Source organism: Actinokineospora spheciospongiae (genome assembly GCF_000564855.1).
Classification (GTDB): Bacteria; Actinomycetota; Actinomycetes; order Mycobacteriales; family Pseudonocardiaceae; genus Actinokineospora; species Actinokineospora spheciospongiae.
In genome coordinates this window covers 1-57671 of record NZ_AYXG01000099.1, presented here as the reverse complement: position 1 = coordinate 57671, position 57671 = coordinate 1, and the positions used below count along the sequence as shown (strand labels likewise).

The following is a 57671-nucleotide window of genomic DNA, read 5'->3' as shown; positions in this document are numbered from 1 at the left end:
CACCTCGATCGGCGTCCTGCTGATGGACCAGTCGGTCCTGGCGGGTGTGGGCAACATCTACCGCGCCGAGGTCCTCTTCCGGCACGGCGTCCACCCGCTGCTGCCCGGCAAGTCCCTGGACCGGGCCTGCTGGGACGACATGTGGGCGGACCTGGTCGTCCTGATGCGGACCGGTGTCCGCCGCGGCCGCATCGACACCGTCCGCGACGAGCACCTGCCCCGGGCCATGGGCCGGGCGCCCCGCCGGGACCGCCACGGCGGCGAGGTCTACGTCTACCGCCGCACCGGCCTGCCGTGCCTGGTCTGCGGCACCGAGGTGCGCGGGGAAGTGCTGGCGGGCCGCAACAACTACTGGTGCCCCACCTGCCAACCCGAGTAGTCCACCCCGGACAGCGGGCGGACCGGGCCCCCGATCGGTGCCCGGTCCGCCGCGCGCGGGTTCAGAAGTCGAAACCGCCCATGTCGCCGCCGCCCCAGTCACCACCGGAGTCGCTGCCGCCCCAGTCGCCTTCGCCGCCCGCGTCGCCCTGGTCGGCGGCCGCCGCGTCGGCCTGGCCCGCGTCGTAGCCGGACTCCCACGCCTGGGCGTCGGGGATGCCCGCCATGCCGGAGAACATGGCGCTGAACAGCAGCACCGAACCCATGCCCCAGGCACCCGCCACCAGCGCGGGCTTCCACCACGGTTCGCTGTACCAGCCCTGCGGCACCGGTCGGCCCGCCACCCGGCCACCCGGGTAGTAGTGCGGGGTGTTGCGCCCCGGCTGCGGGGAGGCCTCGTAGTCGTGGCCCTCCACGCTCACCCGCCGGTCCTGCTCGACCCGGCCCGCGGCCCGCTGCTCGGGGTCGGCGGGCAGCTCCGGCCCGGGGTCGATGCCCATGGCCGTGCGCGCGGCCCGCACGTAGTACAGGCCCTCCATCGCCGTCTTGGTGACCAGCCCGCACTGCTCGACCGTGGTCGCCTGCTCCATCTGCGACCCGGCCGCGGTGTAGCGCTCGGACGCGTCGGCGAGCGCCTGCCGGGACGCCTCGTCGGTGCCGGTCAGGTTGACCACCTGCCCACCCAACCGCTCCACCCAGCGGCGTGCCTCCGCCTTCGCGTCGTCGAGCCTGCGCTGCTTGGCCGCACCGCTGTTGCGCATGGCCACCGCGCCGATGGCCACGACCGCCAGGACCACGACGACCAGCAGGACCGTGCCCATGTTTCCTCCCCGTGCCGGGAAAACCCCTCGCACTGGACAACGCACCGGCGCGCCCAGGGTTCCCGGGACCAGCCGTTCTCGGACCAATCCGTTCCGCGGCGGACCGCCGACCGATAGGGTTCGCGGATGCAGCGACGGTCGCCGGGACCCCTCGGGTGAACATGGCCCCGCCGGTGCTGGTCCGCGAGGCCACCGCCGAGGACGCCGCCGCCGTGGGCGAGGTGCACGCCGAGGCGTGGCACCAGGCCTACCGGGACCTGTTCGAATCGGAGTGGCTGGCCAGGTTCGTCGCCGAGCGCCGGGTCCGCTGGTCGACCAGGATGGCCACCCCCGAGTTCGCCGCCGACACCCTCCTCGTCGCCGAGCGCGGCGACAGCGTCGTGGCCTTCGCCTGGTTCGGCCCCTACCCGGACAAGCCCGCCGACGCCGAACTGCGCGCCTGCTACGCCCACCCGTCCGTGTGGGGCACCGGCGTCTCCCGCGCCCTGATGGACGGGGTGTGGGACGCGGTGGCCGACTGCCGCCGCGTCCGCCTGTGGACCCTGGCGGGCGCCAACCGGGCCCGCCGCTTCTACGCGAAGGAGGGCTTCGCCGAGACCGGTCTCTTCCGCGAGCACGACTTCGGCGACACCCGCCCGGTCCTGCAACTCGAGTACGCGGCCACGCCCCCGCGCTGACGGCCCGGCACCCGGCCCTTCACGCGGAATGGTTCGAGGCCCGCCCACGCAAGCATCCCTGACCAGCCGCGGACAGCCGTCGGCGCCGCCCGTCCGTGAACTCGCGCACTGCGGTGACTGCCAGTCAGACGCCCCAGCGCCGGACCCGTACCCCGGCCATCTCGCCGCCAGGTTCGCCGACCGCGACCCAGCGACCCCCACCGGCCACATCCCCACCAGCCGGTCTGGCCCGCAACAGCACGGAGAACTCCTCCTCCCCGTCGAGCCCCTCCACCTCCACGTCCCCGACAGCGACCCCGGTCTGCTCGGCCACCACCCGGGCGGCAGCCTCGACCACGGCCTCCCCGACCCGAACCACCCCGGAGGGCAGTTCGAGCGACCCGTTCCGGGCGACCACCAACACCGACCCGGCCCCGTCCACGACCAGCACGGTCGCGACGAGCCCACTCCCGATCATCGTCATGGGCCCAGAAGTACCCGCATGGGCGAACGCCAATCCCAACCGCGGATGACCTCTCAGCGAATCCCCGAGTGGTCCCGGCCGGTGGGCCGGGACCACTCGGGGATCACCCGTCCCGCGCGTCCACCCAGTGGACGGCCTCCACGAATCATTGAGGTGGTCGGTACCCGTGCTCGGCCACGTGGTGCCCGATCAGAGTGGGTACCGCGTACACCGTCCCGTCCGGCCCGCCGATCTCTGCGTCGGGCCCGAGCCGGCCGACGTTGACCGCCGCCTTCCACGGCCTCGTCAGCTCGGCATGACCGTATGCGGACATGTCCGCGAAAACCGTCACTCGTCCAGCACCTCCCGGCAGGCAGCCCAGTTACCGACACCCATGTTCGGCTGTGGCAAGTCGCTGAGCAGAGTGCTGGTGTCCTGGGGCTTGTCCAGGAAACCGCGCTTGGTGGGCCAGCCGACGGTGCTGGTGGTCGACGCCGACTGCACCGACATGTTGACCTTGGTGGTCTGCCGGGTCTGCGCGTCGTGGCGGCCACGCCCCCGCGCTGACGCCCGGTGAAGCTCCAGGCGGGCCCGGGTTGGACCGTCCCTGCGAGCGGGGTGGCGTCCGCCGCTACCGCAGGTACGGCAGTCCGGCTTCGTCGAGCCCGCGCTCCACCCGCTCCTGCACGCCCGGCGCCAGCGCGAGTTCCCCGAGCCGCTCCGGCTCCACCCACTCGGCCCCGTCGGCGAGGTCCCGTCCACCGGCCGCGCCCGCAGCACCACCGCGAACTCACCCGCGCTGTCCAACCCCACCAGCGACGCCCCCGCCACCACCACCCCGGTCTGCGCCAGCACCGCCCGCGCCGCCGCCGCGACGACGGTCTCCCCGGTCCGCGCGGCCCCGGTCGGCAGCTCCAGCCGCCCGCCGCGGTCCACCATCAGCACCAACCCGGCGTCGTCGACCACCAACACGGCGGTCGCCAGGGCGTTCTCCATCACGGTCATGTGCCCAGTGATACCCGCGCGGTCGATCTTCCCGCCGAAGCGCAGGTGAACACCAGGTCCTCCCGGTGCGAAAAGACGCCACCAGCGACGGCCCCGCCCGATGATCCGCCGCTCGGCGGCGACGCGGCGATCTCCGCCCGCGGCGGCCGGGTTCCCGCTCAGGCGCAGCGGGCGGTCACCCACGGCGGGAACTCGGTGGAGCGCAACGGGGCCGAGTGCCCGCCGGGCACCGTGTGCGTGGTGAACGAGCCGTTCGTGGCGTTCGACCACAACGCGATGGACTCGTCGGTGGTCAACCCGTCCCGGCTGCCCCGGATCGCCGAGACGGGGCACGTCAGCGCGGTCGCGGGCGGCGTGAGCCCGCGCAGGAGGCGCAGGTCGTTGGCCGTCGTCTCGATGACCACCTCGCGCCAGTCCGGCGAGGGCGCGGTGGCCAGCGCGGTCGGGTCGGTGTCGTCCAGGTAGGTGGCCACCTCCGCCGGGCTGGCGACGGGGGGCACCGACAGGAGTTCGGGGGCCGAGGCGCCGGTGACGATCAGCGTGGCGGGCGGTGTTCCCCGCTCGGTGAGGTTGCAGGCGACGGCGTGCGCGACGTAGGCGCCGTAGCTGTGGGCGACCAGGACCGGGGCGGGCAGCGCCGCGGCCTGGTCGGTGGCGGACTCGATCACCTCGTCGAGGGTGTCGGGGTGTTCGCCGAAGCTGCTGCCGAAGCGGCCCGGGTACTTGATCAGGCGGGTTTCCCGGCGGCCCAGCGTGTCGGTGAGGGGGGCGAACTCGCCGCCGAAGGAACCCGCCCCGGGGAACAGGGCGTAGCGCGGCAGGGTGCGGCTCATGTCTTCTCCCTGGTGGTTTCGCGGAGTGCGGGGGTGGGGTCGTCGGCGGCGGGGGTGGCGACCGCGGCTCGGCGGGAGAAGCGGGCGACCAGGACGACGACCAGGAGGGTCACCGCGAAAACCGCCCAGCTCAACCACATCGACGGACCCGCGATCACCGTCACGCCGACGACCACCACCGCGCACACGGCGCCGACGGCGATGCGGGACGGGCCGGAGGCCAGGCGGGTGAACGCCGCCGCGCCGACGCCGTAGAGGACGAAGTAGACACCGCCGGAGAGGATGAACAGGAACTCGAAGGGGAACAGGTCCATGGCGCCCAGCACCGCGATCACGGTGAGGACGCACCCCACGGCCACCACCGCCGTGATCGGGTTGCGGTCGTGCGCGCGGACCCTGCTCAGCGCGGCGGGCAGGAAACCGCTGCGCGCCATGCCGAAGACCAGCCGCGACAGGGCGAGGACGGACGCGCACACGTTGGCGGTGATGCACGCGACCACCAGCACCGCCGCCGCCGGGCGGCCCAGGTCGCCGAAGGCGCGGTCGGCGAGGACGAGCAGCGGGGCGGACTCCAGGGCGTCCTCGCCGGAGTCCACGGCCGCGAACAGGCCCAGCAGCAGCAGCCCGTACAGGGTGATCACGATCACGTAGGACGCGGCGAAGATGCGCGGGATCAGGTCGGACCGCTTGTGCTCCTCGAAGGTGAAGGCGACGGTCTCCCACCCGGTGAACGCCACGTACACCGCCGTGAGGACCGAGCCCAGCGCGCCGATCCCGGGCACCTCCAGCGCGGGCGGGCGCGGCCCGTGCTCCCCGATGGCCGCCACCGCCGTCGCCAGGATCAGCGCGAACAGCGCCAGGATCAGGCCCACCTGCAACCTGCCGGAGAACGACGCCCCCGCCGCGGCGACGAAGGTGGCGCCGACCAGGACCAGCAGCGGGAACACCCACGCCAGCACCCCGATCCCGGAGAACTCCGCCAGGTAGAACCCGCCGGTGATGGCGGTGGCCGGGATGCCGGTGACCAGCGCGAGGGCCGCCAGCATGCCCGAGGTGCGCCCCACCGGCTTGCCCAGCGCCACCTCGGCGTAGTGGGCGACCCCGGACGCGGCGGGGTGGCGGCGGCCGAGCCAGGCGTAGCAGTACAGCAGGGGGATCACCGAGAGCGCGGCGATCGCCCACGGTTGCCAGGCCGCGGTGTCGAGCCGGTGGTAGCTCATTCCGGGCAGGATCATCATCCCGCTGCCCAGGATGGTCGACAGGGCGACGAAGGTCCCCACGAACCCGCCCATCGACTGCTTCAGCTTCTCCACGCGACATCCCTTCGCACCGAGGCGACCACCGAGTCCACTGCGCGCTCGAGGATATGGCCGGGGGTTCCGGTCAGCATGTGCGAACCGTCCGCCTCGATGAGGTCCAGACCACTCCGGGAGCGCTCCCGCCACCGCAGGCAGTGCCGGACGCCGATGAACGCGTCCCCGCGCGTGGCCAGCACGCACAGCGGGCCCACGTCACCCATCCCGGCGACCCGCACGGCCAGCTCGTCGGCGACCTCGGCGTCCGCGCGGACCCCGTCGGCGACCTCGGCGAGCAGTTCCTCGTCGTCGAGCAGTTCGGCCGGGAAGCCGTCCCCGCCGAGGATGCGCGCGATCTCGGCGTCGTCGGACGCCGACATCGTGGGGATGCGCCCCTCCGCGTCGGGGCAGGGCGGGTTGATCCCCAGGACGCCGACCGGGAAGTCCGCGCGCAGGGCGCGGGCGGCCAGCAGCGCGGCGAGACCGCCCATGCTGTGCCCGACCAGGACCACGCTGTCGGCACCGGTCCGCCCGGCGGCGCCCCCGACCGCGTCCACCACCGCGTCGAGCCACCGTCCCGAGTGGAACTCGGCGGTGCTCGACGGGGTGGCCAGCGGCAGGTGCTGCGCCCCGCGCGCGGCGGCGATCGGGGTCAACCAGGCCAGGCTGGTGCTGCCCGCCCCCGCCGCGGGGAAGGAGGCGATCAGCGGCGCCGCACCGGCGGACCCGCTCACGCGACCAAGGCCTTCGCCTTGACCACCTCGACCTGCAGCTCGGTGAGGCCGAGCATGAAGTTCGAGTACAGCCTGCGCGGCGGTGCCACCACCTCGAAGGCCCTGTCCCACTCGGCCAGCTCCTCGACGAAGGTCTGGACCTCCAGGGTGGCCACCGGTGCGCCGATGCAGCGGTGCATGCCCGCGCCGAAGGCGATCTGCTTGTTGTCCCGGCGGTCCACGACGAACTCGTCCGGCCGCTCGAACACGTCCTCGTCGCGGTTGGCGGACATGTTCCACAGGGTCACGAAGCTGCCCTCCGGGATGACCTGCCCGCCCACCTCGAAGTCGGCGACCGACAGCCGCTGCACGTAGCTGTTGGTGGAGGTCCAGCGCAGGAACTCCTGGGTCGCCACGTCCGCCCCGACCCGGCCGTCGACCACCCCGCGCCACTGGTCGCGCTCGGCGTCGATGGTGGTGACGACGAGGCTCGCGGTGTGCGGGGTGGTCTCGTTGCCGCCGACGGCGACGTTGAGCCCGTTGAGCAGGGCCACGTCGCGCGACATCGCCCCGGAGGCCACCAGCTGGGCGAGCATGCCGATCATGTCGTCGTCGGCCCCGGAGGCGATCCGGTCGTCGATCAGCTCCTCGATGAAGTCGAGCACCTCCAGCTGCGCGTCGACCAGCGAGTCCAGCGAGGAGCCGCCGACGTAGGCCGCGTCCCGGTAGCCGATCATCGTGCGGGTCCGCTCCAGCAGGTGCCCGGCGTCGGTGGCCCCGATGCCGAAGAGCACCTCCAGCACGCCCATCGGCAGCGCGGGGGCCACCACCCGGCTGAAGTCGACCCGGTCGCCGACGGCCAACCCGTCCAGCGCGGTGCGGATGTTGCGGCGGACCGTCTCGCCGATGCGGGCGAGCATGGTGCGGTTGAAGCCGCCCGCCTTGACCGGCTTCTTGATGGCCGCGTGCTCGGGTTGGTCGGCGACGATGAGCATCCGGCCGGAGGCGGAGTCCTTGCGCGGCAGGTAGGAGCCGTCGACCATGGTGCCGTAGGCGGAGCTGAGCCGGGTGTGGTCGACGTAGGCGGCGTGGACGTCGGCGTGCTTGGTCAGGGCGTAGAACTCGTACCCGTCGGCCCGCCGGTGCAGCGACACCGGGGCCTCCCGGCGCAGCTGCGCCAGGTACGACCAGGGGTCGCCCGTGGCGAAGAACTCCGCGGAGTAGAGCGGGCTGTCCTCAACGACCAGCATTGTCGGCTCCGATCAGGTCGACGATCCCCTCGGGGGTGCGCCCGCCGAAGAACACGTGACCGGGCACCTTGACCCCGGTCCACTTCTTCAGCAGGGCGCGGCAGCGCAGCACGGCGAGGGAGTCCACGCCCGCGGTGAAGATGTCGGTGTCGCCCGAGACGTCGCGCCTGGCGACCTCGCGCACGCAGTCGATGATCATTTTCGTGGTGATGTCAGACATGCTCTCCGGTCCTTGTCCTCGTGCGGTACAGCTCCATGAGTGCCCTGGCGTCGACCTTCCCGCCGTCCTTGACGGGAAAGCCGTCGAGCAGCTCCACCGCGATCGCGGGGGAGAAGCGCTTGACGACCGGCTCGACCTCGGTGGGCGAGGTCCCCGGCCCGCCGACGCGGACGAAGGCGACGGTGTCCGCCCCGTCCTGCACGACCCGGCAGTCGGCCGCCCCGGGCAGCGCGGTCACCTCGGTCTCCAGCGCGGCGGTGTCCACCCGAACGCCGTTGACCTTGACCTGGCTGTCCAGTCGGGCGACGAAGACCAGCGCGCCGTCCGGGTCGGGGCGCACCAGGTCCCCGGTGCGGTAGACCGCGTGCCCGCCCTCGGTGGGGAAGCGGTCGACCACCCGCCCGTGGTCGAGGTAGCCCAGGCACACCACCGGGCCGCTGACCACCAGTTCGGTGCCGTTGTCGCGCTGTTCCAGCCGCTGCGCGCAACCGTCGAGCGGGGTCCCGATCGGGATCTCGGCCAGCCCGGTGGGGTCGGCGGGCAGCACGTGCCCGTGCGTGGCGAAGGTCGCCTCCGTGGGCCCGTACAGGTTGACGAAGCGGGTGGCCAGACCGGCGTCCCGGGCCTGCCGGACGGTGGCGACGCGGAACCGCTCGCCGCCGCTGAACACCCACGGGATGTCCTCGACGCACTCGGGCAGCGACTGGACCAGGGTCGCCACGACGGCCGCGGGCAGCAGCACCCGGTGCACGCCGTACCGCTCGACCAGTTCCGGCCAGGCGAACACGTCGTCGGTCACCTTCGGCAGGCAGACCACCACCCCGCCCACGGCGGCGGTCTTCCACGTGTCGAACCACCAGCCGTCGTAGGCGGGGGAGGCGAAGTTGGCGGCCACCAGCCTGCCCTCGACCGGGACGTCGAGACCGCGGCAGCCGAACAGCGCGGCCAGGTTGCCCCGGGTGACCGCCACGGCCTTGCGGGCACCGGTGCTGCCGGAGGTGAAGTTGACCGCCACCACCTCGGGGGGCAGCCGGTCGGCGGGCAGCCCGCCCGCCGCCACCTCGACGACCTCGGGCGGCCCGTCCACCGGCACCGAGAGCACCAGGTCGGGGCGAATCCTGGCCAGCTCGGCGGGACCGAGGCCGTCGTCGACCGCGACCACCCGGCCCGCCCGCCACGCGCCGAGCTGGCCCGCGAACGCGCCCAGCCTGCTCGCCGCCCGCACCAGCACCACCACGGTCCCCGGGGCGGCCCGGACGGCGGCCTCGACCCCGGCGGCGAGTTCGTCGACCCGCCGCCAGGAGTGCTCGGTGCCGCCCTCGACCCACAGCACCTCCGACGACCGCCACCGGTCGTCGCCGATCACCGCGTCCCACCCCGTGCCCATCCGCCCGGTCATGGCAGCAACCCCAGTTCGTCGACGACGGTGCTGATGCTGATCACGCTAAGCCGCACGTCCCACTTGTCGGGCCGTCGCGCGGCGAGCCCGTCCAGGGCGTCGAGGGCGTCGGGCCGGAACAGCCCGCTGGCCGCCACCAGGTCGCGCCACCTGGTCAGCGTCGGCCCGTCGGCCACGGCGGTCAGGCCGTGGGCGGTGAAGCCCTGCTTGGCCCGGTGCAGCACCGACTCGGGCAGCAGCCCCGCGTAGGCCTGCTTCAGGCAGGCCTTGCCCTCGAAGTCGGCGACCTTGCGCTCGTCGGCCACGCGCAGCGCCGCGTCCACCACGCCGTTGCCCAGGAACGGGTAGCGGCCCTCGATGGAGTTGGCCATGAGCATCGAGTCGCCGTGGTCGCCGAGCAGGTGCCCGGCGAGCTGGACGTGCACGTCGGCCACCGACCGCAGCTGCATCGGGGTCAGCGCGGCGGCCTCGGCGTCGGTGAGCGGCACCAGGCGGTCGCGCCAGAACTCCCGGCCCGCCACCGCCTCCGCCGCCTCCGGGGCCAGGCAGGCCTCCTTGCGCGCGGCCAGCCGCGCCCAGTCGACCTCCCAGCCGAAGTCGGCCCTGCCCCACGCCGAGGCGTTCTCCTCGCGGGCGGTGGGCGGCTTGCGGCGGGCGGCGTCGAAGACGTAGGAGTCGTAGCCGAAGAACAGCTCGTCGGCGCCCTCCCCCGACACCACGCCCTTGACCCCGGCGAAGCCGACCTCCCTGGAGAGCATCAGCGCGGCGACGTTGTAGGTCTCGCGCTGCGGGTAGCAGCAGTGCCGCACCATCGCCTCGAACTCGCCCGCCACGTCCGCGGCGGTGCACCGCACCTGGTGGTGCTCGCTGCCCGCCACCTCGGCGACCACCCGCTGGAAGCGGCCCTCGTCGAGCGCGGCGTCGTCGAAGACCACCGAGAAGGTCTTGGGCGGCTTCTCCAGCAGCCGCGCGGCCTCCACCACGATGGTGGAGGAGTCGAACCCGCCGCTGAGGTAGGCGCCGATCTCCACGTCCGCGGTGAGGCGGTCGCCGACCGCGGTCCGCACGCGCTCGCGCAGCTCCTCGGCGGGCACGTCCTCCCCGGCGGTGAACCCGCCGTAGCGCCAGTAGCGGATCGTCTCCTGGCCGTCGGCGTCGAACCGGACCGCGCAGCCGAGCGGGACGGCGCGCACGTCGCGCACCAGGGTGCGCGGCGCGACGACGTTGCCCAGCGACAGGTACTGGTCCACCGCGGTGTGGTCGACCCGCCACGGACCGGGCACGGTGGTCACCAGCGCCTTGATCTCCGAGCAGAAGTGCACCTGCCCGCCCACGCCGGTGTAGTGCAGCGGGCACACCCCGAACCGGTCCCTGGCCAGGTAGAGCGCGTTCTCGGCCCGGTCGAGCACGGCGGTGGCGAACTGCCCGTCGATCCTGGCCAACCCGGCCACGCCGTGCCGCGCCACCAGTTCCGGCACGACGGCGACGTCGACGGTGTTGGCCCAGTCGTCGCCGCCCAGCTCGCGCCGCAGCCGCGCGGCGTTGTAGATCTCGCCGTTGGTCATGGCCACGAACCGGCCGGAGCGGTCCTCGGCGGGCTGCCAGCCGTGCACCAGGCCGGTCATGCCCAGCCGGGCCAGCTTCATCGACACCGAGGGGGTGTTGAGCGAGTAGACCTCGTCCGGGCCGCGGTGGGTGATGCGGCGGACCATGGTGGCGCTGAGGGTCCGGTCGGGGTCGCCGCCGGGGGCGAAGGTGCCGCAGATGCCGCACACGGCTACACGCTCCGCTCGGGCAGCCGCTCGGACAGGTCGCGCAGGGTGTCCGCGCGCAGCACGTCGCGCACCCCCACGTCCACCCAGCCCAGCTCCTTGAGCCTGGTCACCAACACGACCGCCGAGGCCGAGTCGCCGCCGACGTCGAAGAAGTTGTCGTCCAGCGTGACGTCGTCGATGCCGGTCAGCCCGTGCACCAGCTCCAGCACGGGGTCGCCGCCGGACCCGCCGCCCGCCCCCGCCCGGCGGTCGGCGCGCAGCGCGTCGCGGTCGACCTTGCCGTTGGGGGTGTGCGGGAACTCCTCGACGCGGGTGAGCACCGAGGGCACCTTGTACGGGTCCAGGGTGGACTCCAGGTGCTCGCGCAGCGCCCGGGGGCTGACCCCGCCCCGGAAGTAGCAGACCAGGGCGTCGGCGGCGGCGTCGCCACCGTCGTGCGCCTCGGCCACGACCACCGCGTCCAGGACACCGGTCAGCCCGCACACCGCGTTCTCCACCTCGCCGGGGTCCACCCGGTAGCCGCGCACCTTGACCTGCCGGTCGACCCGCTCGACGAAGTGCAGCCCGTCCTCGCGCTCCTCCACGACGTCACCGGTGCGGTACTCGTCGCCGAAGGGCCGGACGCCGTCCTCGGCGAGGTAGCCGACGGCGACGCTGTTCCCGGTCACCACCAGCTCCCCGCGACCGCCCTCACCGTCGACGCGCAGCCCGCAGTCGCCGACCCGCTCGCCCAGCGGCACCTCCGACGCGCAGCTCCCCGGGTCCAGCGGGTCGCTGAGCAGGTTGCAGATCGTGGTCTCGGTCGTGCCGTAGGCGTTGTGGAAGGCGGCCACCGCGGACCACCGGCGCACCACCGATGGCCTGCACGCCCCGCCGCCGTTGAGCACGTGCCGCAGCGCCGTGCCGGGGCCGGGTTCGGTGGCGGTCAGCGCGAACGGGGTGGTCTTGACGTGGGTGATGCCGAAGCGCTCCAGGGTGCCGCCCAGCACCGGGCCGGGGGTCAGCAGCGACTCGTCCACCACGACCAGGCAGGCACCGGAGGTCAGCGTCCACAGGATCTCGGTGACGCAGCCGTCGAAGGTGAGCCGGGCGAACTGCAGCGTGCGGCAGCCCGGGCCCACCTCCAGCCGCTCGACGTGGTCGTGGACCACCGGGACCAGCGCGGCGGCGCGCACCAGCACGCACTTGGGTTCACCGGTGGAACCGGAGGTGTGGATGGCGTAGGCCAGTTCGGACCTGACCTCGTCGAGCCCGGCGGGGGAGTGGCCCGCCGCCGTCGCCCACCGGGCGGGCACCAGGTCCGGGTCCTGCTGCCCGGGCAGGCAGCGGGCGAGCAGCCGCACGCCCAGCAGGCCCGCCTTGGCCGAGTTCGACGCCTCGCTGTCGCGGGGGTCGAGGAAGACGAAGGGGCGCCCGGCGCGCAGCGCGCCGATCATGGCCACGATCGAGCCCGCCCGGCGGTCGGCCTCGATCCCGACGAACTCCCCCGGCGCGGTGCGCCGCTCGAGTTCGAGGGCGAACTCCTCCACGTACTTCCCGAACTCCCGGTAGGTGAGGGTGCGCTCGGGGGTGGCCAGGGCGTCGGCGTCCGGGTGCTCCCGCACGACCAGGTCGATGCGGTCCACGATGGGCAGGTCTCGGCTCAGCACGGTCTCAGCTCACTTTCCGTGGCGGTGGGGGTGGGGTTCGGGAACGGGTCAGAACGCCCGCACGTATCCGCCGTCGCAGCGGATGCCGGTGCCGGTGATGTAGGCGGCGGCGTCACCGGCCAGGAAGGACACCAGTTCGCCGACGTCGTCCGGGGTTCCGTAGCGGCCGACCGGGATCTCGGCCAGGGTGGCGGCCCGCACGGCGTCGGGACTGGTGCCCGCCCGCCGGGCCGCCGCGGCGTCGGCCGACCGCAACCGGTCGGTGTCGACCTTCCCGGGGATCACGTGGTTGACCGTGACGCCGTCCGGCCCGGCGCTCTCGGCCAGCAGCTTGAGGTAGGAGCGCACCGCCGAGCGGACCACGGTGGACCCGGCCAGGCCGGGGATCGGCACGTCCACCGAGCTGGAGGTGATGGCGATCAGCCGCCCCCACCGGTTGCGCCGCATCCCGGGCAGGACCGCGTCCACGACGCCCCGCACCGGCAGCAGCATCGTTTCGAACGCCGACCGCAGCCCCTCGGCGGACAGCTCGTCCACCGGGCCCGGCGGGTGCCCGGGCGTGTTGAGCAGCACGATGTCGAACGGACCCGCCGCCGCCACGGCCGCGGCGACCCCGGCGGGGTCGGCGAAGTCGCAGGCGAAGGACCCGTGCCCGGTCCCGGGCAACCCGGCCGCGGCGGCCGCGGCGCGGTCCGCGTCGCGACCGGACACCGTGACCGCCGCACCGCGGCGCGCGAGGCTGAGCGCGACCCCGGCGCCGATGCCGCGCGTCCCGCACAGCACGAGGGCGCGCTTTCCCTGGTGTCGCATGGTTCCCGACTCCCCGGTCGCCGCTACTTGACCGGGTGCGACAGGGCGCCGACGCCGTCCACAACGGCCTCGACGAGGTCGCCGGTCCGGATGACGGCGGCGCCGGGGGTGCCCGTGCAGATCACGGTGCCCGGCCGCAGGGTCCGCCCCGCCGAGAAGTACTCCACCAGGAACCCGATGTCGTACATCATGTCCGCGGGGGTGGCCGAGGCGATGGTCTCGCCGTTGCGGACGGTCGACACCCGCAGCCCGGCGAGGTCGGCGTCGGTGAACTCGTCCACGGTCACCAGCACCGGCCCGATGCTGCAGAAGGTGTCGAAGCCCTTGGCCCAGGGGATGTGGCGCGGGTTCTCCCGGATGACGTCCTCGGCCGTCATGTCCAGCACGGTGGTCACCGCGGCCACGACCGACCGCCAGTCCTCGCGCCGCACGTCCTTGGCCCCGGTGCCGAGCACCAGCCCCAGCTCGGCCTCCGCGGTGATGCGCTCGGACCGGGTGGGCAGCTCGATGTGCGCGCCGTTGTCGATCAGGCACCCGTTGGGCCGCAGGTAGGACCCCGGCCCGGACGTGGGCTGCGTGGTCTCCAGGTCCTGGGAGTGCTTGCGGTAGTTCAGGCCCGCGCCCCAGATGTCCGCCCCGCCGTCGGCGACCGTTGGCGCCCCGGCCAGGTCCACCGGGACCGGCCGCAGCGACCCGACCGCCCGGTCGAGCGCGCCCGCCAGCCGCGCGGGCCGGTCCCCGGTGAGCAGGTCGCAGGCGCGGGAGGTGCCCGCGAACCCGTCGACCCGGTCCACCGCGTACCACTGGTCGTCGTGCCGCACCAGGACGCCGCCTGCCCCGGACTTGGTGAGCCTCACGATCGTTGTCCTCCTTCGCTGGTCGGGGTGGGCGCGTCAGGCGGCGGCGCGGTGGGCGAGCAGGGCGGCGGCCCGGTGGAAGTGGTCCTTGGTGGGGCTGTGGTCGGTCAGCCCGGCCGCGGTCTCCATCAGCACGGCCGGGTCGGTGGCCGTCTTCTCCGACAGCTCGCTGACCAGCGGGAAGTAGCCGGAGTGGATGCCGATCACGCCGCCGAAGACCTGCATGGTGCGGTCCTCGGGCACCACGCGCATGTTGGCCCGGCAGAACTCCGCCAGCCGCGCGAGCTGCCGGTAGCCGAAGCGGTCGCGGTCGGTCTTGGCGATGATGCCCGCCAGCGACTCCAGCTCGGCGTTGCCCGCGCCGCGGCCGATTCCGTTGAGCGTGCCGTCGGCGATCAGCGCCCCGGATTGCAGCGCGGTGATGCTGTTGACGTTGGCCATGCCCAGGTTGTTGTGCCCGTGGAAGCCGACGGTGGCGAAGTGCCGCGCGACGGCGCTGACGTAGGCCCGCACGTCGGCGGGCAGCATGGTGCCGTGCGAGTCGACCACGTACACACCGGCCAGGTCGTCGCGGACGCCCTCGAGCATCGGCAGCAGCCGGTCGAGCGCGGTGTCGCTGGTCTTCATCAGGTTCAGGTAGACCCGCGGGCACGCGTCGGCCACCTCGTCGAGGTAGCCGAGGTTGTCGGCCACCTTCTCGGCCTCCATGCCGACCCGGACGAAGGACATGCCCCGGTCGCACATCGCGGCGATGCTGGACACCCGGGTGAACGAGGGCTGCGCGAACATCCCCCACTGCTTGTCCCCCAGGGTCGACCCGGCGATCTCGCACCACCGCTCGTCGGCGATCGAGCACGCCCGCACCCCCGCCCGCTCCGCTTCCAGGCCGAGCCCGTGCCCGATCTCCACCAGCGGTACGGAGGTCTCGCCCAGCCCGGCGAGCAGCTCGACGGCGAAGTCGTCCTCGAACTGGAAGTCGACCGCGTAGGAACCGTCGCGGATCGTGCAGTCGAGCAGCATGGCCCCTTCGGGGAGGTCCGTGCGATCGCGGGAAGCCAGCGTCATTGCGCACTCCTCAATCGATGCGAAGCAAAAGTGGTGGGGCCGGGGATGGGCACCCCGGTCGCGTCGTATCCCAGCGGGAAAGAAAAAGGTGGTCGAGTCGGGAGCGCCGACCGCGGGAAATGCCCGCATCAGCAGGGAAGAATCACCGGTTGGCTACCCGTCGAACCGTCAGCGGACGAAAAGCTGATGAATTGCGCACCGGCCCCGATCTGGTGTGGGACCAGCACCGAAAATTTTCTCCATGACCTTTCGCTGTCAGGGGAATTCCCGACGCATGGCCTCGGAAACTAGGCCGTTCGAGTGATCCTCCGTCGCCATGCGTGAAGCCCGCGTCGGCGGATCGCCGGGCCGGGGAAGGCCCGGAATCGGTTCCGGAATTGTCCTGTGTGTACTCGAAACGCGCATGTTCCCATTGCGCGGAGTGGCAATCCGCCCGGCGTGGATTAATTCGCGACTGATCCGAACGGGTGTGCGCCGATTGGTCCTTCTGCAAGCACGGCGAGCTGATTGCGGCTCCGACTGCCCGGCCCGTCGTGTGACCACTCGGTGTCCATTCGGTGCACTGCTGGGTGAAGTCCCGATTTCTTCCCGGAATGACCTGCCGGTCGCCGACGCGCTGTTGTCGAGGTGGGCCGCGGCCATTCCGGCGGGGTCGCACCCGGGTGGTGTGGAACCTGTGCCCCCGGAGCGGGAGTGGCTGCCGGGGTGCCGGAGCGCGGCGAGGACTTCCCCGGCCCCGGCGGGGTGGGCGCAGGCGGCGTGCCTGACCAAGCGGAGGGTCGTGGAGCGCTGTTTCGGCTCCGCTCCGCGGGCGCGGGGCGCGAAAAGGGGCACCCACCAGCGTGGATGCCCCTTTGTCGGGCTGACAGGATTTGAACCTGCGACCCTCCGCTCCCAAAGCGGATGCGCTACCAAGCTGCGCCACAGCCCGGGGTACTTCGCACAGAGCCTAGCGCCACCCGCTACTGTTGCCCACGCAGCGCTCGACAGCGCTGCGCACGCGGGCGTAGCTCAATGGTAGAGCCCTAGTCTTCCAAACTAGCTACGCGGGTTCGATTCCCGTCGCCCGCTCCGCTGAAACGGCCGGTCGTGGACCGGCCGTTTTCCACGTGCGCACCCCCGGCTCCCCACCTGCGCGTGCTCGCCTAGACTCGGGGGCTGACCCCGGCCGAGTCGCCGGGTACGCCCCCTGACAGCCGCACGAGGAGATCACGTTGAAGAGCACCGTCGAGCAGCTGAGCCCGACGCGGGTACGGATCAACGTCGAGGTGCCGTTCGACGAGCTCAAGCCGAACTTCGACCGCGCATACCGCAAGCTCGCAGGCCAGGTCCGCATCCCCGGGTTCCGGCCGGGCAAGGCCCCCGCCCGGGTCATCGAGTCCCGGATCGGCCGCGCGCCGATCCTCGACGAGGTCGTGAACGAGGCGATCCCGGCCAAGTACATGGAGGCCGTGACCGCCGGTGAGGTGAAGACCCTCGGGCAGCCCGACATCGAGGTCACCAAGCTCGAGGACGGCGACCACCTCGCCTTCACCGCCGAGGTCGACGTCCGCCCGGACATCACCATCCCCGCCTACGGCGACTTCAGCGTCACCGTCGACGACCTCGACCTGGCCGACACCGAGGTGGACGAGCAGCTCGACGAGCTGCGCGCCCGCTTCGGCACGCTGACCGGCGTCGAGCGCCCGGTGGAGAGCGGGGACTTCGTCTCCATCGACCTCTCCGCCACCGTCGACGGCCAGGACGTCGAGGAGGCCAAGACCTCCGGGCTGTCCTACGAGGTCGGCTCCGGCGAGCTGATCGAGGGCATCGACGAGGCCCTCGTCGGGACCCCCGCCGGGGAGACCAAGACCTTCACCACCACCCTGGTCGCGGGCGAGTTCGCGGGCAAGGAGGCCGAGGTCGCGGTGACCGTGCAGTCGGTCAAGACCCGGGAGCTGCCCGAGGCCGACGACGACTTCGCCCAGCTCGCCAGCGAGTTCGACACCATCGAGGAGCTGCGCGCCGACCTGCGCGAGCGGCTGTCGCGGGTGAAGAAGATGCAGCAGGGCGTGCAGGCCCGCGACAAGATCCTCGAGGCCCTCCTGGAGACCGTCGAGGTCCCGATCCCGGAGAAGGTCCTCGAGTCCGAGATCGAGTCGCGCCAGCACGACGCGGTGCACAGCTTCGACCACGACCAGGACAAGCTCAACGAGTTCCTGGCCACCCAGGACCAGACCCGCGAGCAGTTCGACACCGAGGTGCGCGAGGAGGCCGAGAAGTCGGTCCGCACGCAGCTCATCCTCGACGCCCTCGCCGAGGCCGAGCAGGTCCAGGTCAACGACCAGGAGCTGACCGAGCGCATCGTCTACCAGGCGCAGCGCTTCGGCGTCAGCCCGGACGAGTACGTCCAGCGCGCCCAGCAGTCCGGCCAGCTCGGCGCGATCTTCGCCGACGTGCGCCGCGGCAAGGCGCTGGCCGCGGTGGTCCGCCAGGCGACCGTCACCGACGAGTCGGGCGAGACCGTCGACCTGAGCGAGCTGTTCGGCCCGGTCGAGGCGGCGCCCGCCGAGTCGGCGGAGACCCCCGCCGTGGTCGAGGCCGAGGTCGAGCCGGAGCCCGCCAAGTAACGGGCGCGTTCCAGTCGGAGAGTCTGTGACGCTCTGAGCGAAAGTGGGCGGTGTCGGGAAGTCGGCGCCGCCCACCTTCGTTAGTGTCGGTCGTGGAGATCGGTTTTAGTTGTGAAGAGACTTTGTGGAGAAGGCAGGCAGACGTGACGCAGCACCACTCGCCCCACATGCGGTCCGCCACCGCGGGGCTCAACCTGAACGACTCGGTGTACGAGCGGCTGCTCCGTGAGCGCATCGTCTTCCTCGGCTCCGAGGTCGACGACGACATCGCCAACCGGATCACCGCGCAGCTGCTCCTGCTCAGCGCCGAGGACCCGGAGCGGGACATCACCTTCTACATCAACTCGCCCGGTGGCTCGGTGACCGCGGGCATGGCGATCTACGACACCATGCAGCTCATCGAGCCGGACGTGGCCACCTGGGGCATGGGCCTGGCCGCCTCCATGGGCCAGTTCCTGCTCGCCTCCGGCACGCCGGGCAAGCGCTACGCGCTCCCGCACACCCGGATCATGATGCACCAGCCGTCCGCGGGCGTCGGGGGAACCGCTTCCGACATCGCCATCCGCGCGCAGGTCTACGCCCGGTGGAAGCACGAGATGGCCGCCATCACCGCCGAGCAGACCGGCCAGACGATCGAGCGGATCACCGCCGACGCCGACCGCGACCGCTGGTTCACCGCCGAGGAGGCCAAGGAGTACGGCTTCGTCGACCACGTGGTGCAGCGGGCCACCCAGACCCCCAACGGCAACTGACGACCGCGGACGAGAGAACCCAGGAGCCTCCAGTGAGTGATCTTCACCTCCCCCAGTCCCGGTACGTGCTGCCGTCCTTCGTCGAGCGCACGAGCTACGGGGTCAAGGAGTCGAACCCGTACAACAAGCTCTTCGAGGAGCGGGTCATCTTCGTCGGCGTCCAGATCGACGACGCGTCGGCCAACGACGTCATGGCCCAGCTCATCTACCTCGAGTCGGCCGACCCGGACCGCGACATCACGATGTACATCAACTCCCCGGGTGGCTCGTTCACCTCGCTGATGGCCATCTACGACACCATGCAGTACGTCCGGCCGGACATCGCCACCTTCTGCCTGGGCCAGGCGGCCTCGGCCGCCGCGGTCATCCTGTCGGCGGGCACCCCGGGCAAGCGCTTCGCGCTGCCCAACGCCAGGGTGCTCATCCACCAGCCCGCCACCGAGGGCGTCTACGGCCAGGTCTCGGACCTCGAGATCCAGGCCGCGGAGATCCAGCGCGTGCGCAAGCTGCTGGAGACCACCCTGGCCAGGCACACGGGCAAGGACGAGGACCAGGTCCGCACCGACATCGAGCGCGACAAGATCCTCACCGCCGCCGAGGCCAAGACCTACGGCATCATCGACGAGGTGCTCCCGTACCGGAAGCTCTCGGCCCAGGGCTAGTCGGGCACCCCGGCGCGTTGCCGCGTCCGGGGGAAAAAGCCGACACGCGACCCGTTTTCGGGTTACCGTGACGGACTGGATTCCTCCGGATTCGGCCGCGCCGGGTCTCAAGGTTCTCCCGCAGACCGGGTGTCGGCGGGTACCGTCGGAGGCAACGGCCGGAAACGGCCCCTCTCCACCGTCGAACGACCGGCGCGTGGAGCGGGTTCCCGGGTCCGGCCGGACACACAGCCAGGCGCACTTTCCCCGGTGCGCCGGAGGGGACAGAGGTCAGCGGTCATGGCACGTATCGGTGACGGCGGAGACCTGCTCAAGTGCTCTTTCTGCGGGAAGAGCCAGAAGCAGGTGAAGAAGCTCATCGCCGGTCCCGGCGTGTACATCTGTGACGAGTGCATCGATCTCTGCAACGAGATCATCGAGGAGGAGCTGGCCGAGGCAGGCGACGTGAAGCTCGACGAGCTGCCCAAGCCCGCCGAGATCCACGACTTCCTCGACCAGTACGTCATCGGCCAGGACGACGCGAAGCGCTCGCTGGCGGTGGCGGTGTACAACCACTACAAGCGCATCCAGGCCGGTGACCGCGCCCGGCCGGAGGGCCGCGAAGGCCGCGAGTCGCGCGAGGAGACCGTCGAGCTGGCCAAGTCCAACATCCTGATGTTGGGCCCGACCGGCTGCGGCAAGACCTACCTGGCGCAGACCCTGGCCAAGCTGCTCAACGTCCCCTTTGCCATCGCCGACGCCACGGCGCTGACCGAGGCGGGCTACGTGGGCGAGGACGTCGAGAACATCCTGCTCAAGCTGATCCAGGCCGCCGACTACGACGTCAAGCGCGCCGAGACCGGCATCATCTACATCGACGAGGTCGACAAGATCGCCCGCAAGAGCGAGAACCCGTCGATCACCCGCGACGTGTCCGGCGAGGGCGTGCAGCAGGCGCTGCTCAAGATCCTGGAGGGCACCACCGCGAGCGTGCCCCCGCAGGGCGGCCGCAAGCACCCGCACCAGGAGTTCATCCAGATCGACACCACGAACGTGCTGTTCATCGTGGCGGGGGCGTTCGCAGGCCTGGAGAAGATCATCCAGGACCGGGTCGGCAAGCGCGGCCTCGGCTTCGGCGCCGAGATCCGCAGCAAGGCCGACATCGACAACGCCGACTTCTTCGGCGACACGATGCCCGAGGACCTGATCAAGTTCGGTCTGATCCCCGAGTTCATCGGCCGCCTGCCGGTCCTGGCCAGCGTCACCAGCCTGGACAAGCGCTCCCTGGTCCAGATCCTGATGGAGCCGCGCAACGCCCTGGTGAAGCAGTACCAGAAGCTCTTCGAGATGGACGGCGTCGAGCTGGAGTTCACCGACACCGCGCTGGAGGCGGTCGCCGACCAGGCGATCCTGCGCGGCACCGGCGCCCGGGGTCTGCGCGCCATCATGGAGGAGGTCCTCCAGTCGGTCATGTACGACATCCCCAGCCGCACCGACGTGGCGAAGGTCGTCATCACCGAGCAGACGGTCCGCGAGAACGTCAACCCCACGATCGTCTCCCGCCAGCCCTCCCGCCGCGAACGGCGCGAGAAGTCGGCCTGAGGCACGGCTGTGCGGAAGGCCCCGGGCACCACGCCCGGGGCCTCCCGCTTTTCCGGGACCGGGGCGGTCAGGCCTTGGCCGACGTCGGGGTGTGCTTGCCGAGGAACGACAGCACGTCGGGGACGACCTTGCGGTAGAAGCTGTCGCCGTGGCCGCCGGGGCCGGTGTAGGCGACCTCGGGCTTGGCCAGGCGCATGAACTTGCGGGCGCCCTCGATGAAGTGGTCCTCGGTGCCGCACCAGATGCCGACCGGCGCCCGATCGATCTTCTCCACGTTGCGCAGCGGGTCCAGGGCGGCCCACTCGGTGTTGCTCTTGAACGCGCGCCGGGTGCTCATCTCGCGCCAGGACATCAGCAGGCCGGGGGAGACGGCGGCGACGGCGGACACCGGCTGCGCCCGCTCCTGGCGCCTGCGGGCGTAGAGCAGCGCGCCGAAACCGCCCATCGACACCCCGGCGCACGCGAACGGGGTTCCGGTGGCGTCGCCGAGGCCGCGGGCGCGCAGCCAGGCGGGGACCTCGTCGAGGAGCATGGCCATCGGGTTGTCGCCGACGTGGTTCTCGTGCCAGTAGTTGTCGCCGCCGTCGACGGCGACGAAGGCGAACGGCGGGAGGGTGCCGTCGGCGACCCCCCTGGCCAGGGTCTTCGCCAGGCCGGTCGGCGCGGCCTGGCGGGCCCTGCCGCGCAGGCCGTGCAGGAACAGGCAGACCGGCAGGTTCCGGGCGGAGAGCTGGCCCGGCAGGATCGTCACCAGGTCGACCTCGCGGCCCCGCGCGGCGGAGTGGACGCGCTCGGTGCGAATCCGCGGTTCGGCCGACCCGGCGGTCACCAGGTCGACGACCCCGCTGGCGGCGCCGACGCCGATGCCCGCGGTGGCCAGCCCCGCCGCCCCCGCGAGCAGCACCGTCCGCCTGCGCAGCGGACTGCCCCCGCCTGACTCCCCGTCGGCCATGGCGCCCCTCCGTGGTCCCCCGGGCGGCTCCGCCGCCCTCCCCCTCAGCAATCGTGAGACGCGGCCCGAGTGTTTCCCGGTTCCGGTGACCGTCCGCGTGCGACTTCGTGCACACCTTCACCCGGATAGCCCACCGGGGCGCCCGCCACACGTCCCCGTTCAGATCACCGAGCGTGTTCGCAGGTCGGCGATGTCCGCGGCGGTGTAGCCGAGCCAGGTCAGCACCGGCTCGGTGTGCTCGCCGAGGCTGGGGACGGCCGCCGCCGACCAGGTCCAGCCGTCGGAGTCCACCGGCGGGCGCAGCATCGGCACCTCGCCGCCGGGCACGGGGACGGTCGTCCACCGGTCGCGGGCGGTGAGCTGCGGGTGCGCGGTCAACTCGCCGATCCCGCGGGTGCGGGCGGCGGGGACGTCGGCGGCGTCCAGCCTGGCCAGCAGGTCGTCGGCGGCAACGGTGTCGAAGGACGGTTGCAGCTCCGCGTGCAGCTCCGGTCTGCGGGCCACCCGGTCGGCGACGGTGCGGAACCGCGGGTCCTCGGCCAGTTCCGGCCTGCCGACCACCGCACCGCACAGCCGCCGCCACTGCCCGTCGTTCTGCACGGCCAGGTGCACCGCGCCGTCGCGGCAGGGGAACGGGCCGTACGGGGCGATCGTCGGGTGGTGGGCGCCGTGCCGCGACGGTTCCCGACCGGTGCCGTGGGCGTACAGGGCGGGCTGGTGCATCCACTCGGCCAGCGCCTCCATCAGCGTCAGCCGCAGCGTCGCACCCTCACCGGTCCGGCCGCGGCGCACCAGCGCGGCCAGCACGGCGGCCTGGAGCTGCACGCCGCCCGCGATGTCGGCGACCGAGATCCCGGCGCGGGCCACCGAGTCGCCGTCGCCGGTCAGCGCGACCAGCCCGGCCTCGGACTGGATCAGCGCGTCGAACGCCTTCCGGTCACCGTACGGGCCGCCTTCCCCGTACGAGGACAGCTCCGCCACCACCAACGAGGGGTGCGCGGCACGCAGCGTGTCCGCGTCCAGGCCGAGCCTGCGCGCCGCGCCGGGGGACAGGTTGCAGGTGACCACGTCCGCCCGCGCCACCAACTCGGCCACGACCCGGGCCCCGGCCGGGTCCTTGAGGTCCAGGGCCACCGATTCCTTGCCGACGTTGGTCCAGGCGAAGTAGCTCGACACCTCCCCGCAGGAGGTGTCGTACTGGCGGGCGAAGTCCCCGGCCCCCGGCCGCTCCACCTTGATCACCCGGGCGCCCAGGTCGGCCAGCAGCCGCGTAGCGTACGGCACGGCCACCGCCTGCTCCAGGCTGACGACCAGCACCCCCTCCAGCGGCCTCATCCGATCCGGTCCGCACCGGCGTAGACGTTCATGGTGTCGCCGCGCAGGAAGCCGACCAGCGTCATGCCCTGCTCGGCGGCCAGTTCCGCGGCCAGCGACGACGGCGCCGACACCGCGGCCAGCACCGGCACGCCCGCCATCGCCGCCTTCTGCACCAGCTCGAACGACGCCCGCCCGGACACCAGCAGCACCGTGCCGCCCAGCGGGACCCGCCCGTCGAGCAGCGCCCGGCCGAGCACCTTGTCCACGGCGTTGTGCCTGCCCACGTCCTCGCGCACCGCGATCGGCTCGCCCGCGGCGGTGAACAGCCCCGCCGCGTGCAGACCGCCGGTGCCGTCGAACACCTTCTGCTGGGCGCGCAGCACGTCCGGCAGCGCGCTCAGCGTCCGCGGGGTCACGCGCACCCCGTCGGCGGCGGGGGAGAAGCGGGTCTTGAGCTTCACCGCGTCCAGCGCCGCCTTGCCGCAGACACCGCAGGAGGAGGTCGTGTAGAAGTTGCGCTCCACGCCGGGGTCGGGCGGCGGCACCCCGTCGGCCAGGGCGACGTCGAGCACGTTGTAGGTGTTGCGGCCCTGGTCGTCCACGCCGTCGCAGTAGCGGGCGATCGAGACGTCCTCGGCGTTGCCGATGACGCCCTCGGTCAGCAGGAACCCGTGCGCCAGCTCCACGTCGTGGCCCGGTGTGCGCATGGTCACCGCCAGCGCCCTCCCGCCGACGCGGAGCTCCAGCGGCTCCTCGGCGACCAGCGTGTCCTGCCGCGTGCGCGCCTCACCGGCCGACAGCCGCACCACGGTCCTGCGCACCGTCACCCGTCCCATGACGCCCACCCTAGTTGTGTTTGGCTGGACGGCATGAGCACCGAGGATGTCGAGGGTGGCACAGCGGCGGCCGGGGCAGCACCGATCGGGGCAGCACCGATTGGGGCAGCGGCAATCGGGACAGGGGCGGGTGGCGTGGTCCCGGGCAGGCGGGTGCTGGTGACCGGCGCGTCCGGTGGCATCGGGTCGGCGGTGGCGGCGGCGTTCGCCCGCCTCGGCGACAAGGTCGCCGTGCACTGCTCGGCGAGCCCGGACCGGGCCGCCGCCGTCCTCGCCGACCTCCCCGGCGACGGGCACGTCCTGGTCGAGGCCGACCTCGGCGACCCGGAGCAGGTCCCCGGGCTGGTCGAGGCCGTGGTCGACGGGCTGGGCGGCCTGGACGTGCTGGTCAACAACGCCGCGGTGATGAACCCGGCGCACCCGCCGGTGGACACCCCGTACGCGGAGTGGGTCGCCGCCTGGCAGCGGATCGTCGGGGTCAACCTGATCGGCGCCGCCGCGCTCACCCACCAGGCCGCGGCCGTGATGGTCCGCCAGGGCACCGGCGGCCGGGTGGTCAACGTCGGTTCCCGGGGCGCCTTCCGCGGCGAACCCGAGTACCCGGCGTACGGGGCGAGCAAGGCGGGCCTGCACGCCCTCGGCCAGTCCCTCGCGCTCGCCCTGGCCCCGCACGGCATCTCCGTCACCTCGGTCGCCCCGGGCTTCGTGGCGACCGAGCGGGTCTCGCGGCGGCTCGACGGCGCCTCGGGCCAGGCGATCCGCGCGCAGAGCCCGTTCGACCGGGTGGCCACACCGGAGGAGGTCGCCGCCGCGGTGGTCTACCTGGCCTCGGGCCCGGCGCTGTGGGCCTCCGGGGCGGTCCTCGACCTCAACGGCGCCTCCTACTTGCGGACGTAGCCCACGTCCGCCGCGTGGATCTAGGGTTGGTCCGTGGCGACGGACCGGTATGACGTTGTGGTGGTCGGGGGCGGGCACAACGCGCTGGTTGCGGCGGCCTACCTGGCGCGGGCCGGGCGGTCGGTGGTGGTGCTGGAGCGGCTCGGGCACGTGGGCGGGGCGGCGGTCAGCGCCAGCCCGTTCCCCGGGGTGCGGCTGAGCCGGTACTCGTACCTGGTGAGCCTGCTGCCGGACCGGATCGTGGCGGACCTGGGGCTACGGCTGGACCTGCGGTCGCGGTCGGTGTCGTCGTACACGCCGGTGCGGCGGGACGGGGTGGACACCGGGTTGCTGGTGGAACGCAAACCCGGGCCGGTGACGGAGGCGTCGTTCCGGGAGCTGACCGGGTCGGACGCGGAGTTCCAGCGGTGGGTGGAGTTCTACGGCGGGTTGGCGCGGATGGCGCGGGTGGTGGCGCCGACGCTGCTGGGCCCGCTGCCGAGCCGCGACGCCCTGCGGCGGCTGGTGTCGGACGCGGCGGGGGAGCGCGTGTGGCGGCAGGTGTTCGAGCAGCCGCTGGGCACCTCGATCGAGGAGACCTTCGCCGACGACGTGGTGCGCGGGGTGGTCGCCACGGACGGGCTGATCGGCACGCACACCTCGCTGACCTCAGCGGACCTGCTGGCCAACCGCTGCTTCCTGTACCACCTCGTCGGCAACGCGACGGGGGAGTGGCGGGTGCCCGCGGGCGGGATGGGGTCGGTCACGGCCGAGCTGGCGCGGGTGGCGGTCGAGGCGGGGGCGCAGCTCCGCACCGGCGTCGAGGTGACCCGGGTGGACGCGGACGACGCGCACGCCGAGATCACCTACCGGACCGCCGACGGCGAACAGGTGCTCGGCGCCGGGCACGTGCTGTCCGGGGTGGCGCCCGCTGTGCTGGACCGGTTGCGCGGCAGGGGGTCGACGTCGCCGGTGGGCGCGCAACTGAAGATCAACCTCCTGCTGGACCGGTTGCCCCGGCTGCGGTCCGGTGTGGACCCGCGCCAGGCGTTCGCGGGCACGTTCCACCTCGACGAGTCCTATGCGGACCTGGAAAGGGCTTACCGGCAAACGGCTTCCGGCGCGCTGCCGGACAGGCCACCCGGTGAGATGTACTGCCACACGCTGACCGACCCGTCCATCCTGGACCCGGAGCGGGCGGCCCGCGGCGCGCACACGCTGACCCTGTTCGGCCTGCACCTGCCACCCACCCTGTTCGCCGACGACAACGACGGCGTGCGCGACACCCTGGTCCGCCGCTACCTCGACGGCCTCGACCGCCACCTCGCCGACCCGATCGACGAGTGCGTCGCCCGCGACGCCGACGGGCGGCCGTGCGTCGAGGCGCGGACCCCGCTCGACCTGGAGGCGGAATTGGCCATGCCCGGCGGCAACATCTTCCACGGCGACCTGTCCTGGCCGTTCGCCGACGACCCCGCCTGGGGCGTGGAAACCGACGTCGCCGCGCTGCGGGTGTGCGGTTCGGGCTCCCGGCGCGGTGGCGGGGTCAGCGGCATCGGCGGCCACAACGCGGCGATGTCCCTGCTGGAGCCGGTCCGATGACGACGTGGAGCAACCGCCGGGCGGCCCGCAAGGTCGCGCTGGCCTACCTGGTCGTGGTCACGCTGGTCTTCATAGGCGTCGCCCTGGTGATCGCCACGAACGACTCACCGGACGGCTCGTTCGCCCCGGTGCTGGCGTTCGTGGTGACGCTGCCCGCCTCCCTGGTGATCATCCTGCTGCCCGAGTTCCCCGAACCGTGGGGCGGTGTCGTCGCCGGGGTGGGCCTGGTCGCCGTCGCCCTGGTGCAGGCGTGGCTGCTGTGGCTGCTGTTCCGCGGCCACCGCAGGTCCTGACCCGACGCCGAACCCCGGACCGGCCGCGGGTCGGAGACCGGCGGTGAGCCCGATCCCCGACCCGCGCGGTCCGGCTGTGGCACGGTCACCGACCGGGCGCGGGGCCTCAGGCGGCCAGGGCGGCCTTGACCTGCGACACCGACGGGTTGGTCTGGGTCGAGCCGTCCGGGTAGTGCAGGGTCGGCACGGTCCGGTTGCCGTTGTTGACGCTCATCACGAACTCGGCGGCGTCCGGGTTCTCATCGATGTCGATCTCGGTGTACTCGATGCCCTCGGCGGCCAGTCCTGCCTTCAGGCGCGCGCAGAAGCCGCACCAACCGGTGGAGTAGAAGGTCAGGGTGCTCGGCGCGGACGGCATCGGTGGCGCTCCCGGTTCGCTGGGGGATGGGTCACCACAACAACACCCGCGACCGGGCCGATCATGCCATCCCCGGGTGAGTCCTGGATCACAACGGGCGCGATCGGCCCCACCACCCACCCGGGCGTTCCCGCCCGGTCCGGGGCGATCCCCGCTCACACGTGGTTGTGGGCGCTCACCTCCAACCGCACGACAATCGACTTCGAGGTCGGGGTGTTGGACTGGTCGGCCGTGGAGTCCAGCGGCACCACCGCGTTGGCCTCCGGGAAGTAGGCGGCCGCGCAGCCGCGGGCGGTCGGGTACGACACCACCCGGAACCGTTCCGCCCGCCGCTCGACCCGACCGGTCGGGTCGTCCGGCCACTCGCCCACCAGGTCCACGATCGCCCCGTCCGCCAACCCCAGCCCGGTGAGGTCGTCGGGGTTGACCAGCACCACCCGTCGGGCGTCCTTGATGCCGCGGTAGCGGTCGTCGAGGCCGTAGATGGTGGTGTTGTACTGGTCGTGGCTGCGCAGGGTCTGCAGCAGCAGGCGGCCCTCGGGGACCTCCAGCACGGTCAGCGGGTTCGCGGTGAACACCGCCTTGTCGTCGCGCGTCCCGGTGAACTCCCGGGAGTCGCGCGGCGCGTTCGGCAGCACGAACCCGTCGGGCAGGCGAACCCTGGCGTTGTAGTCCTCGCACCCCGGCACGACCCGGGCGATGTGCTCCCGGATCAGGTCGTAGTCCCCGGCCAGCTCCGCCCACGGCACCGGGTGCTCCGGTCCGAACAGCGCCAGCGCCAGCCCGCAGACCACACCCACCTCGGACAGCAGTTGGTCGCTCGCCGGTTCAAGCCTGCCCCGCGACCGGTGCACCACCGACATCGAGTCCTCCACGGTGACGAACTGCTCGCCCCCGGCCTGCAGGTCCCGTTCCGTGCGCCCGCGCACCGGCAGGATCAGCGCCGTCTCCCCGTGCACCACGTGCGACCGGTTGAGCTTCGTCGACACCTGCACGGTCAGCTCGCACGACCGCATCGCCGCCTCGGTGACCTCGGTGTCCGGGGCCGCGGCGACGAAGTTGCCGCCCACGGCGAAGAACGCCCGCACCTTCCCCCCGCGCATGGCCCGGATCGCGCCCACCGTGTCCAGGCCGGGTTCGCGCGGCACGTCGACGCCGAACTCCTCCTCCAGCGCGGCGAGGAACTTCTCCGGCATCTTCTCCCAGATCCCCATCGTGCGGTCGCCCTGCACGTTGGAGTGCCCGCGCACCGGGCACAGCCCCGCCCCCGGCTTGCCGATCATCCCGCGCAGCAGCACCACGTTGGCGATCTCGCGGATGGTCGGCACCGAGTGCTTGTGCTGGGTGATCCCCATGGCCCAGCACACGATCGTCCGCTCGGATTCGGCGAACATCCGGGCGACCCCCTCGATCTCCGCCCGGTCCAGCCCGGTCGCCCGCTCGACCCGCGCCCAGTCCAGCCCGCGCAGGTGCTCGGCGTACTCGGCGAAGCCCTCGCTGCGGGTGTCGACGAAGTCCCGGTCGACCACCGTGCCGGGGGCCTCGTCCTCCCAGGCCAGCAGCAGGTGCCCGATCGCCTGGAACAGCGCCTGGTCGCCGCCGAGCCTGATCTGCAGGAACTCGTCGGCCAGCTCGGTGCCCCGGCCCAGCAGGCCGCGCGCGTTCTGCGGGTTCTTGAACCGCAGCAGCCCCGCCTCCGGCAGCGGGTTGACCGCCACGATCTTCGCCCCGGCCCCCTTGGCCTCCTCCAGCGCGGAGAGCATCCTCGGGTGGTTGGTGCCCGGGTTCTGCCCGACCACCACGATCAGGTCGGCGATCGTCAGGTCGGCCAGCGTCACCGAGCCCTTGCCGATGCCGGTCGTCTCCGCCAGCGCCGCGCCGGAGGACTCGTGGCACATGTTGGAGCAGTCCGGCAGGTTGTTGGTGCCGAACGAGCGCACCATGAGCTGGTACAGGAACGCCGCCTCGTTGCTGGTGCGCCCCGAGGTGTAGAACGCCGCCTCGTCCGGTGTGGACAGACCGCGCAACTTCCCGGCGATCACCTCGAACGCGGTCGCCCAGTCCACCGGCTCGTAGTGCGTCGCCCCCGGCCGCAGCAGCACCGGGTGGGTGATCCGGCCCTGCTGCCCCAGCCAGTGGTCGGTGCGCCCGGCCAGCTCGGCGACGGAGTGCTCGGCGAAGAACTCCGGGCCGACCCGCCGCCTGGTCGCCTCCTCCGCGACCGCCTTCGCGCCGTTCTCGCAGAACTCCGCCAGCTTGCGGTGCCCCTGCGGCTCCGGCCAGGCGCAGCCGGGGCAGTCGAAGCCCTCGCGCTGGTTGAGCAGCCGCAGCGTCCGCGCCGTCCGCGCGGCGCCCATCTGCTGCACCCCGCGGTTCAGCGACACCGCGACGCCGGGGATGCCCGCCGCCCAGCGCTTGGGCTCGCGCACGTCCGGGTTGTCGTCGTTGACATCGTCGACAGGGGGTTTCCGCGTCATGGGGACCATGGTCGCCCCTCGGGGGGACATGCGCCACCAGTTGTCCACAGGCCCGTGCCCCTGTGGCGCTGACCTGCGCCGAAGCCGCTCGCAGCGGCCTCAGGCCCCGGCGGTGCCGGGTGGGCGGCTCAGGGCGGGCACCCGATCTCAGCGGGCAGCGGGGCGCTCGGGTCGAAGTAGGCGCCCGGGTCCGGGCGCGGCAGCGGGCGCCGGTCGTCGCGGTCGGTGTGGGTGGGGGCGAGGAAACCGCGCTTGTAGGCGTCGCAGGCGATCGAGTAGCCGTAGCCCGCGACGTCCCCGTACCAGAGCCCCTGGCTGCTCCTGGTCCACTTGCCGCCGATCCGCAGGACGTAGTCCACGTCGGCGCGGACGACCACCACGGCGTCCATCGGGTCGACCACCGCGCCCGGCGGGGCGTCGAAGGCGTAGGCGAACAGGTAGTTGGTGTGCACCACCAACTCGCCCTCCTCGCCCTCCTCCACCCGCATCCCCCCGGTCACCCTGGGCGGCACGGGCAGCAGCGGGCTGGCCGGGTCCGCCAGGCTGACCAGGGCCTGGGCCTCCGGCTCGCGGCCGGTGCCGAACAGCGGGCGCAGCGCCGCGGCCGCGTCCGGGGCCAGCAGCCCCAGGTACCCGGTCGGGTCGTGCCCGGTCACCAGGTTCGGGTCGAGCCTGCTGGCCACCAGCGCGTCGCGCACCAGCGACGTGGCGGCGGCGACCTGGGCGGCGTCGTACGGCCCGACCGGGGCCGGGGGCGGCGGCACGATCCCCGCCGCGCCCTCGGCCCAGCCGGACGCGGGTGTTCCGTCGAACGGCGTGGTCCGGCTGCGCACGGACTCCGGCGGCGCCCCGGCGGCGCCGTCGGTCGGCGACAGCCCGCCGCGGCCCGCGAACAGCCCCATGCCGACCAGCAGCATCAGCACCGAGACGGCGACCACCAACACCATGGCGGCGACCAGCCTGCGCTCGAGCGCCCACAGCCGGGTCCGCCGCGCGTCCCCTCGTCGATCCACCGGCCTCCCCTGCCACCCGCCTGGTGACCACCACATCGAGAGGACGCCCGCTCGCGTTAGCAACCCGGCCGCCCGCTGCGTCGAACGGCACAGGGCGCGCGCTCAGCCGAGGGTGACGGCGACCTCGAACCCCTCCCCGCGCCGGTAGCGCACGGCCGTGATCGAGCCCGCCGCCCGCAGGTCCGCCTCGACCGCCCGCAGCACGTCCTCCTGCCAGGGTAGGCAGGTCAGGTCCACCGCGCCCACCGGAGCGCGCTGCGACAGCCGCGCCGCCGACTTCGCCCCCCTGACCTGCGCCAGCACCAGCGACACCAGCGGCAGCACACCGAGGGCGTCCGCGCCGCCGGTCGCGGTCGGCCACGGCGCGCGGTGCACCGAACCCGCCTGCCACCAGGACCAGCACTCCTCGGCGGCGAACGGCAGGTACGGCGCGAACAGCCGCTGCAGCCGCGACAGCGCCGCCCGCAGCGCCGACCGGGCCGAGTCCGCGCCCGGGCCGTCGCCGTAGGCGCGGTCCTTCACCAGTTCGAGGTAGTCGTCGCACCAGAACCAGAAGAACCGCTCCACCCGCACCAGGGCCTCGGTGTGGTCGAACCCGGCCAGCGCTGCCGTGGCCTCGGCGACCACCGCGTCCAGCGCGCCCAGCACCGCCAGGTCGACCTGCTCGGTCACCCCGCCGGTCCCGGCGGGGAAGCCGAGCACGAACCGGCTCGCGTTGAGCAGCTTGGTGGCCAGCCGCCTGCCCACCCGCATGGTCGACTCGTCGAACGCGGTGTCGGTGCCGGGGCGCCCGCCTGCCGCCCAGTAGCGCACCGCGTCGGCGCCGAAGCGGTCGAGCAGGTCGGTCGGGGACAGGCCGTTGCCGCTGGACTTGCCCATCTTCTTGCGGTCCGGGTCGAGAATCCAGCCGGAGATGACGGCGGTGCGCCAGGGCAGCGTCCCGGAGTCCAGCCCGGCCCGCAGCACCGAGCTGAACAGCCAGGTCCGGATGATCTCGTGCGCCTGCGGGCGCAGGTCCATCGGGTAGGTCCGCGCGTACAGGTCCGGGTCGTCGTCGCGGCCGCAGACCAACTGCGGGGTCAGCGACGAGGTGGCCCAGGTGTCCATCACGTCCGGGTCGGCGGCGAACCCGCCCGGCACCCCGCGCTGGTCCTCGGTGTAGCCCGGTGGCGTGTCCGAGGCCGGGTCCACCGGCAGCGACGCGGGCAGGATCGGGTTGGCGTGGTCGGGCTCGCCCGCCGCGTCGAGCGGGTACCACAGCGGGAACGGCACGCCGAAGAACCGCTGGCGGCTGATCAGCCAGTCGCCCGCCAGGCCCGCCACCCAGTTCTCGTAGCGCACCCGCATGTGCTCGGGCTGCCAGCGCAGCTCGCGCCCGCGCGCCAGCAGCTCGTCGCGGTGCGCGGTGGAGCGGATGAACCACTGCCTGCTGGAGACGATCTCCAGCGGCTTGTCGCCCTTCTCGTAGAACTTCACCGGCCGCACCACCGGCCGCGGCTCGCCCACCAGCGCACCCGCGTCCCGCAGCATCGCCACCACCCGCTCCCGGGCGGTGTGCGCGGTCGCGCCCGCCAGCTCGGCGTAGCGGTCCGCGTCCACCCCGGCGGGGGCCTCGGGCAGCAGCCGACCGTCGCGGCCGATCACCGCGCGCGCGGGCAGGCCCAGCTCCCGCCACCACTGCACGTCGGTCAGGTCGCCGAAGGTGCAGCACATGACCAGCCCGCTGCCCTTCGCCGGATCGGCGGCCGGGTGCGCCAGCACCGGCACCTCCGCGCCGAACACCGGCGTGCGGATGCCGGTGCCCACCAGGTCCCGGTACCGGTCGTCGGACGGGTGCGCGATCAGCGCCACGCACGCGGGCAGCAGCTCCGGGCGGGTCGTCTGCACCGGGTGGCCGTCGAACAGCAGGGTGTGCCAGGCGCCCGCGTGGTCGCGGTCCACCAGCTCGGCCTGGGCCACCGCCGTGCGCAGCCCCACGTCCCACAGCGTCGGCGCCTCGGCCTGGTACGCCTCACCCGCCGCGAGCAGGTCCAGGAACGACCGCTGCGACAGGCGCCGGGCCCGCTCGCCGATGGTCGTGTAGGTGCGCGACCAGTCCACCGACAGCCCCAGCCGCCGCCACGTCTCCTCGTAGACCTGCTCGTCGCGGGCGGTCAGCTCCGCGCACAGCGCCACGAACTCGCGGCGGGACACCGAGCGCGGCTTCTGCTTGGGCTTCGCCGGCGGCGGGATGCTGAAGTCGGGGTCGAACGGCAGGGAGGGGTCGCAGCGCACGCCGTAGTGGTTCTGCACCCGCCGCTCGGTCGGCAGGCCGTTGTCGTCCCACCCCATCGGGTAGAACACGTCCTTGCCGCCCATGCGCTGGAAGCGGGCCACCACGTCGGTGTGGGTGTAGGAGAAGACGTGCCCCACGTGCAGGTCACCGCTCACCGTCGGGGGAGGGGTGTCGATGGAGAACACCTCGGCGCGCGGGCGGTCCCCGGCGAAGCGGTGGACGCCGACCCGGACCCACTCCGCGGCCCATTTCGCTTCCAATCCGTCCAGGGAGGGGCGCTGCGGCACCGCGTGCGCGTGGGTCGTCATGGCGAGACGGTATAGCCCCAGGTCCGCCCGCCTCGACCCCATTTCCCGGACGTTCGTAGACTCTTTCCCGTGACTGAGACCCCCACCCTGCGCAGCATCGACCTCCCCCCGGCCTGGGAGCCGGCGACGGTAGAGGCGGAGCTGTACCGGGGCTGGGTAGACGCCGGGTACTTCACCGCCGACGCGAGCAGCGACAAGCCGCCGTTCACCATCGTGCTGCCCCCGCCGAACGTGACCGGCAGCCTCCACATGGGCCACGCCCTCAACCACACGGTCATGGACGCGCTCACCCGCCGCCGCCGGATGCAGGGCTACGAGGTGCTGTGGCTGCCCGGCATGGACCACGCGGGCATCGCCACCCAGAACGTCGTCGAGCGCCAGCTCGCCGGTGAGGGCGTCTCCCGGCACGACCTGGGCCGGGAGAAGTTCGTCGAGCGGGTCTGGGAGTGGAAGGCCGAGTACGGCGGCAAGATCCTCGACCAGATGAAGCGCCTCGGCGACGGCGTCGACTGGTCCCGCGAGCGCTTCACCATGGACGAGGGCCTGTCCCGCGCGGTCCAGACGGTGTTCAAGCGCCTCTTCGACGACGGCCTGATCTACCGGGCCGAGCGGATCATCAACTGGTGCCCGCGCTGCCGCACCGCGCTGTCGGACATCGAGGTCGAGCACTCCGACGACGACGGCGAGCTGGTCTCCATCCGCTACGGCGACGGCGCCGACGCGATCGTGGTCGCCACCACCCGCGCGGAGACCATGCTCGGCGACACCGCCGTGGCCGTGCACCCCGACGACGAGCGGTACCGCCACCTCGTGGGCACCGAGGTCGAGCTGCCGCTGACCGGCCGCCGCATCCCGATCGTGGCCGACGAGCACGTCGACCCCGCGTTCGGCACCGGCGCGGTCAAGGTGACCCCGGCGCACGACCCGAACGACTTCGAGATCGGCCGCCGCCACGACCTGCCCTCGATCACCGTCATGGACGACTCGGCGGTCATCACCACCCCCGGCCCGTTCCAGGGCCTCGACCGCTTCGAGGCGCGCCCCGCGGTCGTCGCGGCCCTGCGCGAGGCGGGCCGCATCGTCGCCGAGAAGCGCCCGTACGTGCACTCGGTCGGGCACTGCTCGCGCTGCGACACCGTGGTCGAGCCCCGGCTGTCGCTGCAGTGGTGGGTCAACGTCGAGCCGCTGGCCCGCGCCGCCGGGGACGCCGTGCGCGACGGCCGCACCCAGGTCCACCCGCCGGAGCTGGCCAAGCGCTACTTCGACTGGGTCGACAACATGCACGACTGGACCATCTCGCGGCAGCTCTGGTGGGGTCACCGCATCCCGGTCTGGTACGGCCCGGACGACCAGGTCGTCTGCGTCGGCCCGGACGAGCAGCCGCCGACCGGCGAGGGCTGGCGGCAGGACCCCGACGTCCTCGACACCTGGTTCTCCTCGGGCCTGTGGCCGCTGTCGACCCTGGGCTGGCCGGACAAGACCCCGGACCTGGCGAAGTTCTACCCGACCAGCGTCCTGTCCACCGGCTACGACATCCTGTTCTTCTGGGTCGCCCGGATGATGATGTTCGGCCTGTACGCTGGCGAGGACGTCCAGCCCTTCGACCACGTCTACCTGCACGGGCTCATCCGCGACGCGCAGGGCAAGAAGATGTCGAAGTCGCGCGGCAACGTCCTCGACCCGCTGGACTGGCTCGACCGCTTCGGCGCCGACGCCACTCGCTTCACCCTGGCCCGCGGCGCGAACCCGGGCAGCGACATGGCGCTGGCCGAGGAGTGGGCGGCGGGCTCGCGCAACTTCTGCACCAAGCTGTGGAACGCCAGCCGGTTCGCCCTGATGAACGGCGCCACCACGGCCACCGCGGTCCCGGACCGGGCGACCCTGACCGACGCCGACCGCTGGATCTTGGACAGCCTGGACACCCTGGTGTCCGATGTGGACACGCTGTTCGACGGCTTCCAGTTCGCCAAGCTGTGCGACGCGCTCTACCACTTCACCTGGGACCTGTACTGCGACTGGTACCTGGAGCTGGCCAAGGTCCAGATCGCCGAGGGCGGCGAGCGCGCCGACGCCACCCGCGCGGTGCTCGGCCACGTCCTCGACACCGTGCTGCGGCTGCTGCACCCGGTGACGCCGTTCGTCACCGAGGTCCTGTGGAAGTCGCTGACCGGCGGCGAGAGCCTGGTCGTCGCCGACTGGCCGAAGCCCGCCGGTGCGGCCGCCGACGCGGCCGCCGCGCAGCGGGTCGAAGGGGTGCAGAGGCTGGTCACCGAGATCCGCCGCTTCCGCGCCGACCAGGGCGTCAAGCCGGGGCAGCGGGTGTCCGCCCGGCTGTCCGGTGTGGACGCCGCGGGGCTGTCCGCGCACACCGCCGCCGTGACCGCGCTGGCCAGGCTGACCGCCCCGGGTGAGGCGTTCGCGCCGAGCGCGGCCCTGGAGGTGCCGCTGGCGGGCGGCGCGGTCACCGTCGAGCTGGACCTCTCCGGCACCGTCGACGTCGCCGCCGAGCGCAAGCGGCTGGGCAAGGACCTGTCGGTCGCCGAGAAGGAACTCGCCCAGTGCGAGGCCAAGCTGGGCAACCCCAAGTTCACCGACAAGGCCCCCGCCGACGTGGTGGACAAGATCCGCGCCCGCCGCGACACCGCCGCCGCCGAGATCACCCGCATCCGGGGCAGGCTCGACGCGCTCCCGGCCGGGGGCGAGTGACCGTGGTCGACCCCGGGGCGCTCGAGGACCTGCGCCAGGTCGAGTCCGAACTGGACGCGCGGTGGTCCGAGGACCGGATCGAGCCCTCGCTCGACCGCATCCGCGCGCTGCTCGACCTGCTCGCCGACCCGCAGACCGCCTACCCGGTGGTCCAGGTCGCGGGCACCAACGGCAAGACGTCGGTCACCCGCATGGTCGACGCGCTGATGACCGCCCTCGGCGTGCGCACCGGGCGGTTCACCAGCCCGCACCTGCAACTGGTCACCGAGCGGATCAGCCTCGACAACGCGCCCATCGACCCGGCCCGCTACGTCGAGGTCTACCGCGACGTCGAGCCGTACCTGGCGATGGTCGACAACGCCGGGGACATCCGGCTGAGCAAGTTCGAGGTGCTCACCGCCATGGCCTTCGCCGCTTTCGCCGACACCCCGGTCGACGTGGCCGTGGTCGAGACCGGCATGGGCGGCGGCTGGGACGCCACCACCGCCGCCGACGCGCGGATCGCGGTGATCACCCCGATCGGCCTCGACCACGTCGACCGGCTCGGCCCCGACCTGGTCTCGATCGCCCGGGAGAAGGCGGGGATCATCAAGCCCGGTTCGATCGCCCTGCTGGCCGAGCAGGACACCGAGGCGGCCAAGGTGCTGCTGGAGCGCGCCACCGAGGTCGACGCCACGGTCGCCCGCCAGGGCCTGGAGTTCGGCGTCCTGCGGCGCGACGTGGCCGTGGGTGGGCAGGTGCTGCGGTTGCAGGGCCTCGGCGGGGTCTACGACGAGGTCTTCCTGCCGCTGCACGGCGCCCACCAGGCGGCCAACGCGGCACTCGCCCTGGCCGCGGTGGAGGCGTTCTTCGGCGCGGGCGCGCAGAAGCAGCTCGACGTCGACGCCATCCGCCACGGCTTCGCCTCGGTCACCACCCCCGGGCGGCTGGAGCGGGTCCGGATGGCACCCAGCGTGTTCGTCGACGCCGCGCACAACCCCGACGGCGCGAAGGCCCTGGCCGCCGCGCTGGACGAGGAGTTCGGCTTCCGCAAGCTCGTCGGCGTCGTCGCGGTCCTGTCGGACAAGGACGCCGAGGGCATCCTCACCCCCCTCGAACCGGTGCTCAGCGAGGTGGTCGTCACCACCAACTCCTCGCAGCGCGCCATGGACCCCGACCGCCTCGCCGAGATCGCCACCGACGTCTTCGGCGACGAGCGCGTCACCGTCGCCGCGGGCCTCGTCGACGCCATCGAGCGGGCCGTCGCCCTGGCCGAGGAGAGCGACGACCCGAGCGAGACGATGTCCGGGGTGGGCGTGATCGCCACCGGGTCGGTCGTCACCGCGGGCGAGGTCCGCGCCCTGTTCGGGAAGGAACCGGCATGAGCCAGCAGGACCCGCCCCCCGCCCCGGTGGACCCGATGAAGGGCTTCCGCGGCGTCACGTCGGCCATGTTCATCCTCGAGGCGATCGTGGTGCTGCTGGCGCTGCTGGTCGTCGCCAAGGACGACACCATCAGCACCGGGCAGGGCTGGTTCGTCGGCCTGATCGCGCTCGCCCTGGTGCTCGGCTGCGCCCTGGTCGCCCGCCCGTGGATCACCTGGGTGGTCGCGGGCCTGCACGTGGCCCTCATCGCCTGCTTCCTCTTCCTGCCCACCCTCGGCATCGTCGGCGTCCTGTTCGCCGCCGCCTGGGGCTGGATGTTCTGGGCCCGCAACGACGTCCGCAAGCGGATGGCCGAGGGAACCCTGCGCAGCCAGCAGTAACCTGGCGCCATGACGCCGGAACAGTTGACGCAGTCGATGCCCTTCGCCGCGGCCAGCGGGGTCGAGATCACCTCGGCCACCCCGGCGGAGGTCCGCGCCCGCCTCGACTGGGCACCCGACCGCTGCACCCTCGGCGGTGCCCTGCACGGCGGCGCGCTGATGACCCTGGCCGACAGCGCGGGCGCGGTCGCGGCGTTCCTCAACCTGCCCGAGGGCGCGTCGGGCACCTCGACCCTGGAGAGCAAGACCAACCTGTTCGGCGGCGTCCGCACCGGCCACGTCGAAGCGGTCGCCAAGCCCCTGCACGTCGGCCGCACCACGATCGTCGTGCAGACCGACCTGTTCGACGCGGCGGGCAAGCGGGTCGCGCAGACCACGCAGACGCAGGTGGTGCTCCAGGCCCGCTGAAAAGCGTCACCCCCGCGTCGCCCGGCGTTGGCCGGGGCGTCGGACTGCTGGCCTGGACACCGCACATGGAAATCTCCCGGCGCACCCTGCTGCGCGCGAGCGGTCTGTCCGTGGCGGCCGGGGTCGCCGCCCCCGGGATCGCGTTCGCGGTCCCGAAGGACCGCCCGGTCCTCACCCACGGCGTGCAGACCGGCGACGTCACCACCGACGGCGCCGTCGTCTGGACCCGCGCCGACCGCCCCGCCCGGATGCTGGTCGAGGTCGCGGGCAACCCCGACTTCCGGAACGCCCGCACCCTGCGCGGCCCACTGCTGACCCCCGCCACCGACGGCACCGGCCGCCTCCGCCTCACCCACCTGCCCGCCGGACGCGAGATCCACTACCGCGTCCGCGCCGAGGACCTCGACGGCCGCACCACCAGCGCCCCGCTCACCGGTTCCTTCCGCACCGCCCCGCAGGGCCGCGCCGACGTCCGCTTCACCTGGTCCGGCGACGTCGTCGGCCAGGGCTGGGGCATCAACCCCGACCTCGGCGGCCTCACCGCCTACCGCGCCATGGCCGCCCGCGACCCCCACTTCTTCCTGCACAGCGGCGACACCGTCTACTCCGACGGCCCCCTCGTCGAGCGCGTGACCCCCCCGATGGCCGGATCTGGCGCAACCTGGTCACCCCCGCCAAGTCCAAGGTCGCCGAAACCCTCGACGAGTACCGAGGCCAGTTCGCCTACAACCTCCTCGACGACAACGTGCGCGCCTTCGCCGCGAAGGTGCCCACCGTGGCGCAGTGGGACGACCACGAGGTGACCAACAACTGGTACCCCGGCGAGATCCTGGACTACTGACCTCCGGGGTTGCGGTAAGGCCACCTGTGGTCTCCAGCAGATCGTCGAAGTCGCAAAGACTTGACGAGGTCTGGCACGTCAGCTCTGGTGGATCAAGCGTTCGGGTGCGATCTTCGTGTCGAGCCATGCCCTGGCCAACTTGCTCGCCGCGGCTTGGAACACGCCGTCCCGGTTGCCGTCATCCGGTTGGATGGTCTCCGCTCGCTTGTCCATCACCAACCGGCGATCCACCCCGTCGGTCAGGTGGAACCGGTAGCGCACCTCGGTTTCCGTCTCGTGCTCCTTGTGCAGGTATACGATCATCGCCAACACACTCACCTCCAAGGTTTGCTGTAATCCTCATTGGATGCGGGTGGGACTTGGTTCTCCCACCGCGACACCTCGTTGGCCGCCCCATGTGCTTCCCGGTAGGAGGCGTTCGGGTTCTGCTGCCAGTATCTAGCCTCGGCGAGTTCGTGTTCGAGCAGGGCGATGTCTTCTGACCGCGCCCGTCCCGAACGCAGCCGTAGCCAAGCTTCTGCCATGTTCGGGTTGGGGTCGAAGCGGGCCATGACCGTGCCCCCGTCGGCGCCCTCCAGCGGATGCAGGTCCTCGAACACATGGTTCTTGATCTGCTCGATTTCCGCCTGGCTGAACCCGGTGCGACCCCCGGCCCGAGGCACGCCCTGAACGTGGCGTGCGACATCGGCTGCGTCATCGGATTCGCGAATCGATTGGTACGCGTTCTCCGCCCAGCGATCGATGCGGTCGTAAGCACGCAACGACCCGTCGTCCACCGGTCGGGCGCCGCCTGTCTGGCCCGGGATCGGCAACTCGTCACCCGATCGAGCTGGAGCCTTGAGGTCGTCCAGTACCTTGCGGACCTGTGCGAACACATCGCCGAGCCTGCGCAGCAACGGGAGGAGATTGTCCATCGTGCGCGCCAGTTTCTTGAGGATGCCGGCAATCCTCACAGCCCACCGCTCCACGGCGGCGGATGCTTGCGCGACCACAAGCGGCGTAGCCAGACCCAGGGTGAACACCACCTCTGCGGCCCAAGAGATCAACCGTCCCACGAGATCAGCGATCAGATCTCGTATGACCTCACGCACGACGGCGACCACGATGCCCGCCATCTCCACAGCCGAGCCGAACCCGTCGGCTGCCGCGGACGCACCGCCGAGCACTTCGGCGTTGCCTGCGGCGGCGGCCCGGTAAGCATCCCCTGCTTGCCCCTGCCACGCGCCGGTGTCGTTCGCGACGTCACGCACGTAGTCGTCGCGGACGTTTGCCACTGCTTTGGCGACGTTCTTCCAGGTGGCCGCATGCGACGCGACAAGGTCGGCGTTGCCCGCAAGCCAGTCCAACGCGTCGGACAGCGGTTTGACGTGCTCGATCAGCCACGAAAGACCGGCGGACGTCAGCGATCCCAATGGATCAATGACGATGCTCAGTGCTTCGAGACCGACCCCTGTGAAACCAATGCCGACGTCAATCCAGTTGCCGCTCTCGATGCCGGACTTGATGTCGGCTGCGGCCTCGGCGACACCAACACCGGAATACCATTCCGTGCTGTCTTGGACAGGCTCGATGAGCGGATTGGTGTCGGTCACCGCAGGTTCCCGAATGTGACCGCCGTGTCGTCTTCACGCTGATCGTACTCATCGGCGGTGTACTTCACTTTGGTGGCGGTGTCGGCCATGCCCTTGGTGCCCGCCGTCAGCGCATCACCGGCTTCATCCTCAATGCCCCGCATGACAGCGGGAAGGAACTGGCAGAACTGCCCGTACGCGTCGTCGTCCATGCTCACGGTACGGGCGGCGTGCACTGCCTCGCCGAGTCGCTCGGCCAGTGCATCCATTTTGGCGGCGTGTGCGCGCAGTTCGCCGGACAGGACATCATAACCATCCACCGCCGCCTCCTTCACGAGAGGTATGAGTCGTCGCTGAAGTCATCGTCATCTCGCCCAAGGGGCCGTGCTGCGGTCGGTGAAGTGTCACCGAAACGATCGCGGTACGCGTCTACGATCATCTGACGGGTATCCGGCAGGTCGTCTCCCACCTGTGACTCCATGAGAGTTCGGATTTCGCCTGCCACACGTCCACGGGCGGCGTTCAAAGCATTCATGAACAGAGGACCGAGGTCCCCGGGTCGTACCGAGGTCACCCGCTCGGTGAACCGGACGTCCACCGGGGAACCGTTGGAGTCGATGGTCACGATGACCGCCCCGTTGGCACTGGTCTCCGTGACTCGCACCTGTTCCACTTGCTCGCGCAACACCTGCAAGCGGCCTGCCCGGCTGCGGATTCCCTCGACCCAGTCATCGATGCTGCGCTCGACCTGCCCTGGGACCCCGTTCAGCAGCCCGTCCCAACGTGGTTCCGCCATGCGAAGGTCATACCAGCACGGCATCGTTGCGATCACGCGATCGAAAAATGTTCCACCGAACGCGCGGTCCTCTGCTGCGCCGCCATCCCACCGGCTCTGCTCTGGGTTGGGTCGGCCCTGGCCGGCGGCATGAAGAGACGTCGATGGCGGCAGTGCCTGTCGAATCACGTGCAATCTCACGCCTGCGTTCCGCAGCGCCACCGGCCTGTCTCAGTGTGTGTCGGCTGGTCCGCGTGCTCCCCGGGTCGTCCGTGGTGCTGGCGTCCACCTACTGTTTGATCACCATTCACAGTGCGCCCGGTATCACCCTGGACCTGCCGCAGTACACCGAGAAGCGGGTCGACGTGCTGGCCGCGCGGGCGGCGCGGGCGTTCCACGAGTGGCAGCCCGTCGACCGGCGCCGGGCCGTCGACGGGCGGGTGTACCGCAGCTTCTCCCACGGTGCGCACGTCGAGGTGTTCGTGCTGGACATGCGGACCTACAAGGACGCGAACACCGCGCCCCGCGACGGCGTCGGGCGCGTCCTGGGCGACCGGCAGGCGCGCTGGCTGGTCGACGGCCTCAGCCGCAGCCGGGCCACCTGGAAGATCGTCGCCAACGACCTGCCGGTCGGGCTCACCGTGCCGGACGGGGCGGGCATCGAGGGGGTGGCCAACGGGCTGCCGGGGGCGCCGGGCGGCCGGGAGCACGAACTGGCCTGGGTGCTGCGCTCGCTGGCCCGGCGGCGGGTGCGCAACGTCGTCTGGCTGACCGCGGACGTGCACTACACCGCCGCGCACCACTACTCGCCGGACCGGGCCGCGGTGGGCGACTTCGACCCGTTCTGGGAGTTCGTGTCCGGGCCGCTGCACGCGGGCGCGTTCGGGCCCAACGCGCTGGACCCGACGTTCGGGCCGGAGGCGGTGTTCGTGCACGCCCCGCCCGCGGCGAACACCTCCCCGATGGACGGTTTCCAGCACTTCGGCGAGGTGAACGTGGACGGCCGCAGCGGTGAGCTGACCGTCGACCTGCGCGACGGGACCGGTGCCGCGCTGTGGTCGAGGACCTTGCGGCCGCAGCGCTGACCGGCCGGGTTACCCTGCTCACACAATTCTTCCCCACTAAGGAGTTCGGAACGCCGTGAGTGAGCGCACGCTGGTCCTGGTCAAGCCCGACGGTGTGAGCCGCGGTCTGGTCGGCGAGGTCATCTCCCGCATCGAGCGCAAGGGGCTGACCCTGGCCGCGCTGGAGCTGCGCTCGGTCGAGCGCGCCGTCGCCGAGCAGCACTACGCCGAGCACGACGGCAAGCCGTTCTTCGAGTCGCTGCTGGAGTTCATCACCTCCGGCAAGGTGGCAGCGATCGTGGCCGAGGGCGAGAACGCCATCGCCGCGTTCCGCCAGCTCGCGGGCGGCACCCACCCGGTGGAGAAGGCCACCCCGGGCACCATCCGCGGCGACTTCGGCCTGGAGGTCCAGTACAACCTGGTGCATGGTTCGGATTCCCCGGAGTCCGCCGAGCGCGAGATCAAGATCTGGTTCCCCGCGCTGTAGCCCCCGCACCCCCCGACCGGCCCGGAATCCCCGCGATTCCGGGCCGGTCGGCGTTTCCGGGACGAGAAGTCCACCGACCGCGCCGGAACCCGGGAGAAATTGTCGTGCCCCCCGTTTAGGGTCTGGGGTGTGGCGGGCGACGGTGCGCTGGTGCGGGCGCGGGGACTGGGCAAGCGGTTCGGGGACTTCGAGGCGGTCCGGGGCATCGACCTGGAGGTGCGCCCCGGGGAGGCGTTCGGCTTCCTCGGCCCCAACGGGGCGGGCAAGTCCTCCACGATGCGGATGATCTCCTGCGTGTCCCCGCGCACCGGGGGTGAGCTGACCGTCCTGGGGATGGACCCGGACCGGGCGGGGCCGCGCATCCGGGCCCGGCTCGGTGTGGTGCCGCAGCAGGACAACCTCGACACCGAGCTGACCGTGCGGCAGAACCTGCACGTCTACGGCCGCTACTTCGGGTTGTCCAAGGCGCACGTGCGGGCCAGGGCCGAGGAGCTGCTGGACTTCGCCCAGCTCACCGAACGCGCCGACGACGAGGTCGAACCGCTCTCCGGCGGCATGAAGCGGCGGCTGACCATCGCCCGCTCGCTGATCAACGACCCCGAGCTGCTGCTGCTCGACGAGCCGACGACCGGGCTCGACCCGCAGGCCAGGCACCTGCTCTGGGACCGGCTGTTCCGGCTCAAGCAGCAGGGCGTCACGCTCATCGTCACCACCCACTACATGGACGAGGCCGAGCAGCTCTGCGACCGGCTGGTGGTCATGGACGGCGGCCGGATCGTGGCCGAGGGCAGCCCCGGCGAGCTGATCTCCCGCCACGCCACCCGCGAGGTGCTGGAACTGCGCTTCGCCCCCGGCGCCCAGGCCGCCGCCGAGCCCAGCGTCGTCGACCTGGCCGAGCGCGTCGAGGTGCTGCCCGACCGGCTCCTGCTCTACACCGGCGACGGGGAGTCCGCGCTCAAGGCCGCGCACGACCGGGGTGTCGTCCCGGTGTCCAGCCTGGTCCGCCGCGCCACGCTGGAGGACGTCTTCCTCCGCCTCACCGGCCGAACGCTGGTGGACTGATGACCACCACCGGTCAACGCTGCACCGGCACCGTGCCCGGTCCGGCGCGGGCGGCGCTGCTGGTCGTCGAGGGCCTGTGGGCCTGGTACCGGCGCAACTGGCGCTCCACGGTCATCTCCACGCTGGTCCAACCGGTGCTGTTCCTGGTCGCGCTCGGCATCGGTTTCGGTTCCCAGGTCGAACCGGGTCCGGCCACCGGGGGGCTGCCGTACGTGCAGTTCCTGGCCCCGGCGCTGCTGGCCGCCACCCTCATGCAGACGGCGACCTTCGAGTCCACGTACCCGATCCTGTCCGCGTTCAAGTGGCAGCGCACCTACTGGGCGGTCGTCGCCACCCCGATCAGCGCCGCCCAACTGCTCGCCGGGCAGCTCACCTGGCTGGCGGCCCGGCTGGCGTTCACCGCGGTCGGGTTCCTGGCCGTGGCCGCCGCCCTGGGCGCGGTCGCCGGGCCCGGGTTCCTGCTGGCCGTGGTGTTCTCCCTGCTCACCGGCCTGGCGTGCGGGGCGCCGATCGTCGCCTACGCGGCCACGATCGAGTCCGAGGGCCAGCAGTTCAACGTCATCTTCCGGTTCATCGTGCTGCCGATGATGATGTTCTCCGGCACGTTCTTCCCGGTCGAGCAGTTGCCGGGGTGGGTGCAGCCGGTGGTGTGGCTGACCCCGCTGTGGCACGGCACCGAGCTGTGCCGGGGCGTCACCCTGGGCACCCTCGGCGCGTTGCCCGCCCTCGGCCACCTGCTGTACCTGCTCGCCCTCCTCGTGGTGGGCGCGTACCTGGCCCGCCGCAACTTCGTCCGCAGGCTGGAGGTCTGAGGTGACGACCACCGCCCCGCCGCCGTCGAGCGGCCTGCTGCTGCGCGTGCTCCCCACCGGCCTGTACGCGGGCCGGGCCCGGGTGCTGGTCGAGCGCTCGCTGCTGGTCAACCGGCGCGCCTGGCTGGCCCTGTTCTCCGGTTTCTTCGAGCCGCTGTTCTACCTGTTCGGCCTGGGTTTCGGCTTCGCGCAGCTCGTCGGCGACGTGGTGGGCCCCAGCGGCCAGCCGGTCAGCTACGTCGCCTTCGTGGCCCCCGCCCTGATGGCCGCCGCGGCCATGAACGGCGCGGTGTACGACGCCACCTTCAACATCTTCTTCAAGTTCAAGTACGCCAAGCTCTACGACGCCATGCTCGCCACCCCGCTGGGCCCGCTCGACGTGGCGATCGGCGAGATCGCCTGGGCGCTGATCCGCGGCGCGCTCTACTCGGCGGGCTTCCTCGCGGTCATGCTCGGCATGGGCCTGCTGACCTCCCCGTGGGCCCTGCTGGCGCTGCCCGCGTCCGTGCTGGTGGCGTTCGCGTTCGCCGCCATCGGCATGGCCGCCACCACGTTCATGCGCTCCTGGCAGGACTTCGACCTGGTCCAGCTTGCCCTGACACCGATGTTCCTGTTCTCCACCACCTTCTTCCCGCTCTCGGTCTACCCGGAGCCGTTGCAGGTGGCGGTCCAGTGCTTCCCGCTCTACCACGCCATCGAGGTCATGCGGGCCCTCACCATGGGCGACGTGGACCTGTCCCTGCTCGGCCACCTGTCGTACTTCGTGGTGATGGCCGCCGTCGGCACGGTGGTCGCCTCCCGCAGGCTGGGCAAGCTCCTGCTGTCCTAGGTGAGCCGCGCCCGCAGCGCCTCCAGGTCGGCCGCCGCCACCCCGGCGGCCAGCAGGTAGGCCTCCGCGTCGAAGCCGTCGAGGAGGTCCAGGACGGTCCGGGTGGTCGTCGTGCCGCGCTCGGCGAGCAGGTTGGCGATGAACGGGCCGTGGTCGTCGCGGCCCTCGGCGGCGAACAGCTCCCGCAGCGCGGTCGTCGACAGGTCGTAGTCCGCGGCGACGGCCTCCGGTTCGACCCCGACCAGCGACAGCAGCAGCAGGGCCACCAGCCCGGTCCGGTCCCGGCCGATCGCGCAGTGGAACAGCACCCCCGGCTCGGCCGCGGCCAGCGCGGTGAACGCCGCCGCGCACCGCCCGGCCTTGGCGGCCAGGAACGGCCGGTAGTACAGCGGCGTCCCGTGCAGGCCGCCCGCCCGGATCTGGGCCCAGAACGCCGCGTCCGGGGTGTCGTCCAGGTCCACGTGCGCGACCGCGATGCCCTCGGGGGCCGCCACCGCCCCGGCCGTCGACCGCAGGTCGAGCACGGTGCGCACCCCCGCCGCCCTGGCCGCCCGCCAGCCCTCAGCGGTGGCGCCGCCGGGGTCGGCCGACCGCACGAACGCGCCGAACCGCGTGGTCCCGCCCCCGCTCAGCGGCAGTCCGCCCAGGTCGCGGGTGTTGTGGAAACCCGCCCAGTCCCGAGTCCGCCCGTCCTCCACGCCTCGCCCTCCGTTCACCGCTCCCGGACACCGTCTACCCTGGTTCGCTGTGAGCGTCGAGTCCGTTTTCCCCCAGCTTGAGCCCCTCCTGCCCCGGATCTCCAAGCCGGTGCAGTACGTCGGCGGGGAGCTGAACGCCACCGTCAAGGAGTGGGACAGCACCACCGTCCGGTGGGCGCTGATGTACCCGGACGCCTACGAGGTCGGGCTGCCCAACCAGGGCGTCATGATCCTCTACGAGGTGCTCAACGAGATCCCGGACGTCCTGGCCGAGCGCACCTACGCGGTCTGGCCGGACCTGGAGGCGCTCATGCGGGAACACGGCGTCCCGCAGTTCACCGTCGACGGGCACCGCCCGCTCGGCGCGTTCGACGTGCTCGGCGTCAGCTTCTCCACCGAGCTGGGCTACACGAACATGCTCACCTCCCTCGACCTGGCGGGCATCCCGCTGCGCGCCGCCGACCGCACCGGGGACCACCCCGTGGTGCTCGCGGGCGGGCACGCGTCGTTCAACCCCGAGCCCATCGCCGACTTCATCGACGCCGCCGTGCTCGGCGACGGCGAGGAGGCCGTGGGGGAGATCACCGACATCATCCGCGCGTGGAAGGCCGAGGGCCGCCCCGGCGGGCGCGACGAACTGCTGACCCGCATGGCCGAGACGGGCGGCGTCTACATCCCGCGCTTCTACGACGTGTCCTACCGCGAGGACGGCCACATCGACTCCTACGCCCCCAACCGCGAGCGCGTTCCGGCCACGGTGGCGAAGAGGACCACGATGGACCTCGACGCGTGGCCGTACCCGAAGAAGCCCCTCGTGCCGCTGGCCGAGAGCGTGCACGAGCGGATGAGCGTGGAGATCTTCCGCGGCTGCACCCGCGGCTGCCGGTTCTGCCAGGCCGGGATGATCACCCGCCCGGTGCGCGAGCGGTCCGTCGAGGGCATCGGCGCGATGATCCAGACCGGTCTGGAGAACAGCGGCTTCGAGGAGGTCGGCCTGCTCTCGCTCTCCAGCGCCGACCACTCCGAGATCGGCCCGCTCACCAAGCAGCTCGCCGACCGCTACGAGGGCACCAACACCGGCCTGTCGCTGCCCTCGACCAGGGTCGACGCGTTCAACATCGACCTGGCCAACGAGCTGTCGCGCAACGGCCGCCGCTCCGGGCTCACCTTCGCCCCCGAGGGCGGCAGCGAGCGCATCCGCCGCGTCATCAACAAGATGGTGTCCGAAGAGGACCTGATCAAGACCGTCAGCGCCGCCTACGCCAACGGCTGGCGGCAGGTGAAGCTGTACTTCATGTGCGGGCTGCCCACCGAGACCGACGAGGACGTCCTGCAGATCGCGGAGATGGCCAAGAACGTCATCCGCGCGGGCAGGCAGGCCAGCGGCCGCAAGGACATCCGCTGCACCGTCTCCATCGGCGGGTTCGTGCCCAAGCCGCACACCCCGTTCCAGTGGGCCGCGCAGTGCGACCCGGACACCGTGGACGACCGGTTGCGCAAGCTGCGCGCGGCGGTCAACTCCGATTCCGACCGCAGCCTGGGCCGCAACATCGGGATGCGCTACCACGACGGCAAGCCCAGCCTGGTCGAGGGACTGCTCTCCCGCGGCGACCGCCGGGTCGGGCGGGTCATCGAGCGGGTGTGGCGCGAGGGCGGCCGGTTCGACGGCTGGAGCGAGCACTTCTCCTACGAGCGCTGGACCTCCGGTGCCGCCGCCGAGCTGGAGCCCCTCGGCGTCTCGCTGGACTGGTTCACCACCCGCGAGCGCACCGAGGCCGAGGTCCTGCCCTGGGACCACCTGGACTCCGGCCTGGACAAGGAGTGGCTCTGGGACGACTGGCAGGACGCGCTGGACTCCCGCGAGCAGGACGACTGCCGCTGGACCCCGTGCTTCGACTGCGGCGTCTGCCCGGCCATGGGCACCGACATCGAGATCGGCCCCACCGGCCGCACGCTCCTGCCGATCAGCCCGGTCGGCGTCGGTTCCCCGGTCCAGAACCCCTCACTGATCCGATGACGGTCCGCCGCGCCGGGGAAGCCGACACGGCTTCCCTGGCCGCGCTGCGGCGGGCCTGGACCGAGGAGGACCGCGGCCCGGTCGACGACCCCGGCTTCGACGCCGCGTTCGCCGACTGGCTCGCCGCCGAGTGGCACCACCGCGCGTTCTGGCTGGCCTTCGACGGCGAGACGCCGGTGGGCTCGATGAACATGCTCGAATTCACCCGGATGCCCAAGCCGGGCGCTCCCGCGAGCCGGTGGGGCCACATCGGCAACGCCTACGTCGCCCCCGGCCACCGCGACCGGGGGATCGGCGCGGAGATGCTGGCCGCGGCGCTGGCCCACGCCGACGCCGAGGGGTACGCGCGGGTCGTGCTGAGCCCCACCGAGCGGTCCGTCCCGTTCTACGGCAGGCACGGCTTCGCCCCGGCGACCTCGCTGCTGCTGCGGCTCCCGCCCGGCTGAGCGGTCGGCCGACCGCCGCGGGCGCGTCCGTCGACTAGTCGACCGCCGCCAGCGCGTCGACCATGCCGTGGCCGTAGAAGCTGTTGAACGCCGCGTAGCCCGAGCAGTAGGCGTCCTGCGCGCCGGAACCGTCGAGGTCGTAGTCCGACGGGCACGGAACGGACTCGGCCTGCGCGGTGGCCATCCGGGTGAGCTGCTGCGGCGTGGCCCACGGGTGCCGGGAGGCCAGCAGCGCGACCACCCCGGTCGCGTGCGGGGTCGCCATCGACGTCCCGCAGTCCGTGGCGTAGCCGCCGGGCACGGTGGACAGCACGCAGCGGTCGTCGCGCTCACCACCGGGGGCGGTGACGTCGACCGAACCGAGGCCGTAGGAGCTGTAGCCCGCCTTGAGCCGGTCGGGACCGACCGCGGACACGGTCAGCACCCCGCGCAGCCCGCCCGGCAGCACCTTGCAGCCCGAGTCCAGCACCCGCCTGCCGCCCGCCAGGTCCGAGGCCTCGCCGCGGGGCTCGGCCAGGTCGATCCCGCCGTTGGACGCCGCCGCCACGGTCAGCACCCCGGAGTCGGTCGCGTGCTCCACCGCCCGGCGCACCGCCTCGAAGACCACGTGCTCGGCGCCGCGGTCGCAGGTCAGTTGCCACGGGTCGACGAAGTAGCTGCTGTTGGCCACCCGCACGCCGTGGTCGGCGGCCCACACCAGCCCGCACACCACCGCCTCCGGGAACACCAGGCCGCGGTCGTCGACCACCCGCACCGAGGCCAGCCGCACGCCGGGGGCCACGCCGGTGATGCCCCGGCCGTCGTCCGCGGCGGCGATCAGGCCCGCCACGTGCGTGCCGTGCGTCGAGGTGGTGGGCGCCCAGGCGGCGGGGGAGGGGTCGGCCACCCCGGTGAGGCAGCCCGCCGACGCGGCCGGGTCCACCGCGGCGGCCAGGTCGGGGTGGCTCGCGTCCACCCCGGAGTCCAGCACGCCCACCAGCACGTCCCGGTCGCCGGGGGACACCCGGTGCGCGGCGGGCGCGCCGATCATGTCCATGTCCCACTGCTCACCGGTGCGGTCGGTGTCGGCCACCGGCCCCACCGCCTCCGGCAGCGGCTCCCGCTCGGCCACCTCGCCCACCGCGGCACCCGCGCTGAACGCCCGGTCGCGGCCGATCCGGTCGGCGAAGCGCGAGTCGGCGGAAGTGACGACCGCCACATCGATCGCGTCGTGGAAGACGACCGCGGCCCCGCAGGCCAGGGTCGTCGACACCGAGGCCGCCTCGGCGGTGGTCCCGGGATCGAACAGCACCAGGTAGCGGGCGGTCGGCACGTCGGCGCGGCACGGCACCGCGTCGTCGGGCAACGGGGCCGCGTCCGCTGTGACCTGGGTCAACAGCGCGCTCGCGGCCAGCGTGGCACCGACCGCGGCCGCCGTCGCGCGGCGGGGCAGGAGCACGGTGACCTCCAGGGCTGGACCGCCGGACCTCCTCGGGCACCGGCTGTCGACTCGCCTGCGGACGGTAATCACCACCCCGGACCGAAACAAGCGCGCGGACCGAAATGGGGCTGCCGGTACGGTGCCACCATGCCGCTCCGCGCACCACCGGAGCAGTGCCGCACCACCGTAAGGAGTAGTCCTGAGCCGCCAGGATCAGCCCAACCCCTCGGCGCCGCCGGTGCAGAAGCTGCGCCTGCGCTACGCCAAGCGGGGCAGGCTCCGCTTCACCTCCCACCGCGACGTCGCGCGCGCCTTCGAACGGGCGCTGCGCCGGGCGGGCGTGCCGATGGCCTACTCGCAGGGGTTCAACCCGCACCCCAAGATCTCCTGGATCGGGGCCGCGCCGACCGGGGTGGCCAGCGAGGCCGAGTACGTCGAGCTGCAGGTCGTGCAGGCCCTCGACCCGGACCGGCTGGCCCAGGTGCTCGACGCCGCGCTCGCCCCGGGCCTGGACGTGCTGGAGGCCGTGCAGGCCGGACCCGGTGGGCTGGCCGAGCGGATGGAGGCCAGCCGCTGGCGGATCGCCCTGCCGGGCGTCGGCGCGCCCGAACTGGCCGCCGCGGTGGACGCGCTGATGGCCACCGAGCACGTCGAGGTGGAACGGCTAACCAAGGACGGCAGGCGGCTGATCGACGCCCGACCTGCGGTGATCTCCGCCGAAGTGGTCGATTCCGCGGAACTCGCGGCGGACTCGCCGGACGCTGTGGGCATCGACATGTCTGATGCGGGGCGTTCGTGTGGGATACTGGTGGTGGTCGTCCGGCAGACAACACCGGCCGTGCGACCCGACGACGTGCTGAGCGCGCTCCGTGTCGTCGCCGCCCTGGAACCGCCGGTGCCCGCGAAGGCGACCCGGATGGCCCAGGGACGGCTTGACGACGGTGGCGGTCTGACCGATCCGCTCGCCCACGACCGGGCGGCGATCGGCTAGTCCGACCGGGGAGACAACAGAGCGCCTCGACCCGTTGTCGAAAGACCTGCCGTCCGCAGGCCGCCGGTCCCATGTCCGGTGGTCGGGGCGGTGAGAGGCGAGGATTCCCGCCGCTTCGCGCGGTGGAAATGACAACGAGGCCCCTGAGCGGCGGCGTCCACACGACGCGCCCGGGGGTGGAGGAGCTACATGTCCGACAAGTCCAGCCCTGCCGGCACCACCGGCGGGGACACAACCACATCCACCGAGGCCGCACTGGCCGAGCTGCCCGCCAAGGTGCGGGTGCACGCGCTCGCCAAGCTGCTCTCGGTCAGCAGCAAGGACGTCATTGCCGCCCTCGCCGACCTCGGCGAGGCGGTGCGCGGCGCGCAGTCCAGCGTGGCCAGGGAGACGGCCCTGCGGGTCGCCGCGGCGCTGACCGGCGACGCCCCGTGGGAGGGCGACGCCCCCGCCGACGAGAACCACGTCGAGCCCGAGGTCGTCGAGGCCGCCGTGGTCGAGACCGCGCTGACCCCCGAACCCGCCCGGCGGATTCCCCCGACCCCGGTGTTCGCCTCGGCCTCCCCGCTGTTCCTGCCGCCCGAGGCCGCCCCGGCCAAGCCCGCGCGGACCCCCCGGCCGGAGCCGGTCGAGGACGAGCCCGCCCCGGTCGAGTCCGATGAGCACTTCGACGACGGCGACGACGACGAGGACGGCTCCGGCAGCCGCCGCCGCCGTCGCGGCCGCCGCGGCCGCGGTCGCGGCAAGGGTGCCGCCGACGACACCGACCAGAACGACTCCGAGCAGCCCGACAAGCCGGAGAAGCCCGCCCGCGCCGAGGCTGAGCAGCCCGCGGACGCCGAGGAACCCGCCGAGTCCGACGCGGACACCGACGGCGACTCCGACGACGACGGCGACTCCGGCGGCAGCCGCCGCCGTCGCCGCCGCAGGCGCCGCAAGGGCGGCGACGACGACAGCGCCACCCACGACGACCCGCCGAACACCGTCGTCCACGTCCGCGAGGCCCGCGAACCGCGTGAGCCCCGCGAACCGCGCGACGAGAAGACCGAGGCGGCCAACGCCCGCGACGAGGTGCGCAGCGTGCGCGGCTCGACCCGGCTGGAGGCCAAGCGCCAGCGCCGCCGCGACGGCCGCGAGGCGGGCCGCAGGCGTGCGCCGATCCTGTCCGAGGCGGAGTTCCTGGCCCGCCGCGAGGCCGTCGACCGCGCCATGGTCGTGCGCGAGCACACCGACCGGATTCAGATCGGCGTGCTCGAGGACGGCGTCCTCGTCGAGCACTTCGTCACCTCCGCGGGCAGCGGCTCGCTGGTCGGCAACGTCTTCCTGGGCCGGGTGCAGAACGTGCTGCCCAGCATGGAGGCCGCCTTCGTCGACATCGGCCGCGGCCGCAACGCCGTGCTCTACGCCGGTGAGGTCGACTGGGACGCCGCCGGGCTGGACGGCAAGGCCCGCAAGATCGAGCAGGCGCTGTCCACCGGCGACAGCGTGCTGGTGCAGGTCACCAAGGACCCGGTGGGCCACAAGGGCGCCAGGCTGACCACCCAGATCAGCCTGCCCGGCCGCTTCCTGGTCTACGTGCCCGGCGGCGGCGCCACCGGCATCTCCCGCAAGCTGCCGGAGAACGAGCGGCGCAGGCTCAAGGACGTGCTCAAGCGCATCGTCCCCGAGGACGCGGGTGTGATCATCCGCACCGCCTCGGAGGGCATCAGCGAGGAGGAGCTCGGCCGCGACGTGCGCCGCCTGCAGGCGCAGTGGCAGGTCATCAAGGAGAAGTCCGACGGCAGCGTCGGCAAGAAGTCCGGCGCGCCGACGCTGCTCTACGAGGAGCCCGACCTGCTGGTCAAGGTCGTCCGCGACCTGTTCACCGAGGACTTCACCTCGCTGGTGGTGCAGGGCGAGACCGCCTGGGAGACCATCGACGCCTACGTCCGCCACGTCGCCCCGGAGCTGCTGGAGCGGGTCCGCCGCCACGTCGGGCCCAAGGACGTCTTCGCCGAGCACCGCATCGACGAGCAGCTGCTCAAGGCGCTCGACCGCAAGGTCTGGCTGCCCTCGGGCGGCTACCTGGTGATCGACCGCACCGAGGCGATGACCGTCATCGACGTCAACACCGGCAAGTACACCGGCTCCGGGGGCAACCTGGAGGAGACGGTCACCCGCAACAACCTGGAGTCGGCCGAGGAGATCGTCCGCCAGCTCCGGCTGCGCGACATCGGCGGCATCATCGTGATCGACTTCATCGACATGGTGCTGGAGTCCAACCGCGACCTGGTGCTGCGCAGGCTGACCGAGTGCCTTGGCCGCGACCGCACCCGCCACCAGGTCGCCGAGGTGACCTCGCTCGGCCTGGTCCAGATGACCCGCAAGCGGGTCGGCACCGGCCTGCTGGAGGCGTTCAGCCACACCTGCGAGCACTGCAAGGGCCGCGGCGTCATGGTCTCCACCGAGCCCAACGTCAAGGCCGCCGCGGGCGGTGGGCAGCCCCAGCAGCCCCCGCAGCCGGAGAAGGGCCAGGGCAACGGCGGCGGTGGCGGTCGCAACCGGAACCGCAACCGCAACGGCGACGACAACGCGGCCAAGGACTCGAAGGACTCGACCAGGGACGAGGGGCAGAACAACGGCCACCAGTCCGGTCAGTCCAGGGACAACGGCAACCGGGACAACGGCCGTGAGAACGGCCAGCGCGACGGCGGCCACAAGGACAACGGCAGGGACAACGGGCACCGCAACGACCGCGCCAACGGCAGGTCGCAGCGGGCCGCCGCCGCCGCGGCGGACGAGCAGGCCAAGGCCCCCGTCCGCGACGTCCCGGAGGTCGTGAGCGCCCCGGCCGCTGCTCCCGCCCAGCGGGACGGCTCCGAGCCGCTCACGGGCGAGCCTGGCGACCGCAACGGCCACGCGCGGGTGGAGAGCACCACGCCGCTCGACAGCCGCACCGAGGCCGCCCTCGCCGAGCCGGAGCCCGTGTCCGTGCCCGCCGCCCCGCGCAGGCGCGCCCGACGGGCCGCCTCGCGCCCCGCGGGCCCGCCCGTCGGCGGCCCGGAGGCCTGAGGAACCGGGGTCGGACCGGGGAAAGCACCCCCCGGTTTGACCCCGATTCCCGCCGACACGTAACCTGACACACGGCCCTCCCATCGGCGGGCTGTGTCGTGCGAAGCCCGGACCGCGGTCGTTTCCCCCACGGTCGAGGGCGCGCAAGACCCCCATCGTCTAGTAGCAGGAGACTTCCGTCCCGATGTACGCGATCGTCAAGACCGGCGGCAAGCAGTACAAGGTGGCTGTTGGCGACGTCGTCGAGGTCGAGAAGCTCGAGGGCACCCCGGGCGCCGAGCTCAACCTCACGGCCGTCCTCGTGGTCGACGGCACCGACGTCACCACCGACGCGGACGCCCTCGCCAAGGTGTCCGTGACGGGCAAGGTGGTCGAGCAGACCAAGGGCCCCAAGATCCGCATCCACAAGTTCAAGAACAAGACCGGATACCACAAGCGCCAGGGTCACCGCCAGAAGTTGACCCGCGTCGAGGTCACCGGCATCACCAAGTAGAGGGACTGAGCAGACATGGCACACAAGAAGGGTGCATCCAGCTCCCGCAACGGGCGTGACTCGAATGCCCAGTACCTCGGTGTGAAGCGCTACGGCGGCCAGGTCGTCAAGTCCGGCGAGATCCTGATCCGCCAGCGCGGCACCAAGTTCCACCCGGGTGTCAACGTCGGCCGCGGCAAGGACGACACGCTGTTCGCCCTCGCCGCCGGTGCCGTCCAGTTCGGCGCCAAGCGCGGTCGCAAGACCGTGAACATCGTCCCGGTCGAGGCGGCGTAAGCCCGAACCGAGCGGGAAGACCCCACGAGGGGCGGGCTGGAGCTTCATCCGGCCCGCCCCTCGTTTTTTGTCTCTGAGAGGAACCCCAGGTGTCCCGATTCGTCGACCGCGTGGTGATCCACGTCGCCGCGGGCAGTGGCGGCAACGGCTGCGCCTCGGTGCACCGCGAGAAGTACAAGCCCCTCGGCGGCCCCGACGGCGGCAACGGCGGCAACGGCGGCAACGTCGTGCTGGTCGTCGACAGCAACGTCCACACCCTGCTCGACTTCCACTTCCGCCCGCACGCCAGCGCGTCCAACGGCAAGCAGGGCCACGGCGCCAACCGCGACGGCGCCACCGGCGAGGACCTGGAGCTGCACGTCCCCGACGGCACCGTCATCCTCGACCCGGACGGCGAGATCATCGTCGACCTCGTCGGCCACGGCACCCGCTTCGTCGCCGCCCAGGGCGGCCGGGGCGGCCTCGGCAACGCCGCGCTGGCCTCCAAGGCCCGCCGCGCCCCCGGCTTCGCCCTGCTGGGCGAGCCGGGCGAGACCCGCGACCTGGTCCTGGAGCTGCGCTCGGTGGCCGACGCCGGGCTGCTCGGCTTCCCCTCGGCGGGCAAGTCGTCGTTGATCTCGGTGCTGTCGCAGGCCCGCCCGAAGATCGCCGACTACCCGTTCACCACCCTGGTGCCCAACCTCGGGGTGGTCACCGCGGGCGAGTCGATCTACACCATCGCCGACGTGCCCGGCCTGATCCCCGGCGCCAGCCAGGGCAAGGGCCTGGGCCTGGACTTCCTGCGGCACATCGAGCGCTGCTCGGTGCTGGTGCACGTGGTCGACTGCGCCACCTTCGAGGCCGACCGCGACCCGCTGTCGGACATCGACGCGCTGGAGGAGGAGCTGGCCCGCTACACCCCCGCCCTCGGCGGCGACCTCGCCGACCGGCCGCGCCTGGTGGTGCTGAACAAGGTCGACGTGCCCGAGGCCCGGGAGCTGGCCGAGCTGATCCGCCCGGACATCGAGGCCCGCGGCCTGCCGGTGTTCGAAGTCTCGACGGCCACCCGCGAGGGCCTGCGCGAGCTGAGCTTCGCCCTGGCCAAGGTCATCGAGGACGACCGCGCGGCCAAGCCCGCCCCCGAGCCCAGCCGCATCGTGCTGCGCCCCACCGCCGTCGACGACGCGGGCTTCACCGTGGTCGCCGACCCGGAGGAGGAGGGCGCGTTCTTCGTGCACGGCGAGCGCCCCGCCCGCTGGATTCGGCAGACCGACTTCAACAACACCGAGGCCGTCGGCTACCTGGGCGACCGGCTGGCCCGCCTCGGGGTCGAGGACGCGCTGGCCAAGGCGGGCGCGGTCCCCGGGTGCCCGGTCACCATCGGCGGCGTCACCTTCGACTGGGAGCCCTCCACGCCCGCGGGCATCGCGATGCTCATGCACAACCGCGGCAGCGACCCGCGGCTCGACCTCAACGAGCGCGTCGGCGCCTCGGAGCGCAAGGCCGCCAAGATCGCCCGCCGCACCCGCACCGACGACGAGGACCTGTGACCGTCGCGGGCTCCCCCACCCGGGCCGCCATCGCGGCGGCCCGGGTCATGGTGGTCAAGGTCGGCTCGTCGTCGCTGACCACCGCCGAGGGCGGGCTCGACCCGGCCCGGCTCGACGCGCTGGTGGACGCCCTGGCGGCCAGGCTCGCCGCGGGCAGCCAGGTCATCCTGGTGTCCTCGGGCGCCATCGCGGCGGGCCTGGCGCCGTTGGGCATCGCCCGCCGCCCCCGCGACCTAGCGACCCAGCAGGCCGCCGCCAGCGTCGGCCAGATCCTCCTGGCGCACGCGTACGTGGAATCCTTCGCCCGCTACTCCCTCCAGGTCGGCCAGGTCCTGCTCACCGCGGACGACGTGGTCCGCCGCTCGCACTACCGCAACGCCCAGCGCACCCTGTCGCGCCTGCTGGCCCTCGGCGCGGTCCCGGTCGTCAACGAGAACGACACCGTGGCCACCGAGGAGATCCGCTTCGGCGACAACGACCGCCTGGCCGCCCTCGTCGCCCACCTCGTCGGCGCCGACGCCCTGATCCTCCTGTCCGATGTGGACGCCCTCTACGACGGCGACCCCCGCCTCGGCGCCGCCCGCCGGATCGACGAGGTGGCCGGAGAGTCCGATGTGGACGGTGTGCGGGCGGGCAGCACCGGTGCCTCCGGCCTCGGAACCGGCGGCATGGCCTCAAAACTGGCCGCCGCCCGCCTCGCCTCAGCCGCGGGCGTCCCGGTCCTGCTCACCTCCGCCGCCCAGGCCAAAGCGGCCCTCGGCGCGGCCGACGTCGGCACCGCCTTCGCCGCGGGCGGCCGCCGCCTCACCTCCCGCCGCTTCTGGCTCGGCTACGCCGCGGACACCAAGGGCACCCTCACCCTCGACGACGGCGCCGTCGCGGCCGTGGTCACCCGCCGCCGCTCCCTCCTGGCCGCGGGCATCACCACCACCACCGGCGACTTCGTCGCGGGCGACGTCCTGGAACTGCGGAACACCAGCGGTGTCACCGTCGCCCGCGGCATCACCAACTTCGACTCCGCCGAACTCCCCGCCCTCCTGGGCCACTCCACCCAAGACCTCCCCCTGGACCAACGCCGCGAAGTGGTCCACGCCGACGACCTCGTCCCCCTGATCTAGCCCCGCCCCGACCCCGGTCGGCCACCCCACGCCCCGCAAGGCCGGCCACCACCCCGAAGCCCACCACCCTGGCCGAACCCCGCCAGCACCGCCATCGACCGCCCTCGACCGCCGGCCCGCCGGCCCGGCGGCCAGCCAGCCACACCGGACCCACTGTGCGCAGCCGCCGACCCCCCACAAACCGCCGGCCCGGTGACCGAATGCCCGGGTGGGTGGATGTGCTTGGGTGGGGG

The 57671-nt window shown here is 72.5% G+C and carries 53 protein-coding genes, 2 tRNA genes and 2 pseudogenes (1 of these 57 running past the window's edge); 28 read left to right on the top strand and 29 right to left on the bottom strand.

Annotation, left to right across the window (positions count from 1 at the left end):
• Nucleotides 1–379, top strand: the 3' portion of a protein-coding gene (locus tag UO65_RS13600; protein ID WP_035282461.1) for an Fpg/Nei family DNA glycosylase. It extends 431 nt beyond the left edge of the window; only the last 379 of its 810 coding nucleotides appear in the window; its start codon lies off the left edge, out of view; the stop codon is at nt 377–379.
• A gap of 61 nt (nt 380–440) precedes the next feature.
• Here the strand turns inward: UO65_RS13600 and UO65_RS13595 are convergent, their stop codons facing one another.
• Nucleotides 441–1199 carry a hypothetical protein gene (locus UO65_RS13595; RefSeq protein WP_035282459.1) on the bottom strand — a complete coding sequence of 253 codons (759 nt, stop codon included), beginning with the start codon at nt 1197–1199 and terminating at the stop codon, nt 441–443.
• A 161-nt stretch (nt 1200–1360) separates the two neighbouring features.
• On the opposite strand from UO65_RS13595, the gene UO65_RS13590 reads away from it, so the two are divergent.
• A complete protein-coding gene (locus UO65_RS13590) occupies nt 1361–1876 on the top strand; it encodes a GNAT family N-acetyltransferase (RefSeq protein ID WP_035282507.1) in 516 nt (171 codons plus the stop codon).
• A 124-nt stretch (nt 1877–2000) separates the two neighbouring features.
• Here UO65_RS13590 and UO65_RS13585 read toward each other — a convergent pair whose 3' ends face one another.
• From UO65_RS13585 to UO65_RS13515, 15 genes are all read right to left on the bottom strand, one after another.
• Nucleotides 2001–2339, bottom strand: a complete 339-nt coding sequence (locus tag UO65_RS13585; protein WP_035282457.1) for an NUDIX domain-containing protein — start codon at nt 2337–2339, stop codon at nt 2001–2003.
• Nucleotides 2340–2484: 145 nt separating this feature from the next.
• Nucleotides 2485–2652 carry a DUF7919 family protein gene (locus UO65_RS39100; protein WP_459166298.1) on the bottom strand — a complete coding sequence of 56 codons (168 nt, stop codon included), beginning with the start codon at nt 2650–2652 and terminating at the stop codon, nt 2485–2487.
• A 14-nt stretch (nt 2653–2666) separates the two neighbouring features.
• On the bottom strand, nt 2667–3323 hold the full coding sequence (locus UO65_RS13575) for an NUDIX domain-containing protein (protein WP_035282454.1): 657 nt from the start codon (nt 3321–3323) through the stop codon (nt 2667–2669).
• A gap of 158 nt (nt 3324–3481) precedes the next feature.
• Nucleotides 3482–4156: a thioesterase II family protein gene (locus UO65_RS13570; RefSeq protein WP_035282452.1), complete on the bottom strand. Its 675-nt coding sequence runs from the start codon at nt 4154–4156 to the stop codon at nt 3482–3484.
• Nucleotides 4153–5469, bottom strand: a complete 1317-nt coding sequence (locus UO65_RS13565; RefSeq protein WP_063935937.1) for an APC family permease — start codon at nt 5467–5469, stop codon at nt 4153–4155. Before UO65_RS13565 ends, UO65_RS13570 begins: the two co-directional genes overlap by 4 nt.
• Nucleotides 5457–6185 carry an alpha/beta fold hydrolase gene (locus UO65_RS13560; protein ID WP_035282450.1) on the bottom strand — a complete coding sequence of 243 codons (729 nt, stop codon included), beginning with the start codon at nt 6183–6185 and terminating at the stop codon, nt 5457–5459. The genes UO65_RS13565 and UO65_RS13560 overlap by 13 nt, the downstream gene beginning before the upstream one ends.
• Complete coding sequence (locus UO65_RS13555; RefSeq protein WP_035282448.1) at nt 6182–7414, bottom strand: cytochrome P450; 1233 nt, start codon at nt 7412–7414, stop codon at nt 6182–6184. The genes UO65_RS13560 and UO65_RS13555 overlap by 4 nt, the downstream gene beginning before the upstream one ends.
• Nucleotides 7401–7634, bottom strand: coding sequence for an acyl carrier protein (locus UO65_RS13550; protein WP_084175543.1), 234 nt, complete (start codon nt 7632–7634; stop codon nt 7401–7403). The genes UO65_RS13555 and UO65_RS13550 overlap by 14 nt, the downstream gene beginning before the upstream one ends.
• Nucleotides 7627–9033 (bottom strand): AMP-binding protein, encoded by a 1407-nt coding sequence (locus UO65_RS13545; RefSeq protein ID WP_035282444.1) that lies wholly within the window; start codon nt 9031–9033, stop codon nt 7627–7629. The genes UO65_RS13550 and UO65_RS13545 overlap by 8 nt, the downstream gene beginning before the upstream one ends.
• Nucleotides 9030–10808, bottom strand: a complete 1779-nt coding sequence (asnB, locus tag UO65_RS13540; protein ID WP_035282442.1) for an asparagine synthase (glutamine-hydrolyzing) — start codon at nt 10806–10808, stop codon at nt 9030–9032. Before asnB ends, UO65_RS13545 begins: the two co-directional genes overlap by 4 nt.
• A 2-nt stretch (nt 10809–10810) precedes the next feature.
• The gene (locus tag UO65_RS13535; RefSeq protein ID WP_233427563.1) at nt 10811–12457 is read right to left on the bottom strand and encodes a non-ribosomal peptide synthetase; all 1647 of its coding nucleotides are present in this window, start codon (nt 12455–12457) and stop codon (nt 10811–10813) included.
• A 48-nt stretch (nt 12458–12505) separates the two neighbouring features.
• On the bottom strand, nt 12506–13267 hold the full coding sequence (locus UO65_RS13530; protein WP_035282440.1) for an SDR family oxidoreductase: 762 nt from the start codon (nt 13265–13267) through the stop codon (nt 12506–12508).
• A gap of 23 nt (nt 13268–13290) precedes the next feature.
• A complete protein-coding gene (locus UO65_RS13525) occupies nt 13291–14124 on the bottom strand; it encodes a fumarylacetoacetate hydrolase family protein (RefSeq protein ID WP_035282437.1) in 834 nt (277 codons plus the stop codon).
• Nucleotides 14125–14160: 36 nt separating this feature from the next.
• The gene (locus UO65_RS13520; RefSeq protein WP_233427562.1) at nt 14161–15189 is read right to left on the bottom strand and encodes a beta/alpha barrel domain-containing protein; all 1029 of its coding nucleotides are present in this window, start codon (nt 15187–15189) and stop codon (nt 14161–14163) included.
• An 857-nt stretch (nt 15190–16046) separates the two neighbouring features.
• Nucleotides 16047–16120, bottom strand: a tRNA-Pro gene (locus tag UO65_RS13515).
• 69 nt (nt 16121–16189) lie between these two features.
• Between UO65_RS13515 and UO65_RS13510 the strand changes: the two genes are divergently transcribed.
• The 5 genes from UO65_RS13510 (at nt 16190) to clpX (ending at nt 20793) form a co-directional block, all read left to right on the top strand.
• Nucleotides 16190–16260, top strand: a tRNA-Gly gene (locus UO65_RS13510).
• Nucleotides 16261–16403: 143 nt separating this feature from the next.
• On the top strand, nt 16404–17798 hold the full coding sequence (tig, locus tag UO65_RS13505; protein WP_035282433.1) for a trigger factor: 1395 nt from the start codon (nt 16404–16406) through the stop codon (nt 17796–17798).
• Between the two features lie 143 nt (nt 17799–17941).
• Complete coding sequence (locus UO65_RS13500) at nt 17942–18550, top strand: ATP-dependent Clp protease proteolytic subunit (RefSeq protein WP_084175542.1); 609 nt, start codon at nt 17942–17944, stop codon at nt 18548–18550.
• A gap of 32 nt (nt 18551–18582) precedes the next feature.
• A complete protein-coding gene (locus UO65_RS13495) occupies nt 18583–19212 on the top strand; it encodes an ATP-dependent Clp protease proteolytic subunit (protein WP_035282431.1) in 630 nt (209 codons plus the stop codon).
• Between the two features lie 279 nt (nt 19213–19491).
• Nucleotides 19492–20793, top strand: a complete 1302-nt coding sequence (gene clpX / locus UO65_RS13490) for an ATP-dependent Clp protease ATP-binding subunit ClpX (protein WP_035282428.1) — start codon at nt 19492–19494, stop codon at nt 20791–20793.
• A gap of 67 nt (nt 20794–20860) precedes the next feature.
• Here the strand turns inward: clpX and UO65_RS13485 are convergent, their stop codons facing one another.
• The 3 genes from UO65_RS13485 to fdhD form a co-directional block, all read right to left on the bottom strand.
• Nucleotides 20861–21745: an alpha/beta hydrolase gene (locus UO65_RS13485; protein ID WP_035282427.1), complete on the bottom strand. Its 885-nt coding sequence runs from the start codon at nt 21743–21745 to the stop codon at nt 20861–20863.
• 159 nt (nt 21746–21904) lie between these two features.
• A complete protein-coding gene (locus UO65_RS13480) occupies nt 21905–23080 on the bottom strand; it encodes a CaiB/BaiF CoA transferase family protein (protein WP_035282426.1) in 1176 nt (391 codons plus the stop codon).
• Nucleotides 23077–23898 (bottom strand): formate dehydrogenase accessory sulfurtransferase FdhD, encoded by an 822-nt coding sequence (gene fdhD / locus UO65_RS13475; RefSeq protein ID WP_035282425.1) that lies wholly within the window; start codon nt 23896–23898, stop codon nt 23077–23079. The genes UO65_RS13480 and fdhD overlap by 4 nt, the downstream gene beginning before the upstream one ends.
• A 135-nt stretch (nt 23899–24033) precedes the next feature.
• Here fdhD and UO65_RS13470 point away from each other — a divergent pair, with 135 nt between their 5' ends.
• From UO65_RS13470 to UO65_RS13460, 3 genes are read left to right on the top strand one after another with little or no spacing between them, the layout of a single operon-like run.
• Nucleotides 24034–24795: an SDR family NAD(P)-dependent oxidoreductase gene (locus tag UO65_RS13470; protein WP_233427561.1), complete on the top strand. Its 762-nt coding sequence runs from the start codon at nt 24034–24036 to the stop codon at nt 24793–24795.
• A gap of 33 nt (nt 24796–24828) precedes the next feature.
• Entirely contained in the window at nt 24829–26376 is a 1548-nt protein-coding gene (locus UO65_RS13465; RefSeq protein WP_035282423.1) for a phytoene desaturase family protein, read from the top strand.
• Nucleotides 26373–26669: an SCO4225 family membrane protein gene (locus UO65_RS13460; RefSeq protein ID WP_035282421.1), complete on the top strand. Its 297-nt coding sequence runs from the start codon at nt 26373–26375 to the stop codon at nt 26667–26669. Before UO65_RS13465 ends, UO65_RS13460 begins: the two co-directional genes overlap by 4 nt.
• A gap of 106 nt (nt 26670–26775) precedes the next feature.
• Here UO65_RS13460 and UO65_RS13455 read toward each other — a convergent pair whose 3' ends face one another.
• The 4 genes from UO65_RS13455 to valS all read right to left on the bottom strand — a co-directional run bounded on the left by UO65_RS13455 (nt 26776) and on the right by valS (nt 33100).
• A complete protein-coding gene (locus tag UO65_RS13455; protein WP_035282418.1) occupies nt 26776–27027 on the bottom strand; it encodes a mycoredoxin in 252 nt (83 codons plus the stop codon).
• A gap of 155 nt (nt 27028–27182) precedes the next feature.
• On the bottom strand, nt 27183–29504 hold the full coding sequence (locus UO65_RS13450; protein WP_035282417.1) for an FdhF/YdeP family oxidoreductase: 2322 nt from the start codon (nt 29502–29504) through the stop codon (nt 27183–27185).
• Between the two features lie 128 nt (nt 29505–29632).
• On the bottom strand, nt 29633–30517 hold the full coding sequence (locus UO65_RS13445; protein ID WP_052021141.1) for a hypothetical protein: 885 nt from the start codon (nt 30515–30517) through the stop codon (nt 29633–29635).
• A 102-nt stretch (nt 30518–30619) separates the two neighbouring features.
• Nucleotides 30620–33100 (bottom strand): valine--tRNA ligase, encoded by a 2481-nt coding sequence (gene valS / locus UO65_RS13440; RefSeq protein WP_035282415.1) that lies wholly within the window; start codon nt 33098–33100, stop codon nt 30620–30622.
• Between the two features lie 69 nt (nt 33101–33169).
• Here valS and UO65_RS13435 point away from each other — a divergent pair, with 69 nt between their 5' ends.
• From UO65_RS13435 to UO65_RS13415, 5 genes and pseudogenes are all read left to right on the top strand, one after another.
• On the top strand, nt 33170–35806 hold the full coding sequence (locus tag UO65_RS13435) for a valine--tRNA ligase (RefSeq protein WP_035282413.1): 2637 nt from the start codon (nt 33170–33172) through the stop codon (nt 35804–35806).
• Nucleotides 35803–37170, top strand: coding sequence for a bifunctional tetrahydrofolate synthase/dihydrofolate synthase (folC, locus tag UO65_RS13430; protein ID WP_035282412.1), 1368 nt, complete (start codon nt 35803–35805; stop codon nt 37168–37170). The genes UO65_RS13435 and folC overlap by 4 nt, the downstream gene beginning before the upstream one ends.
• Nucleotides 37167–37550, top strand: coding sequence for a DUF4233 domain-containing protein (locus UO65_RS35805; RefSeq protein WP_035282411.1), 384 nt, complete (start codon nt 37167–37169; stop codon nt 37548–37550). The genes folC and UO65_RS35805 overlap by 4 nt, the downstream gene beginning before the upstream one ends.
• Before the next feature lie 9 nt (nt 37551–37559).
• The gene (locus UO65_RS35800; RefSeq protein WP_035282410.1) at nt 37560–37958 is read left to right on the top strand and encodes a PaaI family thioesterase; all 399 of its coding nucleotides are present in this window, start codon (nt 37560–37562) and stop codon (nt 37956–37958) included.
• 65 nt (nt 37959–38023) lie between these two features.
• A pseudogene (locus tag UO65_RS13415) lies at nt 38024–38793 on the top strand (alkaline phosphatase D family protein); the annotation flags it as partial.
• Nucleotides 38794–38877: 84 nt separating this feature from the next.
• Here the strand turns inward: UO65_RS13415 and UO65_RS13410 are convergent.
• The 4 genes from UO65_RS13410 to UO65_RS33295 are packed head-to-tail and all read right to left on the bottom strand — an operon-like array spanning nt 38878 to nt 41346.
• Nucleotides 38878–39102: a hypothetical protein gene (locus UO65_RS13410; protein ID WP_161784463.1), complete on the bottom strand. Its 225-nt coding sequence runs from the start codon at nt 39100–39102 to the stop codon at nt 38878–38880.
• 11 nt (nt 39103–39113) lie between these two features.
• Complete coding sequence (locus tag UO65_RS13405) at nt 39114–40391, bottom strand: hypothetical protein (protein ID WP_035282403.1); 1278 nt, start codon at nt 40389–40391, stop codon at nt 39114–39116.
• Nucleotides 40388–40705: a type VII secretion target gene (locus UO65_RS13400; RefSeq protein ID WP_052021140.1), complete on the bottom strand. Its 318-nt coding sequence runs from the start codon at nt 40703–40705 to the stop codon at nt 40388–40390. Before UO65_RS13400 ends, UO65_RS13405 begins: the two co-directional genes overlap by 4 nt.
• Nucleotides 40702–41346, bottom strand: a complete 645-nt coding sequence (locus UO65_RS33295; protein ID WP_152552086.1) for a YbaB/EbfC family nucleoid-associated protein — start codon at nt 41344–41346, stop codon at nt 40702–40704. Before UO65_RS33295 ends, UO65_RS13400 begins: the two co-directional genes overlap by 4 nt.
• A 116-nt stretch (nt 41347–41462) precedes the next feature.
• Here UO65_RS33295 and UO65_RS13390 point away from each other — a divergent pair.
• The 5 genes and pseudogenes from UO65_RS13390 to UO65_RS13370 form a co-directional block, all read left to right on the top strand.
• Nucleotides 41463–42230 (top strand): annotated as a pseudogene (locus UO65_RS13390) (alkaline phosphatase D family protein); the annotation flags it as partial.
• A 55-nt stretch (nt 42231–42285) separates the two neighbouring features.
• Nucleotides 42286–42696 (top strand): nucleoside-diphosphate kinase, encoded by a 411-nt coding sequence (ndk, locus tag UO65_RS13385; protein WP_035282394.1) that lies wholly within the window; start codon nt 42286–42288, stop codon nt 42694–42696.
• A 129-nt stretch (nt 42697–42825) separates the two neighbouring features.
• A complete protein-coding gene (locus tag UO65_RS13380) occupies nt 42826–43758 on the top strand; it encodes an ABC transporter ATP-binding protein (protein WP_035282392.1) in 933 nt (310 codons plus the stop codon).
• Nucleotides 43758–44570, top strand: coding sequence for an ABC transporter permease (locus UO65_RS13375; RefSeq protein ID WP_035282390.1), 813 nt, complete (start codon nt 43758–43760; stop codon nt 44568–44570). The genes UO65_RS13380 and UO65_RS13375 overlap by 1 nt, the downstream gene beginning before the upstream one ends.
• A 1-nt stretch (nt 44571) precedes the next feature.
• Complete coding sequence (locus UO65_RS13370; RefSeq protein WP_035282388.1) at nt 44572–45399, top strand: ABC transporter permease; 828 nt, start codon at nt 44572–44574, stop codon at nt 45397–45399.
• Here the strand turns inward: UO65_RS13370 and UO65_RS13365 are convergent.
• A complete protein-coding gene (locus UO65_RS13365) occupies nt 45396–46115 on the bottom strand; it encodes a tyrosine-protein phosphatase (RefSeq protein WP_233427560.1) in 720 nt (239 codons plus the stop codon). The two genes, UO65_RS13370 and UO65_RS13365, sit on opposite strands and share 4 nt — an antisense overlap.
• Before the next feature lie 31 nt (nt 46116–46146).
• On the opposite strand from UO65_RS13365, the gene UO65_RS13360 reads away from it, so the two are divergent.
• Nucleotides 46147–48114, top strand: coding sequence for a TIGR03960 family B12-binding radical SAM protein (locus tag UO65_RS13360; RefSeq protein ID WP_035282372.1), 1968 nt, complete (start codon nt 46147–46149; stop codon nt 48112–48114).
• Entirely contained in the window at nt 48111–48560 is a 450-nt protein-coding gene (locus tag UO65_RS13355) for a GNAT family N-acetyltransferase (protein ID WP_035282369.1), read from the top strand. The genes UO65_RS13360 and UO65_RS13355 overlap by 4 nt, the downstream gene beginning before the upstream one ends.
• Before the next feature lie 34 nt (nt 48561–48594).
• Here UO65_RS13355 and UO65_RS13350 read toward each other — a convergent pair whose 3' ends face one another.
• Nucleotides 48595–49998, bottom strand: coding sequence for a S8 family peptidase (locus tag UO65_RS13350; protein ID WP_035282366.1), 1404 nt, complete (start codon nt 49996–49998; stop codon nt 48595–48597).
• Between the two features lie 220 nt (nt 49999–50218).
• Between UO65_RS13350 and UO65_RS13345 the strand changes: the two genes are divergently transcribed.
• From UO65_RS13345 to proB, 6 genes are all read left to right on the top strand, one after another.
• Nucleotides 50219–50971, top strand: coding sequence for a TIGR03936 family radical SAM-associated protein (locus UO65_RS13345; protein WP_035282363.1), 753 nt, complete (start codon nt 50219–50221; stop codon nt 50969–50971).
• A 189-nt stretch (nt 50972–51160) separates the two neighbouring features.
• On the top strand, nt 51161–54022 hold the full coding sequence (locus UO65_RS13340; RefSeq protein ID WP_035282361.1) for a translation initiation factor IF-2 N-terminal domain-containing protein: 2862 nt from the start codon (nt 51161–51163) through the stop codon (nt 54020–54022).
• A 184-nt stretch (nt 54023–54206) separates the two neighbouring features.
• Nucleotides 54207–54515, top strand: coding sequence for a 50S ribosomal protein L21 (gene rplU / locus UO65_RS13335; protein WP_035282359.1), 309 nt, complete (start codon nt 54207–54209; stop codon nt 54513–54515).
• A gap of 15 nt (nt 54516–54530) precedes the next feature.
• Nucleotides 54531–54791, top strand: a complete 261-nt coding sequence (gene rpmA, locus UO65_RS13330) for a 50S ribosomal protein L27 (protein ID WP_035282355.1) — start codon at nt 54531–54533, stop codon at nt 54789–54791.
• Nucleotides 54792–54880: 89 nt separating this feature from the next.
• Entirely contained in the window at nt 54881–56320 is a 1440-nt protein-coding gene (gene obgE / locus UO65_RS13325) for a GTPase ObgE (RefSeq protein ID WP_035282354.1), read from the top strand.
• 47 nt (nt 56321–56367) lie between these two features.
• Nucleotides 56368–57438 carry a glutamate 5-kinase gene (gene proB, locus UO65_RS13320; protein WP_052021144.1) on the top strand — a complete coding sequence of 357 codons (1071 nt, stop codon included), beginning with the start codon at nt 56368–56370 and terminating at the stop codon, nt 57436–57438.
• Nucleotides 57439–57671 lie beyond the last annotated feature (233 nt).

Bases quoted from the DNA above. Each gene is read 5' to 3' on its own strand.
- UO65_RS13595 (WP_035282459.1), bottom strand. From the start codon at position 1,199: ATGGGCACGGTCCTGCTGGTCGTCGTGGTCCTGGCGGTCGTGGCCATC.
- UO65_RS13590 (WP_035282507.1), top strand. From the start codon at position 1,361: ATGGCCCCGCCGGTGCTGGTCCGCGAGGCCACCGCCGAGGACGCCGCC.
- UO65_RS13585 (WP_035282457.1), bottom strand. From the start codon at position 2,339: ATGACGATGATCGGGAGTGGGCTCGTCGCGACCGTGCTGGTCGTGGAC.
- UO65_RS39100 (WP_459166298.1), bottom strand. From the start codon at position 2,652: ATGTCCGCATACGGTCATGCCGAGCTGACGAGGCCGTGGAAGGCGGCG.
- UO65_RS13575 (WP_035282454.1), bottom strand. From the start codon at position 3,323: ATGACCGTGATGGAGAACGCCCTGGCGACCGCCGTGTTGGTGGTCGAC.
- UO65_RS13570 (WP_035282452.1), bottom strand. From the start codon at position 4,156: ATGAGCCGCACCCTGCCGCGCTACGCCCTGTTCCCCGGGGCGGGTTCC.
- UO65_RS13555 (WP_035282448.1), bottom strand. From the start codon at position 7,414: ATGCTGGTCGTTGAGGACAGCCCGCTCTACTCCGCGGAGTTCTTCGCC.
- UO65_RS13550 (WP_084175543.1), bottom strand. From the start codon at position 7,634: ATGTCTGACATCACCACGAAAATGATCATCGACTGCGTGCGCGAGGTC.
- UO65_RS13545 (WP_035282444.1), bottom strand. From the start codon at position 9,033: ATGACCGGGCGGATGGGCACGGGGTGGGACGCGGTGATCGGCGACGAC.
- UO65_RS13530 (WP_035282440.1), bottom strand. From the start codon at position 13,267: ATGCGACACCAGGGAAAGCGCGCCCTCGTGCTGTGCGGGACGCGCGGC.
- UO65_RS13520 (WP_233427562.1), bottom strand. From the start codon at position 15,189: ATGACGCTGGCTTCCCGCGATCGCACGGACCTCCCCGAAGGGGCCATG.
- clpX (WP_035282428.1), top strand. From the start codon at position 19,492: ATGGCACGTATCGGTGACGGCGGAGACCTGCTCAAGTGCTCTTTCTGC.
- UO65_RS13485 (WP_035282427.1), bottom strand. From the start codon at position 21,745: ATGGCCGACGGGGAGTCAGGCGGGGGCAGTCCGCTGCGCAGGCGGACG.
- UO65_RS13480 (WP_035282426.1), bottom strand. From the start codon at position 23,080: ATGAGGCCGCTGGAGGGGGTGCTGGTCGTCAGCCTGGAGCAGGCGGTG.
- fdhD (WP_035282425.1), bottom strand. From the start codon at position 23,898: ATGGGACGGGTGACGGTGCGCAGGACCGTGGTGCGGCTGTCGGCCGGT.
- UO65_RS13460 (WP_035282421.1), top strand. From the start codon at position 26,373: ATGACGACGTGGAGCAACCGCCGGGCGGCCCGCAAGGTCGCGCTGGCC.
- UO65_RS13455 (WP_035282418.1), bottom strand. From the start codon at position 27,027: ATGCCGTCCGCGCCGAGCACCCTGACCTTCTACTCCACCGGTTGGTGC.
- UO65_RS13450 (WP_035282417.1), bottom strand. From the start codon at position 29,504: ATGACGCGGAAACCCCCTGTCGACGATGTCAACGACGACAACCCGGAC.
- valS (WP_035282415.1), bottom strand. From the start codon at position 33,100: ATGACGACCCACGCGCACGCGGTGCCGCAGCGCCCCTCCCTGGACGGA.
- UO65_RS35805 (WP_035282411.1), top strand. From the start codon at position 37,167: ATGAGCCAGCAGGACCCGCCCCCCGCCCCGGTGGACCCGATGAAGGGC.
- UO65_RS35800 (WP_035282410.1), top strand. From the start codon at position 37,560: ATGACGCCGGAACAGTTGACGCAGTCGATGCCCTTCGCCGCGGCCAGC.
- UO65_RS13410 (WP_161784463.1), bottom strand. From the start codon at position 39,102: ATGATCGTATACCTGCACAAGGAGCACGAGACGGAAACCGAGGTGCGC.
- UO65_RS13375 (WP_035282390.1), top strand. From the start codon at position 43,758: ATGACCACCACCGGTCAACGCTGCACCGGCACCGTGCCCGGTCCGGCG.
- UO65_RS13355 (WP_035282369.1), top strand. From the start codon at position 48,111: ATGACGGTCCGCCGCGCCGGGGAAGCCGACACGGCTTCCCTGGCCGCG.
- UO65_RS13340 (WP_035282361.1), top strand. From the start codon at position 51,161: ATGTCCGACAAGTCCAGCCCTGCCGGCACCACCGGCGGGGACACAACC.
- rplU (WP_035282359.1), top strand. From the start codon at position 54,207: ATGTACGCGATCGTCAAGACCGGCGGCAAGCAGTACAAGGTGGCTGTT.
- rpmA (WP_035282355.1), top strand. From the start codon at position 54,531: ATGGCACACAAGAAGGGTGCATCCAGCTCCCGCAACGGGCGTGACTCG.
- proB (WP_052021144.1), top strand. From the start codon at position 56,368: ATGGTGGTCAAGGTCGGCTCGTCGTCGCTGACCACCGCCGAGGGCGGG.